We start from the raw sequence: 56,368 nt of genomic DNA on the forward strand, positions 1-56,368 counted from the left end.
GTTGACTTTTGGCACGCTGTTGAGTTCTCAAGGAACGGACACTTCCTTCGGACCGCCTTCCAGCGGGCCCTCCGGGCGCTTCGTTCTTTCGTGTTTGAAGCTTATCAGATGTTTTCCGCTCCGTTTTTCGGAGTTTCATTCATCGGATTCGCATTCCGTCGCCCCTCTCGGTGCGACTCCGGAACTGTACGGGGACCGGCCCGCCACATGCAAATCGTCCCGCCCTGCTGTCGCAGGACGGGACGATCCGCGGTCACCGGCACCGTCAGGCGCGGCCCATCTCCTCGGCGATGGCGGCCGCGAAGGCGTCGATGTCCGCCTCGGTGGTGTCGTACGAACACATCCAGCGGACCTCGCCGGTGTGCTCGTTCCAGAAGTAGAAGCGGTAACGCTTCTGCAGTCGCTCGCTGACCTCGCGCGGGAGAATCGCGAACACCGCATTGGCCTCGACCGGGCGGACGACGGTCACGCCCTCGATCCCGCGGACGGCCGCCTCCAGCCGGCTGGCCATGGCGTTGGCGTGGCCGGCGTTGCGGAGATAGAGGTCGCCCGCGAGCAGCGCCTCGAACTGGACCGACACGAAGCGCATCTTCGACGCCAGCTGCATCGAGGTCTTGCGCAGGTACTTGATGTTCCGGACCCGCTCGGGGTTCAGGACCACCACGACCTCGCCGAAGAGCAGCCCGTTCTTCGTCCCGCCGTACGACAGCACGTCCACGCCGACGTCGGTGGTGAAGGCGCGCAGCGGCACGCCGAGCGAGGCGGCGGCGTTCGCCAGCCGCGAACCGTCCACGTGCACCAGCATGCCGAGCTGGTGGGCGTGGTCGACGATGGCCCGGATCTCGTCCACCGTGTAGAGGGTGCCGAGCTCGGTGCTCTGGGTGATCGAGACCGCGAGCGGCTGCGCGCGGTGCTCGTCGCCGAAGCCCCAGGCCTGCTGGTCGATGAGCTCGGGGGTGAGCTTGCCGTCCGGGGTGGGGACGGTGAGCAGCTTGATGCCGCCCATCTTCTCCGGCGCGCCGCCCTCGTCCACGTTGATGTGGGCGCTCTCGGCCGCGACGACCGCGCCCCAGCGCGGGAGCAGCGCCTGCAGGGCGACGACGTTGGCGCCGGTGCCGTTGAAGACGGGGTACGCCTCGGCGTGCTCGCCGAAGTGGCGGCGGAAGACGTCCTGCAGGTGGGCCGTGTAGTCGTCCTCGCCGTAGGCGACCTGGTGGCCACCGTTGGCGAGCGCCATCGCGGCGAGGACCTCCGGGTGCACGCCGGCGTAGTTGTCGCTGGCGAAGCCCCGGACGGCGGGGTCGTGCCGCCGTACCGCGTCGGTGGAGGTCGGTTCGGTCATCGGGCTGTCAGCCACAGGTGCTGTCCGTTCAGTTCTGCTGCGGGGCGGTCCCAGAGGCCCGCCAGGGCGGTGGCGAGGTCGGCCGTGTCGGTGAAGCCGGCGAACTTCGCGTCCGGCTTCTCCGCCCGCATCTCGGGGCTGACCAACGCCTTGATCACCAGGATCGCAGCCGCGGCGGTGGGCTCGCCGTCCTCGGCGGTGGTCTCCTTCTTGAAGGAGTCCGCCATGGCGAGCGTCCACGCCTCGGTGGCGGCCTTGGCCGCCGCGTAGGCGGCGCCGCCGGCGGTCGGCTTGTGGGCGGCGGCGGCGGAGATCATCGCGTACCGGCCGGACTCGCTGCGGAGCAGCGCGGGCTGGAAGGCGAGCGAGGTGTGCTGGAGCGTGCGCACCACGGTGTCGTGCAGGAAGTCCCAGTCGTCGATCCGGGTGTCGAAGAACTTCTTGCTGCCGCGCCAGCCGCCGACCAGGTGCAGCAGGCCGTCGACGTGGCCGTGCTCGGCCTCCAGGTGGTCGGCCCAGTCGTGGACCTCCTGCGGGTCGAGCAGGTCGATGACCTGGCCGCTGACCCGGGCGCCGGGGACTGCCCCGCGCACGGTGTCGAGGGCCTTCTCCAGCCGCTGCGGGTCGATGTCGGCGCCGATCACGGTGGCGCCGTCGGCGGCGAGCCGGCGCAGCACGGCCTGGCCGGCCGGGCCGCTGGCTCCGGCGACGGCGATGACCTTGCCTTCGAGGTGGGTGCTCACGCGGCGACCTCCTGGATGCCGGCGCCGGTGATGCCGGTGGTGGCGGCGATGACGCCGCCGAGCTTCTTGGCGAGGGCCTCGTAGAACATGCTCAACGGGAACTCGTCCGGGTGGACGGCGTCGCACAGGGCCTTGTTGAGCGCCTTGCCGTCGGCGGTGTCCAGCGGCAGCGCGTCGGGGCCCTTCGCCCAGGTGGAGGCGGGGTGCGGGGTGAGGTAGCGGGAGACCAGCTGGTAGGCGGCGATCCAGTGGGCCGTCTTCGGGCGGTCGATGCCGTCGCGGTACAGGGTCTCGATCTCGCCGCAGAGCGCGTTGGTCACGTCGGCGACGCGGTCCCAGTCGATGCTCAGGCGGTTGTCGCGCCAGCGCAGCGCGTCGTGCTTGTGCAGGTAGGCGAAGAGCAGCTGGCCGCCCATGCCGTCGTAGTTGCGCACGCGGTCACCGCTGACCGGGAAGCGGAACATCCGGTCGAAGAGGATGGCGTACTGGACGTCGCGGCCCTGGGCGTAGCCCTCGGCCTGCAGCTTCACGGCCTCCTTGAAGGCGGTGAGGTCGCAGCGGAGCTCCTCCAGGCCGTACATCCAGAACGGGCTGCGCTGCTTGATCATGAAGGGGTCGAACGGCAGGTCGCCGTGGCTGTGGGTGCGGTCGTGGACGAGGTCCCACAGCACGAAGGTCTGCTGGGCGCGCTCCTGGTCCTCCAGCAGGCCCTCGGCGTCGGCCGGGATCTCCAGGCCGAGCTGCCGGACGGCGCTGGTGGTGACGGCGCGGAAGCGGGCGGCCTCGCGGTCGCAGAAGATGCCGCCCCAGGTGAAGCGTTCCGGCGCCTTGCGCACGGCCACGGTCTCGGGGAACAGGACGGCGGAGTTGGTGTCGTAGCCGGCCGTGAAGTCGGTGAAGGTGATCGGCACGAACATCGGGTTGTCGAAGCGGGTGCGCTCCAGCTCGGCCAGCCAGTCCGGCCAGACCACGCGCAGCAGGACGGCTTCCAGGTTGCGGTTCGGGTTGCCGTTCTGGGTGTACATCGCGAAGACGACCAGGTGCTCCAGGCCGTCCTCGCGCTGGTCGGCGGGCTGGAAGGCGAGCAGCGAGTCCAGGAAGTCGGGCTCCCGGTAGCCGGTGTCGGCCCACTTGGCCAGGTCCGCGTCGACGGCGGCGAGGTAGGCGGCGTCGTGCGGGAAGAGCGGGGCGAGTTCCGCGATCGCACTGCGGACCGTGGCGACCAGCGGGTCGACCGTGTGCCGCTGCACGGCGGACAGGTCGATCGAGCCGTCCTTGGACTGCAGCGGGCGCAGGGCCTCGACCGCGTCCTTCAGCCGGAGCCAGGCCGGGTGGCCGGCGTGGGTCGAGACCGGGGCGTCGGCCGCCACAGCGAGCCTTGGCGAAAGATTCTGCATCGTGGACTCACTTCGACAGGAGGTATTTCAACAGGACCACCATAAGTACGACAGGTTCTCCTGTTCAAGGGGGGCCCTGCCGTCGATTCTCCCGGTTCGGGGCTCCGAAACCGCTTGTCCGGCATGTGGACGGTCATCTGGATGTTCTGGACAGCCGCGCCGTGGGGATGCGAACCTCCCGCCATGCTCCCGGCGGTGATCCTGGTGGCGCGACGCCACATCGACCTGCTCCGGGTGTCTTCCAGCTGTTGTGCGCGCGGTCTCTGCCGCTGCCGCTGATCCGGCTCGGGGGCGCCGCGGACGCGGCTCCGTACGCCGACCATGCCGCCTGTGTTCCGGCGCCGCCACCGGGGGGAAGTGACCCGCCGGGGTGCCGGCCCGGCCCGCGCCCCCGCGCCGCTCGCTCCCCGCTCGTTCCGGTCCCTCTTTCCAGGAGCCCCGCCATGACCTCCCTCCGCAAGCCGTTCGCCGCCCTGCTGGTCACCGCCGCCGCGCTGACCGCGTGCGCGCCGCAGGACTCGGCGTCCGACGCGTCCGGCACGGGCGCCGCCGCGAGTGCCCCGGGGACGGCCGACGGCTGCGCGCCGGGTGCGCTGGGCACCCGCGCCGCGGGAACGCTGACGATCGGCACCGACCAGCCCGCCTACGACCCCTGGTTCACGGACGACAAGCCGGAGAACGGCAAGGGCTTCGAGTCGGCGGTGGCGTACGCCGTGGCCGAGAAGCTCGGCTACCCGAAGGAGAAGGTGACATGGGTGGCGGCGCCGTTCGGCAAGGCCACCACCCCGGGCGCCAAGGACTTCGACTTCGACATCAACCAGGTGTCGATCAGTGACGAGCGCAAGCAGGCCGTCGACTTCTCCTCCGGCTACTACGACGTGCGGCAGGCGGTGATCGCGCTGAAGAGCTCCAAGGCGGCCGGGGCGAAGAGCGTCGCCGACCTGAAGGGCGCCAAGCTGGGCGCGCAGGTGGGCACCACCAGTCTGGAGGTCGTCACCGACACCATCCGGCCGACCGTGCAGCCGGCCGTGTTCGACTCCAACGACCTGGCGAAGGCCGCACTGCGGAACGGCCAGATCGAGGCCCTGGTGGTGGACCTGCCGACGGCGTTCTACATCACCGGTGCCGAGGTGACGGATGCCCAGGTGGTCGGGCAGTTCGAAGGGGCGGCGCGGGGCGAGCAGTTCGGGCTGGTGCTGGACAAGGGCTCCCGGCTCACCGGGTGCGTCACGCGGGCGGTGGACGCCTTGCGGGCCGAGGGCGTGCTGGCGAAGCTGGAGAAGCAGTGGCTCTCCGACGCCGTCTCCGCACCCGTCCTGAAGTGAGCGGGGCCCCGATGAGCACCGAGGCCGGGGCCGGTCCCCGCAAGGCCGGCGGCGGGAGCGGCACCGGGCTGCTCCGGCGCCGGCGGACGGACCCGCCCGGGCCGGCGCCGGACGACGGCTACCGCCCGTCCGCGCGGCGGCTGGCGCACGAGGCGTACCGGCGCGGCCGCAGCCGCCGGGCCGCGCTGATCGCCGGGGCGTCGACCCTGGTGACCGCCGTGGCGCTCTCCCTGCTGGTGGTCAACTCCCCCGGCTGGGCGGCCACCCGGAGGGCCTTCTTCGACGCCGACTACGCCCGCCGGGCGCTGCCGGAGGTGCTCAGGGGCCTGCGGATCAACCTGGAGCTGATGCTCGGCTGCGGGGTGCTGATCCTGGTCCTCGGCCTGCTGCTGGCGGTGCTGCGGACGCTGCGCGGACCGGTCTTCCTGCCGGTGCGGCTGCTGGCCACGGCGTACGTGGACTTCTTCCTCGGCCTGCCGATGATCATCTGTCTGCTGGTCATGATCACCGGCGTGCCGGCGCTGCGGCTGACCGGGGTGACCACGGATCCGATGCTGCTCGGCGGCGCCGCGCTGGTGCTGACGTACTCCGCGTACGTCTCCGAGGTCTTCCGGGCCGGCATCGACTCGGTGCACCCCGACCAGCGGGCGGCCGCCCGTTCGCTCGGGCTGAGCAACGCGCAGGCGATGCGCCACGTGGTGCTGCCGCAGGCGGTCCGGCGGGTGGTGCCGCCACTGCTGAACAACCTGGTCAGCCTGCAGAAGGACACCGGCCTGGTGTCGATCGGCGGGGCGATCGACGCGGTGTACGCGGCGAAGATCATCGCCAGCCGGTCGTTCAACTACACCCCGTACGTGGTGGCCGGGCTGGTCTTCATCGTGCTGACCGTGCCGCTCACCCGGTTCACCGACTGGCTGTCCCGCCGGATGAACCGCCGTCAGCACCAGGGAGGTGCCGTGTGACGACCAACCCGGTCCTGCGGCTGGAGTCGGTGCGCAAGAGCTTCGGCTCCCAGCTGGTCCTGCGCGACGTGGACCTCACCGTGCCCGAGCACACCGTGACGGCGCTGATCGGCGCGTCCGGCTCCGGCAAGTCCACCCTGATGCGGTGCGCCAACCTGCTGGAGCGGATCGACGACGGCGCGATCTTCCTGGACGGCGCGGAGATCACCGATCCGCGCACCGACGAGGACGCCGTCCGGCGCCGGATCGGTGTGGTGTTCCAGGCGTACAACCTGTTCCCGCACATGACGGTGCTGGAGAACGTCACGCTGGCGCCGCGCCGGGTGCACCGGCGTGGCCGGGCCGAGGCCGAGGCCGAGGCGCTGGAGCTGCTGGACCGGCTGGGTCTCGCGGCCAAGGCCCGGGAGTACCCGGACCGGCTCTCCGGCGGGCAGCAGCAGCGGGTCGCCATCGTCCGCGCGCTGGCCACCGGGCCCCGGCTGCTGCTGCTCGACGAGATCACCGCCGCGCTCGACCCGGTGCTGGTCGGCGAGGTGCTCGCGGTGGTGCGGGACCTCAAGGAGCGGGGCATGACGATGGTCGTCTCCACCCACGAGATGGGCTTCGCCCGTGAGGTGGCGGACCAGGTCTGCTTCCTGGAGTCCGGGGTGGTGCTCGAACAGGGCCCGCCGGAGCAGGTGTTCGGCGATCCGCAGCACGACCGGACCAGGCGGTTCCTGAGCCGGGTGGTCGCCTCCGGACGACTGGCGCCGTAGGCCCCGGCGCTCGGCCGGCAGGTCGCCGACCGAACGAACCGGTGCCACTCGAACGGACCAGTGCACCCGGGCCTCGGGGGTGCCTCCCGAGGAATCACTACGCCCGTCACTCCCATGCGCCCCCGTTCGCGCCCTGCTGCGCGCGGCTTCGACCGGTGATCGTGGACAGCACGTCTGTCCGCGTTCTCCGGGAGGCCGCCGTTGCACGGTCCAGTGCTGGTCAGCTGGCTGCTGGCCCTCCTCACCGCCACGTCCGGCGCCTACTGCCTCAGCCGCCTGGGCCGCACCCCGTGCGCGGCGGACGCCGGGGCGGGCCGCGGCCATGCCCACGAGTCGGACGCCGCCGAGGCCCTGATGGGGCTCGGGATGGCGGCCATGGCCCTCGCCGGGGCCGCCGTCCCCGCCGTGCTCTGGGTCTGGCTGTTCGGCCTCCCCGCGGTGCTCTTCCTGCTGGCCGCCGCCCGCGACCGGACCGGGCGCGGCCACCGGCTGCACCACGCGGTCGGCGGACTGGCGATGACGTACATGGCGCTCGCGATGGCGGCCGCGCCGGCCCACGGCCATCATCACGGCGCGAGCGCCGGGGCCCCGCTGCTGACCGGCGCGCTGCTGCTCTACTTCGGCGGCTACTCGCTCTGGGCCGGCAGCCACCTGCTGGCCGCACCGGGCGGCCAGGTGTCCGGGAGCCTGCGCACCGCCGGGCTGCCCCGGGCCTGCCGACTGGCGATGGGCCTGGGCATGTTCGCCATGCTCCTGACGATGTGAGAGCGGCCCGTGCGGCCCGGGGGCGTGGCGTTGGTCACTGGGTGGCCGAAAGCCGTTCCTCCGGACGCCGACAGCGCTTAGGTTGGCACGGAGCGCGCTGTCGCGTTCCGTGCGTACTCGGGGAGCCCATGCCATGACGGCCCTGCTCGGCCTGCTGCTGCTCGGACTGCTGCTCTCGACCGTGGCGCCCCGGCTGCTGGCCCGGGCCCGCTGGGCCGAGCGCGAACCCGTGCTGGCCCTGCTGGTCTGGCAGTGCCTGGTGGTCGCCGTCCTGCTGTGCTGCGCCCTGAGCCTGGTCCTGGCCGCCTCGGCCGCCCTGCCGGAGCTGCGGGTACTGCTCTTCACCGGCGCGCCGCACGGCGTCGAGGCCGCGTACGCGCTCCAGGACGCCGAGGGCTGGGGGCGGCTCTGTGCCGCGGTCCTGGCGGCGGGCGGCGTGCAGACCGTGCTGGCACTGACCCGCGAAGTCCGCTCGGCGAAGGCCCTGCGCAATCAGCGGCACGCCCAACTGGCGAGCCGGGCTCCCGAGTTGCCGGGGTCCATCGACACCCTGAAGCACCGCGGGGAGCGGCTGGTGGTGCTCGAGAACGTCCGCCCGGAGGCCTGGTCGCTGCCCGGCCACAACTCCCGGCTGGTGGTCACCACCGGAGCCCTCCAGCAGCTGACGGACCGGGAGTTGGCCGCCGTGCTGAGCCATGAGCGCGGACACGTCCGGGCCCGGCACCACTGGCTGTCGCAGTGCTCGCAGGCCCTCGCCTCGGGCTTCCCCGGGGTCGGCGTGTTCAGCGCCTTCCGGGACCAGGTGGGCGAACTCGTGGAGCTGGCCGCGGACGACCGGGCGGCCCGCCGGCACGGGCGGCACACCACCGCCGTGGCGCTGGCCGAACTCAACTTGGACCGCGGGGTGTTCGGCTCCTGCCCGCCGGGGCTGGCGCAGTCCCCGAAGCGGGTGGACCGACTGCTCGCCGGGCGGCCCCGGCTGCCCGTCACCCACCGGCTGCGGCTCACCCTGGCCGCGCTCGCCGCGCCGGCCGCCGCCGTCCTGCTGGCCGCCGCACCGGGGCTCTCGACCCTGTTCTGATTCCGGCGCGGGCCTACGAGCCCGCCCTCGGCGCACCGGTGACGGAGCGTCAGGCCGACGCCGGCTCCCCGCCGGGAGTGCCGGGAGAGACCGGGTCGGGGGAGACCGGGAAGCCGAGCGTGCGCGCGAGGACCTCGCGGTGCAGCGGCCGGGCCTCGGCGTAGCGCCGGCAGCCGGCCTCGGTGAGCGCCACCTGGATGCCGCGCCGGTCGTTGGGGCACATCGCACGCGTCACCAGCCCGGCCTTCTCCAGCCGGCCGATCAGCCGCGAGAGCGCGCTCTGGCTCAGATGGACGGTGTCGGCCAGCTCCTGGACCCGCAGCTGGTGGCCGACCGCGCTGTCGCGCTCCTCGACCAGGCGCTCCAGCACCTCGAACTCGCTCACGCCCAGGTCGTGGTTCTCACCCAGCTCGCGATCGAGCGCACAGGACGTCGCGGCATGGCGGGCCAGCAGGTCTCGCCATTCGGCGACCAGACCTGCCTCCGCCGGAGAGTCGAGTTCAGCCACCCGGCCACAGTACCACGTGCACATGAAACTTATGTGACCGCATTAAATTCACTTGCAATGAATGCACGTGCATGTAGTGTCCTCCCCATGACCACCGCGACCGTCCCCGCAACCGACGACCCGTCAGCCTCCGGGCTGCGCTGGACCCCCCGCCTCTGGGGCACCCTGATCGTGCTCTGTGCCGCGATGTTCCTGGACGCCCTCGACGTCTCCATGGTCGGCGTCGCCCTCCCGTCCATCGGCTCCGAACTCCACCTCTCCACCTCCGCACTGCAATGGGTGGTCTCCGGCTACGTCCTCGGCTACGGCGGACTGCTGCTGCTCGGCGGGCGCGCCGCCGACCTGCTCGGCCGGCGCCGGGTGTTCCTGGTCGCCCTCGGCGTCTTCGCGGGCGCCTCACTGCTCGGTGGCCTGGTCGACGACGGCGGCCTGCTGATCGCCGCCCGCTTCCTCAAGGGCGTCAGCGCGGCCTTCACCGCGCCCGCCGGCCTGTCGATCATCACCACCACGTTCGCGGAGGGCCCGGCCCGCAACCGGGCACTCTCCATCTACACCACCTGCGGCGCCAGCGGCTTCTCGCTCGGCCTGGTGCTCAGCGGCCTGCTCACCTCGGTCGGCTGGCGCTGGACCTTCCTGATGCCCGTCCCGGTCGCCCTGCTGGCCCTGCTCTTCGCGATCCGGCTGCTCCCCCGCCCGGTCGAGGAGCGGGCCAAGGGCGGGTACGACGTGCTCGGCGCGATCACCGGCACGCTCACCGTGCTGCTCCTGGTCTTCACCGTCACCGAGGCGCAGGGCGCCGGCTGGCTGAGCCCGCGCACCCTCGGCTCGCTCGTCGTGGTCGCCGCCCTGGCCGCCGCCTTCCTGGTCACCGAGAGCCGCACCGCCCACCCGCTGGTCAGGCTCGGCATCTTCCGCAACGGCTCGGTCGCCCGGGCCAACGTGATCGCCTTCACCATGACCGGCGCCTACGGCGGCTTCCAGTTCGTGGTCACCCTCTACCTCCAGCACCTGCTCGGCTGGTCGGCCCTGCAGATGGCGCTCGGACTGCTCCCGGCCGGTGCCTTCATCGCGCTGTCGGCCCCGTTCATGGGCCCGATCGTGGACCGCTTCGGCACCGGCCGGCTGCTGCCGATCGGCCTGCTCGCCCTGACCGCCGCCTTCGCGCTGTTCCTGCGGCTGGACGAGCACAGCTCGTACCTCACCCTGGTGCTGCCGTCGATGATCCTGCTGGGCGTCGGCTTCGCCCTGGCCTTCCCCTCGGTGAACATCGCCGCCACCGACGGCGTGGGCGACGAGGAGCAGGGCCTGGCCTCCGGGCTGGTCAACACCGCGATCCAGGTGGGTACGGCCGTGGTGCTCGCCGGGGCCACCGCGATGATCACCGCGGGCAGCGGCGGAGGGGACGGTGCCCAGGCCCAGCTGGACGGCTACCGGCCCGCCCTGGTCCTCATCACCGGGATCGCCGCGCTGGGCTTCCTGATCGCCACCGCGGGCGCCGTGCTCGACCGGCGCAAGCGGTCAACTCCCGTGTCCGTCCCGGACTATGATTATCCGTCCGTCGACCTGGCCGACCGGCGGGACGAGGTCCTGACCAAGAGCTGACCCCACCAGCCCGGCCCCGTCCTCGACCTCAGGTACGCGCCGGCTCCACCAAACCCCCGTGTCGGTGGAGCCGGCGCGCCCGTACGAGCCGATCCCCGCAGTCCCGCCCAAGTGCGGAGTTCCACGGATCGGCGGCTCGCGCCGCCAGTATATTGGCCAGGAGCCAACGAACGTACGGAGCAGACACGATGGCACCTCGCGGGGATTCGGTCAATGAGGAAATGCGTCAACGCTCCCGCCGGCGCATCATGCGCGCCACCGTCGAACTCGTCGACGAGCACGGCTACGCGGGCACCACGCTGACCGACATCGCCGAGCGGGCCGGCCTCGCCCGCGGCCTGCTCTCGTACTACTTCGACGGCAAACGGCTGCTGATGCAGTCGGCGACCCACCGGATGATGCACCTGGCGCTGTCGGCCGCCCTGGACGCGATGGAGCCCGGCTCCTCGCCGGAGGCCCGGCTGGCCCGCGCGATCGACACCGTGCTGGGGCTGGCGATGGACCACCCCCGGGTGATGCGCTCGCACCTCGCGCTCATCCTGGACCCGGACACCGGCGCCTTCGTCCAGGACCCGGAGCAGCGGCAGCTCGGCGCGATCCTCCAGGGGCTGCTGCGCGACTGGGGCGCGCCCGACCCGCTCGCCGAGCACGCGGTGCTGCGCAGCGCGCTGATGGGCGGCTGCATCGGGGTGCTGCTGCCGGGTGCCGAACTGCCGCTGGCGCTGATCCGCGCCGACCTGTTCGGCCGCTACGGCCTGGACTGGCCGCTCGGCCTCCCCCCGCAGCCGCAGCCGCCGGAACGCGAACGGCCGCCGGCCCGCGGGTGAACGCGGCGGCCGGCGGCCGTTCGGTGCCCGGTCGCCCGGGCCGGGTCAGCGCTCCTTGAGGATCGACGCCAGCAGGTCGATGGTGCGCTCCGGCGTCAGGCTGTCGACGCAGAGCCGCTCCATGACCTGGATGTACGCGTCGACGTCGTCGCGCTTGTCGAGGTAGAGCGCGCTGGTGAGCTGCTCCAGGTAGACCACGTCGGCGAGGTCCTGCTCGGGGAAGCGCAGGATCGTGAACGCCCCGGACTCCCCGGCGTGGGCGCCGAAGCGGAACGGCATCACCTGGATCACCACGTTGGCCTGCTCGGCGACGTCGATCAGGTACTGCACCTGACCGCGCATCACCTTGGGACCGCCGACCGGCCGGCGCAGGGCCGCCTCGTCGATGACCGCCCAGAGCCGGGGGCTGCTGCCCTCGGCGAGCAACTTCTGGCGGCGCAGCCGCAGGCTCACCCGCCGCTCGACCTCGTCCTCGCTGATCACCGGGCGACTCTGACCGAAAACCGCCCGTGCGTACTCCTCGGACTGCAGCAGGCCGGGGATGAACTGGACCTCGTAGGTGCGGATCAGTGCGGCGGCCTCCTCCAGGCCGACATAGGTCTGGAACCAGCCCGGCAGCACGTCGTTGAAGCTGTGCCACCAGCCGGACTTGTTGGCCTCCCGGACCAGGCCGAGCAGGGCCTCGCGCTCACCGCCGTCGTCCACGCCGTAGAGGCTGAGCAGATCGGCGACGTCGCGCTCCTTGAAGCTGACGCGGCCGAGCTCCATGCGGCTGATCTTCGACTCGGAGGCACGGATCGCATAGCCCGCGTCCTCGCGGGTGATGCCGCGCGCCTCGCGGAGGCGGCGCAGCTGGGAGCCGAGGAGGATCCGGCGGACCATCGAGCCGCCGCCCGGCTGAACTGTGGTCATGCGGTCGAAACCTCCACCTAGGGCAAACAGCGCACAGTCTGCCATCAGTTGAGCGCTCACGGTGCCGATACTGACGGATGTTCCTATCAGTTCTGCACTCCTCACACCAGGATGCACGTGCATTCGGCGCTTGCATATGCCATTTGAACGACTGCACGTGAATCGACTCTTGCATCTGCAGTGAGCGCAGAGGACGATGGTGCACGTGCACCTGCACATCCCTGGCAATCCCGCGGGCTCCGCGTCGACCCCACGCGCGACTCCGCGCACCAGCCCGGCAGCGCCCTCGCGCCACCGGGCCTTCGTGTGCGCGCGCGACTGGTCGAGGGGTCGGCCGCGCGGCCTAGCGAGTCGGAGGTGACCGGCATGACCCCGGCGGGTCCAGCCGTGTCCGCCCCCTTATGGGAGGAGCTCTTCATGAGCACCGGTACGGCCTTGGCAGTCGATCCCCATGTGGTCACCTGTACGCTCGCCCCTCGCTACGAAGCCGTCAGAACCGCGCGCGACTTCGCCAGGACCGCTCTTCAGCGCTGGGGACTGGGCGAACTGTTCGACGACGTCGCACTGGTGGCCTCGGAACTGGTGACCAATGCCCTGCGGCACGCCATCGGCGCGTGCCCCGGGGCGACGGGCGGCGCGCGCGACGACTACGACTTTCCCACCCAGCCCGCTCCCGAGGGGCGACTACCGATCCGAATAAGCCTGGTGCACCGCGCACCGCAGGTGGTCTGCGCGGTCAGTGACCCCAGCAGCACCGGGCCGGTGGCCCGGGAGGCGGACTTCGTCGCCGAATCGGGTCGCGGGCTGCACCTGGTGGACTCGTTCAGCCGGTCCTGGGGCTGGCACCCGCTGGGCGGCGGCAAGGTGGTCTGGGCTCTGTTCGAGCCCGAGGCCGGCGCGCTGGCGGAGCTCGGCGGGCGGCACCGCCGCTCGGCCTAGCCGTGCGCCGCGGCCGGCGGGAGGACGGCACCACTCCCGGGGTGCGGCACCGGGAGGACGGCACCGCTCCCGATCCGCGGCCGCGCACGCTCCTGGCGGCAGACGTGTGGTGCCCGGTCCGCAGCGGCCCGCCCGCGAGCCCCGGCCCGACGGCGACCGCCCGACGGCAGCCGGTCGCGCGATCGCCCGGTGACAGCCTCCCGGAGCGACGGCCGCACCGGCGGCACCCGCTCACGACGCCCACCACGGGGCGGCCGGGCGGAGAAGACAAAGGCCGTCGTGGTGTGCACCCACGACGGCCCCCCGATGGCGAAGAAGACGAAGCGGTCAGACCGCCAGGTGGTCGAACTCCCCGTCCTTGGCGCCCAGCAGCAGCGCCGCGATCTCGGCCCGGGTGTAGATCAGTGCCGGACCATCGGGAAAGCGCGAGTTGCGCATCGCCACGTCGCCCCCCGGGAGCGCGGCGAACTCGACGCAGTTGCCCTGGGAGTTGCTGTGGAGGCTCTTCTGCCAGACCACGTCCTTGAGGTCCGCAGCCGCCATCCCGTTGTACGTGTCGTACCTGTCGTGCATAGAAATCTCCCGAAGAGCTCCGGAGTAGTCGTCCAGCTCGGCGCCCCGGCTCGCAGCCGAACGACTGGGCCGGCCCCGTACCGGCCCGGCACAACGCCTCACTTGACGTGATGATAGCTCCAGTGCACGTGCATCAGCACGGGACGTTGCAGGTGCACGGGCCTTTCGTCGACAAAACGGAACTCTTCACCGCCTCGACACCTGAGGGAACGTAAGCGGACATATCCGGGGCAATCGGGAAGACTCCGATAACCGCCCGTAGGCGGCCACCCGCTGAATGTTGATCTTCGGGCGCCCGGAGTCGCACCGCCGTGACCCTCCGTCAGACCGTCCGTATGCTGTGAGACATCTCACGCGCCACCGCCGCAACGCGCGGCACCTCCTGTCACGTCTCAGGCAGAAGTGGTAGCCACATAGGGATTGATCACGGTATGTCCGAGTTTCGGGCACCCCGCCCCTCCCGGTACGGCAGCCGACTGCAGCGTTGGCCGGGGGATGTCCTACGATCTCCGCCATGAGCACCGCAGCCATCCCGGGCGCGCCACTGCCCGTCCGCACCCCAGGCTCCCGTGCGCGGGGGCGCCACCGACGCCCCGAGCGCCCCGAGATCCCGGCCGGATCCCCGGCCCTGGTGCTCGCGGTGCCCGCGACCGCCGGGCCGGAGTCCCGTTCCGTGGTCGAGGAACTGCTGTCGATCGTACGCAGTGAGCAGAACGGCGTGCAGACCGCGGCCGGTTACCTCGACAGCGGCGCGGGCGGGAGCGAGCCCGGCCGTGACGAGTACTCCGTCGCCGAACTGCTGGCGCACGCCGCCGAGTCGGGCCTGCCCGCCCCGGTCGTGGTGCCGCTGGTCCCCGGCCCGCACGGTTTCCTGACCGAACTGCACGCGCTGGCCGCCGAGTACGGTGCCCACGTCACCGATGTCCTCGGCCCGCACCCGCTGCTCGCCGAGGCCGTCCACGTCCGGCTCTCCGAGGCGGGGCTGGCCCGCGCCGACCGCGCCCGGCTGTTCGCCATCGCGACGGCCGCGGACGGCGTCGTCCTCACCACCGTCGGTGGCGAGGAGGCCGCCGCGGCGGCCGGGATCACCGGTGTGCTGCTGGCCGCCCGCCTCGCGGTGCCGGTCGTGCCCGCCGCGCTCGACGTGCCCGGCTCGGTGGCCGCCGCCGTCGCGCACCTCAAGGAGACCGGCTCCCAGCGCCCCGCGCTGGCCCCGCTGGTGATCGGCCCGGAGGCCGACTCCGAGCTGCTCGCCACGGCCGCCGAGGAGACCGGCTGCCCGAGCGCCGCGCCGCTCGGCGCCTACCCCACGGTGGGCCAGCTGATCGCCGCCACCTACCTCGCCGTGCTGCCGGCCGTCGCCCCCGAGGCGTTCGCCGCGCAGGCCGCCGCCGAGGAGGCCGCTGCCCAGGAGGCCGGGGAGCCCGCCGCCGAGTAGCGGACCCCGAACGCCGAAGGGCCCGGAGCGCACCCGCTCCGGGCCCTCGCCGTACCCCCCGCCGTACGTGTCCCCGCCGCACCGGCCCCTCTCCGTACGGGCCCGCGCCGTACCGGTCCGCGGCGCGTCGGTGCGGGCCCCGGCGGGCCCCGGCCGGCCTCAGGCCCGCCTCAGGTCCGCCCGCCCACCCGGCCGGTGGCCGCCGCCGCGTCCTTGAGCCGCAGCGCCGGGAGCTGCACCGGCCGGGACTGCGCGGCGAAGGCGGCCACCGGCACGCCGGTGGCGTTCCACGGCGACCGCCCGCCGCCACCGTCCGCCTTGCGCACCTGGAGCACCTCGGTCTGCCCCGCCCGGCGCAGCAGGATGTTCTTCGGCGGCGCGGACTCCGGGTCCATCCAGAGCTCGTTGCCGTCGAACTCGCAGTCCAGGACGAGGATGTCGTCCGGCTTGCCGTCCGGGGTGGCCCGGAAGGCGATCCCGGCCCGGCGGTGGCCGGTGAACCGGCTGCGGCTGAAGGTGACCGCCTCCCCGGCGAGTTCGTGGCGTGCGGTGGAGACGCCGTAGTCGCTCTGCCCGGCGGCGTCGATCAGCAGGCCGTCAAAGAGGGTCCCCTTGTCCCGGCCGAGCGAGTGCAGCGCCACTCCCCCGCCGCCATTGCCGTACAGCACGCTCGCGGTGTAGTCGAAGTCGTTGAGGTAGGCGCCGTGCTCGATGCCCCACCCGCCGTTGTGGTAGGCCGCGAACTCGGTGACCACGTGGTGCTGCTGGGCGTTCAGCCAGACGAAGATGCCGTCCCGCAGGTTGTTGTGGGCCAGGCAGCGCTGGAACGTCCAGACCCCCTCGCTGTTCTCCGGCCACTCGAAGCCGGAGGCGCCGTCGGCCCCCTGGACGCCGACGGCCACGCAGTCCAGCGCCTTGCCACCGGTGCCGGCGCCGAGGTTGAAGCCGGTCAGCCGGTAGGCCCGCGGGTTGGGCTCCAGCCGCGTGCGGGAGGCGACGCAGGACTCGTAGACGATGTCGTCGGAGGGCTGCTGCGGGGTGCGGGTGTCCGGCGGGCCGTCCCACCAGTAGGCGTCCTCCCAGGTGTCGTGGCTGATGCAGCTGCGGAAGGTGATGCCGTGGCTGGCGTGCGGGACGAAGGCGTGGCTCCCCGCGTCGCGGACCACCAGGCCCTCGACGACGGTACCCCGGGTGGTGTCGCCCAGCATGTGGAAGTGCAGCCCGTACCGGCCGAGCACCGGGGCGGTCACCGGGGCGCTGCCGTCCGGGCCCTTCCAGGACTCCGCGGTGTCGGTGCGCGGGCCGACCCAGCGCAGCGCCGCGTGCCGCAGGTCGGCCCGGCGGGAGGTGGTGAGGTGGACGTGGGCGCGGCCCTCGGCGGTGCCCTCGATCCGCACGCTGCGGGTCAGGTTGAGCACCTCGGCGCCGACCGTGACGCCCCCTCCGGCGCCGACCCGGGGGTGCGCGTACGTCAGCGGCGCCTCCAGGGTGACGGTGGATCCGCTGACGGACCGGACGACGGCGAGGTCGTAGCGGGTGGAGAAGCCGTCCTCGCCGGGCGGGCCGGTCGGGGTGACGGCCAGTTCGTCGCCGGGCAGCCAACCGGTGGGCGGCGCGGCCAGGCTGACGGTGGTGTCGCCCGCCTCGAGCGCCCGGTCAGCGCGTACCCAGGCGGTCTTGGCCGCGCCGTCCAGCCGCAGGTACCCGGCGCCGGTGACCCAGAGGCCGACGTCGGTGTCGACCACCTTCATGCCGTCCCCCCGGAAGCGCCGCTCGTCGACGGCGGGGAAGCGCACGGTGTGCACGGCGGCGCCCTCGGGGGCGAGCGCGAGGGTGCCGCGGATCTCGACGTTGCCCGCGGCGGCGAGGGTGAGGCTGCGGTCGGCGGCGAAGGTGAGCGCACCGCCCGGCTCGACCAGCAGCGAGCCGATCGCGGCGTCGGTGTCGAGCAGCACCCGGTCGGTGATCCGGACGGCGCTCTGCGGTCCGGGTACCCGGCCGCCCCAGCCGGCCGGGTCCGACCAGGGGCGGCCGCCCTGGTCGGGGGTGGGTGCGGGGGCGGCTCCGGCGGTGGGCTGCCCGGGCGCGCCCGTCCCCTCGGCGGGGGCGCCGTGCCGGTGCTCCGCGGCCGGGTCGGCCGCTCCCGGCCCCGTGGCGGGGTCCTCCGCGGCGGCGACGGGCGCGGAGCGGCCGTCCAGGGAGCGCCGCAGTGCCTCCTCGCCGCCGACCGCCGCGAAGACCGTGCCGACGGCGAGCCAGCGCAGCATCGTCCGCCGGGGCAGGGGAGTTCGGGGCTCGGCGGGCGGGATGTCCGCTCTGCGGTGTTTTGCCCGGCGGTGCGTTCCACGCGGCCGCTCGGCCGGCGCGCCGGCCTCCGGACCCTCGTCCATCGCCATCGCTGCGAAGCCCTCCCCCCAGACGGCCGCGTCGGTCCTGATGCCCTGAAGCATAGGCAGTTGCCGTGACTCCGACGGGCGTTGCTCGAAATCGGTCATTTCTGATCATGGTGGACAGCCATTCAGCACGCTCCTCATAAACTGTGATGACCGTCACACATGTTTGCGGTATGAACTTAAGTCTGCTTAACGTGCTCCCCGTTCGTGGCCACACGGACCCAGCCCACCCGCAACGCCGAGTCCTGCCGTCGGGTGCGCTGGCAGCGCAGAACGCACCACGGCAGGAGCGGGGGAACCACAGGTAAGTCGCCCGGGACCGGTTCGTACCGGTTCGGGGCTAGGGGTGAAGCCGCGTCCACAGCGCGGCCGGGCAACTCCAGCCCGAATCCGACAGCTCACCTCGCAGGCGTGGGAGAGGACCGCGTCACCATGCTGCCCACCAACGGCACCCGCCTGTCCGGCCGCACCCGCCGAGCGATCGCCACCCTCGGCGTCGTCGGCATCGGCCTCACCGTCCCCTGCCTCACCGCCGGCTCCGCCTCGGCCGCCTCCGTCGCCACCTGGGACAAGGTCGCCCAGTGCGAGAGCACCGGCAACTGGAGCATCAACACCGGCAACGGTTTCTACGGCGGCCTCCAGTTCACCAACTCCACCTGGGCGGCGTTCGGCGGCACCAGCTACGCCGCGCGTGCCGACCTCGCAACCAAGGACCAGCAGATCGCGGTCGCCGAGAAGGTGCTCGCCGTCCAGGGCCCCGGCGCCTGGCCCGTCTGCTCCGTCCAGGCCGGTCTGACCAAGGGCGGCACCCCGGCCGCCGTCGACACCGCGACCGCCGCCAAGCCGGCCGCCCCGAAGGCCACCCCGGCCCCGGCGCAGACCCCCGCCCCCGCCGCCAAGCCGGCCGCGCCCAAGGCCGCCCCGAAGGCCGCCGAGACCCCGGCCGCCGACTCCGCCCAGCAGTCGCAGGGCCGGAACTGGCAGCAGTACCGTCAGGACGCGCAGGCCTCCTCCGACTACACCGTGGTCGCGGGCGACTGGCTCTCCTCGATCGCCGACAAGAACAACGTCCAGGGCGGCTGGGAGCGGCTCTACGAGCTCAACCGCGGCACCCTCGGCGACGGCCCGCACGTCATCTACCCGGGCCAGCACCTGAGCCTGGGCGACCGCGCGAAGACCCGGGCCTCGGACGAGTCCGGCCAGGGCTTCGACTGGTTCAACCGCTCCTCGGGCGCCACCGGCAAGGCCGACGGCTCCACCGCGACCGCCACCAAGCCGGCCGCGCAGACCCAGGCTCCGGCCGCCAAGCCCGCCGCCCAGGCGTCGGCCGAGGCGCCGGCCCAGGCCGCCACCGGCAGCATGGCCGCCGCGGTCTCCTTCGCCCAGTCGAAGGTCGGCCAGGCCTACGTCTACGGCGGCACCGGCAACGGCGGTTGGGACTGCTCCGGCCTGACCCAGGCCGCACTGCGCGCCGCGGGCGTCTCCGTCCCGCGGGTCGCCGCCGACCAGGCCGCCGCCAGCACCCACGTCTCGCTGGACGCCCTCAAGGCCGGCGACCTGCTGTTCTGGTCCAACAACGGCCAGGACTCGGGCGTCTACCACGTCGCGCTCTACATCGGCGACGGCAAGTACGTCGAGGCCGCCAACCCGAGCGTGGGCGTGCGGACCCAGACCATCGCCAACTGGGCCCCGGACTTCGCCGGCCGGGTCTGATCCCGCCCGCGGTCCGCACGCGGTCCGCGCCACCCGCCGCAGCCCCCGGGGAGAGTCTGGTCGCTCCTCCCCGGGGGCTCCGGCACGCCCGCGCGCGGGACGGCCCGGGCCCGGGCCCGGGCATGGCCGAACCCGGGCCCGGCGGGCATGCTGCTGCTCTGCACCCGAGGAGGAGTCACATGGCCCAGGTCACCGTCACGCTCGACGCCAATCTCGCGATCGACGCGATGATGCTCTCCGGCACCAGGAACCCGCAGGACGCCGTGGAGCTGATCCTGCGCGACTACCTCGCCCGGGGGCGGCGCACCGAGAGCCGGACCGGCGAGGCCGCCGACGGGCAGCGGACCGGACAGCAGCGCCCGACCGCGCAGGAGGGCTGAGGGCGGACAGGACGGGGCCCCGGAGGACTGGATCGTCCTCCGGGGCCCCGGTCGTCGTCTCAGCGGGCGCGGGCGCCCGTGGAACCGCGCATCACCAGCTCCGGCTGGAACATGAACTCACCGCGCTGGGCGGCGTTCGCGCCGACCTCCTCCAGCAGGGCGTCGACGGCGGCGGTGGCCATCGCCTCGACCGGCTGGCGGATGGTGGTCAGCGGCGGCTCGGTGAAAGCTATCAGCGGCGAGTCGTCGAACCCGACCACCGAGACGTCCTGCGGCACGGACAGCCCCCGCTGGCGCACCGCGCGGATCGCCCCGAGCGCCATCATGTCGCTGCCGCAGACGATCGCCGTACAGCCCTTGTCGAGCAGTGCGCCGGCCGCCGCGTGCCCGCCCTCCACGCTGAACAGCGTGTGGTGGACGAGCTCCCGGGCCTGTTCCTCGGTCCGGCCGAGGACCTCCCGCAGGGCAGCCGTGAAGCCCTCGATCTTCCGCAGCACGGGGACGTACCGCTTCTGCCCGACCGCGAGGCCGATCCGCTCGTGGCCGAGCTCGGCCAGGTGCTGGACGGCCATCCACATCGCGGCCCGGTCATCCGGCGAGATGAACGGCGCGTCGATCTTCTCGCTGAAGCCGTTGATCAGGACGAACGGCACCTGCCGGCCGGTCAGCCGGGCGTACCGGTCGTGGTCGGCGGTGGTGTCCGCGTGCAGGCCGGAGACAAACACGATGCCCGCCACGCCCCGGTCGACCAGCATCTCCACCAGTTCGTCCTCGGTGGAGCCGCCGGGCGTCTGGGTGCAGAGCACCGGGGTGTACCCGTGCCGGCTCAGCACCTGCTCGATCACCTGGGCCAGCGCGGGGAAGATCGGGTTGCTCAGTTCCGGGGTGATCAGCCCGATCAGTCCCGCACTGCGCTGGCGCAGCCTGGTCGGCCGCTCGTAGCCGAGCACGTCCAGCGCCGCCAGCACGGTCTGCCGGGTGGCGGCGGAAACGTTCGCCTTGCCGTTGAGTACGCGGGAGACGGTGGCTTCGCTGACCCCCGCCTGCGCCGCGATGTCTGATAGTCGCGCCGTAGTCACGGTCCCAGAGCCTATTGCAACCACGTCAGACCGCCCACCAGTCGGTGCTGTCCGGTCCGAGGACCGCTTCGCCGCCGGCGTCGGCGGCCTCCGACGCCGCGGAGGACAGCAGCAGCCGGCCCGGCGCGGGTATCCGCACCGGCTCGGCGGTGGTGTTCACCGTGCAGACGAAGGAGCCGCGGCGGAAGACCAGGGTGCCCTCGGGGCTCGCCAGCCACTCGACCCCGGTGCCGGCGCCCAGCCCGGACTGCTCCCGGCGGATGGCCAGCGCGCTGCGGTAGAGCTCCAGGGTCGACGTCGGGTCACCGGTCTGCGCCTCGACGCTGAGCCCGGCCCACTCGGCCGGCTGCGGCAGCCAGCTGGGGCCGCCGGGGGTCGGGCCGAAGCCGTACGGGGCCTCGGTACCGGACCACGGGATCGGCACCCGGCAGCCGTCGCGGTAGCCGTCCTGGCCGGCCTTGCGGAAGAAGGACGGGTCCTGGCGGACCTCGTCGGGCAGGTCGGTGACGTCCGGCAGGCCGAGCTCCTCGCCCTGGTAGACGTACGCCGAGCCGGGCAGCGCGAGCATCAGCAGGGTGGCGGCGCGGGCCCGGCGCAGGCCGAGCGCGCGGTCGCCGGGGGTGCGGATCTGGGTGCCCAGGCCCGGCGGGTTGGCGAACCGGGTGCTGTGCCGGGTGACGTCGTGGTTCGAGAGCACCCAGGTGGCGGGGGCGTCGACCGGGCGCATCGAGTCGAGCGACAGGTCGATCACCGAGCGCAGCTCGGCGGCGTCCCAGGAGGTGCCCAGGTACTGGAAGTTGAAGGCCTGGTGCAGCTCGTCGGGGCGCACGTAGTTGGCGGTGCGCTCGACGGTCGGGGTCCACGCCTCGGCGACGCCGATCCGCTGCCCCGGGTACTCGTCGAGGATCTTCCGCCAGCTGCGGTAGATCTCGTGCACGCCGTCCTGGTCGAAGAACGGCATGACGTCGTTGCCGAGCAGCCTCAGCTGGTCGCCGCCGCCGATGTCGGGCAGGCCGGGGGCCTTGACCAGGCCGTGGGCGACGTCGATCCGGAATCCGTCGACGCCCATGTCCAGCCAGAACCGCAGGATCGAGCGGAACTCGTCGGCGACGGCCCCGTTCTCCCAGTTGAAGTCCGGCTGCTCGGGCGCGAACAGGTGCAGGTACCAGTCACCGGGGGTGCCGTCGGGGTTCTCGGTGCGGGTCCAGGCCGGGCCGCCGAAGATGGACTCCCAGTCGTTGGGCGGCAGCTCGCCGTTCTCGCCCTTGCCGGGGCGGAAGTGGTAGCGCTCGCGCAGCGGGGAGGACGGGCCCTCGCGCAGGGCGCGCTGGAACCACTCGTGCCGGTCGGAGGAGTGGTTGGGGACGAGGTCCACGATGATCCGCAGGCCCAGCCCGTGCGCGTCGCGGATCAGCGCGTCGGCGTCCAGCAGGGTGCCGAACATCGGGTCCACCGCCCGGTAGTCGGCCACGTCGTAGCCGGCGTCGGCCTGCGGGGAGGCGTAGAACGGCGAGAGCCAGACGGCGTCCACGCCGAGGTCGCGCAGGTAGGGCAGACGGCTGCGGATGCCGGGCAGGTCGCCCATGCCGTCGCCGTTGGAGTCGGCGAAACTGCGCGGGTACACCTGGTAGATGACCGCATCCCGCCACCAGCCTCTGGACGCGCCGGTGCTTGCCTCGTGGGCGGTGGCGTCGGCGGCGGGCCGGGAGGTGTCGGCCAGGTTCTGGGTCATGGACGGTATCCCTTGGGGACTAGTGGTGAGCGGGTGGCAGGTCAGGACTTCGAGGCGCCGGCGGTCAGGCCGGTCACCAGGTGACGCTGCACCAGGTAGAAGAAGAGCGCGGACGGGATCGCGATCATCACCGCGGTCGCGGCCATCAGGTTCCACTGCGAGTCGTGCTCGCTCACGAAGGTCTGCAGGCCCACCGAGAGCGTGTAGTTGTCGGAGCTGAGCATGAAGGTCGACGCGAAGGGCACCTCGGCCCAGTACGTGAGGAACGAGTAGAACGCGGCCACCGCCAGGCCCGGGCGGGCGAGCGGCAGGATCAGCCGCCAGAAGGTGCCGATCGGGCTCAGCCCGTCGACCCGGCCGGCCTCGTCGATCTCCACCGGGATGGTGTCGAAGTAGCCCTTGAGCAGCCAGGCGCAGTACGGGACGGTGGTGGTGGAGTACACCAGGACCAGGCCGAGGTGGGTGTCCAGCAGGCCGAGCGTCGACATGATCGTGTACATCGGCACGATCAGCACGGCGATCGGGAACATCTGCGTCACCAGCAGCGACCACATCAGCGGCCGGTGCCCGGGGAAGCGCATCCGGGAGACGGCGTAGCCGGTGGTGGCGGCGAACATCACGCCGATCACGGTGGTGACGCCGGCGACGATCAGCGAGTTGCCGAACCAGGTGAAGAAGTCGGTGTCGTTCAGCACCGTCGTGTAGTTCGACAGCGTCATCTTGTCGAGGATGTCGCCGGGGTGGAGGTAGTCCGTCTTGCCCGGGCCGAGCGAGACGTACAGGATCCACAGCACCGGGAAGAGCGCGATCAGGCTGGCCGTGATCAGCGCGCCGTGCGAGAGCGCGGTGGCGAGCGGGGACTTCCGGCCGCGGGGCCGTACCTTCCCGGCGGTGGCGGGGGCGCTCGCCGCGGTGGCGGCGACGCGGGGTCGTTCGGTGGTGGTACTCATCGTGCTACCTGCCTTCGTGGGTCGCTGGGGTACGGGGCGTCAGCCGTTGGCCTGCTCGTTGCGGGCCAACCAGCGCCGGTAGAAGGTGGTGAAGACGATCAGGATGGAGAGCAGGATGACGCCGTAGGCGGCGGACTGCGCGTAGTCCCGCGGCTGCTGGCCGAACCCGAGGTAGTACGCCCAGGTGACCAGCAGCTGGGCGTCCGGCGCGCCGGTGCCGAACAGCAGGAAGATCACCGCGAACTGGTTGAACGTCCAGATCACGCCGAGCAGGACGACCGTGGAGGAGACGGAGCGCAGCCCGGGCAGGGTGACGTACCGGAAGCGCTGCCAGGCGGAGGCGCCGTCCATCTCCGCGGCCTCGTACAGCTCGGCGGGGATCGACTGGAGGCCGCCGAGCAGCGAGATCATCATGAACGGCACGCCGACCCAGGTGTTGACCAGGATCGCGGCGGCCTTCTGCGCGAACGGGTCGGAGAGCCAGCTGGGTTCGGGCAGGTGCAGGAAGCCGAGGACGCTGTTCAGGGCGCCGCCGTCGGCGAGCATCAGCCGCCAGGAGAAGACGGTGACGAAGGTCGGCACGGCCCAGGGCAGGATCAGCAGCAGCCGGTAGGCGGTGCGCCCGCGCAGCTTCTGGTTGAGCAGCAGCGCGAGGGCGAGGCCGAGGGTGTAGTGCAGGGCGACGCAGATCGCGGTCCAGGCGATGGTCCAGACGAAGTGCGACCAGAAGCGGTCGTACGAGCCGGGGCCCCAGAGGATGTCGGCATAGTTGTCGAAGCCGACGAACTGGTAGGTCGCCGGGATCTCGTTGGCGCCGATGGTGCGGGCCGAGTTGAGGCTGTTGGCGTCGGTGAGGGTGAGCCACACGCCCTGGACCAGCGGGTAGATCACCAGCACGCCCAGCACCAGCACGACCGGCGCGATCATCGCGTAGGCGTACCAGTGCTTGGCGTACGAGCGCTTGAGGCGCTCCATCAGGCCCGGACGCGGATCGCGCTCCCGGCTGCCCTGGCCGGTGGCGCCCTGCACGGCGACTGACATTGTTCGACACCTTCTCGGAGGAGGTCCGCCGCCTCGCTTCGGCGACTGCTGCTAAGGGTCTGGCCGTCCGGCCCGCCGGGAGGTGGCGGCGGGCCGGACGGCCGGGTGACTACTTGGCGAAGCCCGGGAGGAGCTTGGCGTAGTCGGTGGCGACGGTGTTCAGGCCGTCCTGGGTGGAGGTGCCCTGGACCACCTTGCCGAGGTTGGTGCCGAGCGAGGCGAACAGCGAGCTGTACTCCGGCAGTTCGGGGCGCGGCCGGGCGCTGTCCAGCACGGCCTGGAAGCCGGCGATGCCGGGGTCGGCCTTGACCTCGGGGGTGAAGGCGTCGGCGCGGGTCGGCAGGGTGGAGTTCTTCTGCGCGATGAAGGCCTGGCTCTCGGCCGAGGTCATGAAGGCGGCGAACTTCTCCGCGGCGGCCTTGTGGGCCTTGTCGGCGCCCGCGTAGACCGAGATGTTGTGGCCGCCGGTGGGGGCGCCGGACTTGCCGCTGGAGCCGGCCGGGACGGCGGCGATGCCGAGGTTGGTCTTGTCGGCGAACGCGGAGCCCTTGTAGATGTTGGTGATCTCCCAGGGGCCCTGGATGATCGCCGCGACCTTGCCGCTGTTGAAGGCGTCCATCATGTGCGCGTAGGCGTCGGTGGTGACGTCGGCCTTGGCGGTGCCCGGCGAGGTGAACATCGACTTGTAGGTCTCGATGCCCTTGACGGCCTCGGGCGAGGTGACGGTGATCTTCTTGCCGGCGGCGTCGACGGTGTCGGTGCCCTCGCCGAACAGGAACGGCATCGCGTAGTAGCCGTCGGCGGCCTTCAGCCAGAAGCCGTCCACGCCGGCCTTCTCCTTGACGGTGGCGGCGGCGGTCTTCAGCTCGTCCCAGGTCTTCGGCGCGGCGGTGATGCCGGCCTTGGTGAAGAGCTCCTTGTTGTAGAGCAGGCCCAGGGTGTCGGTGACCAGCGGGATGCCGTAGATCTTGCCCCCGTACTTGGCCTGCTGGACCAGGGTGGGCTGGAAGGCGGCGGAGTCGACGGCGGCCGGGGTGCCGTCGAGGGGCTCCAGGTAGCCGGCCTTCGCGAAGGCCGCGGTCCAGCCGACCTCGGCGCGGAAGACGTCCGGCGCGCCCTTGGCCCCCATGGCGGTCTGGAGCTTGTTCTGCGCCTGGTCGAACGGCACGTTGACGAAGTCGACCTTGACGTTCGGGTTGGCAGCCTCGAACTTCTTGGCGAGTTCCTGGTAGTTCGGCGCCTCGTTGGTCGCGTTGGACGTGTCCCAGTACGTGAGGGTGACCGGCCCGTCGGCCTTGCCGTCCGAGCTGGAGCCGCTGCTGCCACAGGCAGCCATCGAGACCGCGAGGGCCACAACGAGGGCAGAGGCCGCGATGCCACGCCGCATGAGAACTCCTTGGGAGGGGTGGGGGTGCCCGAGATGTGTGAGACAGGCGCATAATGGCTGCCTCGTCCCGACCGCACCGTTACCGCGGTCGGGCTCGGGAAGGAAGTTAACAGCGGCGCAATCGTCACCGAAAGCCCTTGCAGCAAGTTTCTGCAAGAATCGCCGATCGTTACGCCCACGTGTCCTGGACGTAGCCGCACGGTAGTTGACAGGCGAAGATCCTGAATCCTTATGTCCGGTTCGCCCCGTTAACCGACCGTCGGAAAATACGCTGGGTTGCGGCAAGGCCCTTGCAGCAGACTGGACGGATGCTGATCCGAGCCGCCACGCGAGAAGACCTGCCGCTGCTGTGCGCACTGGAACGGGCCGCCGGGGCGCCGTTCGCCGCCATCGGGATGCCGGAGATCGCCGAGGACGAGCCGCCCACCCCGCAGGAACTCGCCCGCTACCTGGACGAGGGCGTCGCGCTGGTCGCGCCCGGCGCCGGGGGAACACCCGTCGCGTACCTGCTGGCCGAGCCGGTGGACGGCGCCCTGCACGTCGAACAGGTCTCGGTCCACCCCGGCCACGCGCGGCGGGGGATCGGGCGGGCGCTGATCGAGCACCTCGCGGCGGGCACCGACGCGCCCGCGCTGACCCTCACCACCTTCGCCGACGTGCCGTGGAACGCGCCCTACTACGCGCGCTGCGGCTTCCGGCCGCTCGCCGACGGCGAGATCACCCCCGGCCTGCGGGAGATCCGCCGCCGGGAGGCCGAGCACGGCCTGGACCGCTGGCCCCGGCTCTGCATGCGCCGGGAGCTCCCGGCACGCTGACGGCCCGGCCGGCCGGCTCATGGCGCGGCCGGCCGGGCTCCGGGGGGCGAGAGGCGCGGCTAGGGGGTCAGGGGCCGACCCGGGGTCCGGGGGACCGCCCCAGGCCCCGCGCCGCCACCGGGCCGGCTCAGCTCACGCCGAGGCGCAGCACGGTCGTCGAGCGGAACTCCTCCCCCGGCCGCAGCTCGGTGCTGGGGAAGTCCGGGTGGTGCGGGGAGTCCGGGAAGTGCTGGGTCTCCAGCGCGATCCCGGCGAACGGCCCGTACGGGACGCCGCTCGCACCGGTCACCGCGCCCTGGAACTTGTTGGCCGTGTAGACCTGCAGCCCCGGCTCGGTGGTCAGTACCTCCAGCGTGCGGCCGCCGACCGGCTCCTCCAGCAGCGCCGCCCGGGCGGGGGTGCCGTCGGCCGGACGCGGGCGCAGCACCCAGTTGTGGTCGTAGCCGCCGGGACCGGTCAGCTGCGGGTGCTCGTCGTGCACCGACTTGCCGATCGGCCGGGCGACGGTGAAGTCGAACGGCGTCCCGGCCACCGGCTCGGTGCGGCCGTAGGGGATCTGGCGCTCGTCGGCCGGGGTGTAGGCGTCGGAGTCGAGGGTGAGCAGGTGGCCGAGGATGTCCCCGTTGCCCTCGCCGGCGAGGTTGAAGTACGCGTGGTTGGTCAGGTTGATCACGGTCGGCCGGCCGGTGACGGCGCGGTAGGCGATCGTCAGCTCGCCGGCGGAGGTCAGTGTGTAGTCGACGGTGACGTCGAGCGCGCCGGGGAACCCCTGGTCGCCGTCGGGGCTGTGCAGGTGCAGCCGGACACCGGTGGGCAGTTCCTCGGCCTCCCACATCCGGTGGGCGAAGCCGTCCGGGCCGCCGTGCAGGGTCATGCCGCCGCCGGTCGGGGCGAGCGGGTGCTCCTCCCCGTCGATGGTGACCTTGCTGCCGTCGATGCGGTTGGCGTAGCGGCCGACGACGGTGCCGTAGTGCCGGGCCGGGCCGAGGATCTCGGCCAACCGGTCGGAGGAGAGCAGCAGTTGCCCGGTCCGGCCGGCCCGGTCGGGGCCGCTCAGGGTGTGCAGGGTGGCGCCGAGGGTCAGCACGCTCGCCTCGTACGGGCCGGCCCGTAGGGTCCAGCGCTCGATCGCGGCGCCTGCGCCCGCGGGTTCGAGGGGTTCGTGCCGCACGCTGGTCGGCTGCGAGCCGTTCGCCGGGGGCGTCGACATGTCGTGCTCCTCACTGACGGCCGCGGCGTGCCGCGGCCCCTGGTACCGGGTCCGTCCGGGGCCCGCAGCCCCGTGGGCCAGCCTAGTCAGCGGGCCGGTGGCGAGGGCGCTCATGTCGCCCCCGCGCGCCGTTGTCCCACTGCCGTCCACCGGTCCCTCGCGCGCCGCTCCGACGCTCCGCCGCGTCGCGCGCACCGCCCCGGGGTACCGGTCCGACCCGCCGCTCCCCGAGGCGCCGCGTCGGCCCGTACCGCCGGGCTGGTTCGTCCTGTCGTGCCGGATCGTCCTGTCGTGCTGATCCCTGGTGCCGTACTGGTCCCTGGTGCCGTACTGGTCCCTGGTGCCGTACTGGTCCGTGCCGCCGGGCTAGTCCGCACTGCCGGGCTGCTCGGGCGGCATGCCGAGGGCGGAAGCCAGGCCGTCCGGCCCGCTGCCCGCCTTGCGGTAGACGGCCGCCAGCCGCCGGTTGACCAGGCTCAGGTGGACGCCGAGCTCCTCGGCGATCCGCTGGGCCGGCAATCCGCGGACGGCGAGCCGGGCGACGTCCCACTCGGGCTGGCTGAGGATCTCCCGGACGTCCGCCAGCCGGTTGGGCCGCAGGCCGTAGTTGGCCAGCTCGCGGCGGGCCTGCTCGACCAGGCCGTCGGCGGCGCAGTGCTGGGCCAGTTCGATGCCCTGGTACAGGTACTCCTGGGCGTCCTCCAGCCGGCCGACCCGGCGCAGCGCGGCACCGAGCTCCACCAGGGCGACGGCGTGCTCGTACCCGGCGGGCGACTGGCCGAGGTGGCGCACGGCCTGCTCCAGCAGCTCCACCGCCTGCTGGCCGTCCTCGATCTGGGCGTGCAGCCGCAGCGCGGTCCCGATCGCCGAGGCGGTGCCGAAGCGGCGGGCGTCGCGGACGGACCGCTCCGCGTAGGCGCGGGCGCTGTCAGGTTCGTCCTGCGCGAGCGCGATGGCGAGGTGGCCGGCCCAGGGCGCCCAGACGGTGTTGTGCCAGCCCCGGGCGTCCAGTTGGGCACCGGCCTGGGTGAGCGCGGCGGCGGCCCCGGCGTTGCGGCCCTTGGCGAGCAGCAGCTTGCCGTAGAGCGAGGCCGCGTCCGGCAGCACCATCGCGGTCTCGTGGTACGGCGGGCTGAACCCGAAGCCGCTGGCGAGCTCCCAGGCCTCGTTGATCCGGCCGCGGGCGATCAGGGTGTCCACCAGGACGCCGACCGCGTCCCAGGCGAGCGGCAGCTTGGGGCCGATCCGCTCGGAGAGCCGCAGCGCGCGGCGCAGGAAGTCCTCGGCCTCGGCGAGCAGGCCCCGGCGGAACCGGGCCAGGCCCATCAGGAAGTACGCGAAGCCGCGGTGCGCGCCGCTCCAGCCGGCCACCTCGAACTGGACGATGGCGTCCCCGAAGAGCCGCTCGGCCTGCGCGATGCGGTCGCTGTAGGTGTACGAGAGACCGAGCGTGGCGGGCAGTTCGAAGCCCCAGGTGTTGTCGGTCCAGCCGAGGCCCTTGGGCAGCCGGCCCTGGTCGAGCACCTGGTCCGCGTGGCGCAGCACCTCGGCGGAGGGCTCGCCGCGCAGGGTGAGGTCCCAGGCGCGCAACGCGAGGACCGCCCGGTCGGCGGCCTCGCGGCCGGTGAGGCTGCGGCAGAGCGCGCCCAGCCGTTCCGAGCGGCCCGGCCCGTCCTCCTCGGACTTGCGGTAGGCGTGCCACATGAACGAGGCGGCCTCCAGCCGGAGCCGACCGGCCGGGTCGCCGACCGTCTGCTCGGCCTCCTCCTGGCAGACCCGCGCGGCCTCGCCGAGCTGGCCGCTGTGCGCGAGGACCTCCGAGAGCCGGAAGGTGGCGTCCACCCGCAGCGCGGGGCGCAGCGGGCCCTCCTCGGGGTCGAGCGCGAGCCGCAGCTGGTTGACGGTCGCGCCGGGGTCGGTCAGCAGGGCGGAGCAGCCGAGCTCGTAGAGCACCTCGGCGCGGTCCTCGTCGTCCGGCGGCTCGGCGAGCGCGCGGTGCAGGCAGCGCTGGGCGGCCTCGGGCGCGCCGATCATCAGGTGCTCCTGCGCGGCCCGGCGCAGCTTGCGGACGGTGCGGTCGTCGCCCTCGCCGGGGAAGGTCTCCACCAGGTGGCGGGAGGCCGCGAGCAGGCCGAGTCCGGCGTTCTCGATCTCGGCGGCGGCCACGCCGTGCATGCCGGTGCGGGTGGACTCCGGCATGGTGTTGTAGATCGAGCTGCCGATCAGCGGGTGGACGAACTCCAGGTTCCCGTTGGGCGTCTGGGTGAGGACGCGCTGGCGGCGCAGCTGCTTGATGGATTCGCGGGAGCCCTCGGCGCTCTGGGTGGAGATCCGGGCCGCGAGCTCGGGCCGGATGTCGGTGCCGAGCATCGCGGCGGCCCAGGCGAACCGCAGGGTGGTCGCGCCGAGCCGGTCCAGCCAGCGCTTGAGGGTCATCCCGGTGGCGTCGACGGCGAGTTCGCGCAGTTGCTGGGAGTTCTCCTCGACCGGTTCGAGCGCCTGGTCGCGGACCTGGTCGAGCAGGGCGACGGCCTCGTAGGGATTGCCGTTGACGACGTTCCAGAACTCGTAGCAGAAGGAGTCCTCGGCCTTCGCCCCGAACTCGGCGCGGATCATGTCGGTGACGGAGACCAGCGAGAGCCTGCTGAGCTCGTGCCGGCGGGTGGCGAGCCCGGTGACGGCGCACCGCTGGTCCTGGGCCTCGGGCTGCCAGTCGGCGGCGTCCTCCCGGTAGGCGAAGACCAGCAGGACGGGCAACTCGCGGGCCCGGACGGCGAACTGGGTGAGCCAGCCGAGCGATTCGAGGTCGGCCCAGTGCAGGTCGTCGACGATCATCACCAGCGGGGCGCGCCGCGGGGCGAGCTGGGTGAGGACGTAGTCGAGGCCGTCGCGCACGCCCTGCGGATCGAGTCGGCGGGCCCCGCTCTTCGGCTGCTTGAGGCCCATGGCCGGTCCGACGACCTCTTCCCAGGTGCCCATCACCTGCCGGAACTCGTCGGGGGCGAGGTCGCCGAGGACGGGCTGGAGCAGCTGGCGCAAGACGTGGTACGGCTCGTTGAACTGGCGCTCGCCGCCGCGGGCGAAGAGCACCGTGGCGCCCTCGCGGAGCTTGGCGATCCGGCGGACCTCGTGGAGCAGGCTGGTCTTGCCGATGCCGGGCCGGCCGGAGAACGTGAGTAGCTCGCCGATCTCGGTGCCGCCGGCCGCGAACTCCCGGCAGAGCTTCTCCACCGCGGCTTCGGCCGAACGGAGTTCGGCGTCGCGGTCGCGCAGCCTGACCCGGGGTGACAGGGCGTCCGCGTCCTGCTTCTCCGCGCCGGCCGCCTCCGCCCGAAGTTCGTGTCGCTGCTCGGTCACCGTCGCGCCTCCGCCTCACCGTTCCCTGCCCGTGGAGCCGAGATTAGCGCCGCTGGGGGCGCGTTGCGCAGCATTCGCGCAGGCTGGGGCCGAGATTGAGGGTTCGGACGGCTTGCCAAGGGCAATTGCCCTATATCCCTAACGTCCGATCATTGCATCCGATACTCTACGGCATTCCCATCGAGTTGATCTTCCTTGTGGGACCCCCCGATGGAAACCCGACGCACCAACTCCCCCACAATCAGCATGAGTACCGCCAGCGCCCCCACCCTCCGCCGCACCGGGAGTCCGATGTCTGACGACGCCTCACTTCAGATTCCGTTCCCGCACCGCCGCAGTCCGCACGGCCCGCACGCCGCCGAGCTGCACCGCGCCTGGCTGACCCGGCATCCGCTGCTCCCGGATCCGGCACACCCCTCCTACGCCCACTGGGACGTGGTCGACCTCGCCGCCCTCGGCTACCCGGACTCGGGGCCGGACGAACTCGCCCTGGCCGCAGACCTGATGGGCTTCTACTTCCTCTTCGACGACCAGTTCGACGGCCCGCTGGGCCGGCGCCCCACCGAGGTCGCCCCGATCTGCGAGCGGCTGATCGCCGTCCTGCACGGCGCGCGCCCCGATGCCTCCTCCCCCGTCGAGACGGCGTTCGCGGACCTCTGGGACCGCAGCGTGCGCGGCATGCCCGCCCGCTGGCAGGCCCGCGCGGCCTACAACTGGGAGTGGTACCTGGCCAGTCACCCGGCCGAGGCCGCCGGACGGATCTCCGCGCGCCCGCCGGACCGCGACGGGTACCTGGTGCTCAGGCGGGGCACCGCCGCGATGGAGACGATCTTCGACATGGTGGAGCGGCTCGGCAACTTCGAGGTGCCCGCCGCCGTGCTCCACCACCCGGTCCTGCGTCAACTGCGCCAGCTCGCCGCCGACATCCCCTCGCTCAGCAACGACGTCCGGTCCTTCCCCCTGGAGGCCCCGCGCGGCGACGTCAACAACCTGGTGATGATCGTGCAGCGGGAGCGCCGCTGCTCGGCCGAGGAGGCCTGCGCCGTGGTGATGGCCGAGGCCCAGCTGATGGTCGAGCGCTGCCGCCAGCTGCATGCCCAACTCCCTGACGTCTTCCGGGAGCTGGGCCTGGCCCGGGTGGAGCGGGCGATCGCCGGGCGGTACGCCGACGGCCTGGTCACCTGGCTGGCTGGCTACCTCAGTTGGGAGTCGCGCACCGGCCGGTACCAGTCCGCCTGAACCGGACCGCCCCGCGCCGGCCGGGCGGTCCCGAACGCCGGGCCCCGGCCGTGGCGGGAATCGGCCGGAACGCGCACCCTCCGTGGACCCCTCCCGTACGGACGGTAGCCGCGGGGCGCCGTCCGCGGCTAGGGTGCCAGGGCGTGTCCGACACGCCCAGCGGCGGGCGCCCCGGCGGCGCCCCGCCCGCGTGCACGGCCGCACCCCTGCGCCGGGCCGCCGGTGCGGCCCGGCGCACCGCCCGGCCCGCGTGCCGCGGCGGTGCCCCGACAGCGCGAGGAGGCACCCAGCACATGACGGTCTACCTGCCCCCGGGTCAGCCCGGAAGCATCGTCGCCTACCGGCCCCGCTACGAGCACTGGATCGGCGGCCGCTGGACGCCGCCGGTCCGCGGCGAGTACTTCGAGAACCCCAGCCCGGTCACCGGGGAGGTCTTCACCGAGGTCGCCCGCGGCACCGCCGAGGACATCGAGGCCGCGCTCGACGCCGCCCACGCCGCCGCCCCGGCCTGGGGCCGCACCCCGCCCGCCGAACGCGCCCAGGTGCTGCTGCGGATGGCCGACCGGATCGCCGACCACCTGGAGGAGCTGGCGGTCGCGGAGACCTGGGACAACGGCAAGCCGGTGCGCGAGACGCTGGCCGCCGACCTGCCGCTGGCCGTCGACCACCTGCGCTACTTCGCGGGCGCGCTGCGCGCTCAGGAGGGCGGCCTCTCCCAGCTGGACGAGGACACCGTGGCGTACCACTTCCACGAGCCGCTGGGCGTGGTCGGCCAGATCATCCCGTGGAACTTCCCGATCCTGATGGCGGTCTGGAAGCTCGCCCCGGCGCTGGCGGCCGGCAACGCGGTGGTGCTCAAGCCCGCCGAGCAGACCCCGGCCTCGATCCTGCTGCTGGTCGAGCTCACCGCGGACCTGCTGCCGCCCGGCGTGCTCAACGTGGTCAACGGCTTCGGCCTGGAGGCCGGCCGCCCGCTGGCCTCCAGCCCCCGGATCCGGAAGATAGCCTTCACCGGCGAGACCACCACCGGCCGGCTCATCTCCCAGTACGCCAGCGGTAATCTGATCCCGGTCTCGCTGGAGCTCGGCGGCAAGAGCCCCAACCTGTTCTTCGCGGACGTCGCGGCCGAGCAGGACGCCTTCTACGACAAGACCCTGGAGGGCTTCGCGATGTTCGCCCTCAACCAGGGCGAGGTCTGCACCTGCCCGAGCCGGGCGCTGATCCAGTCCGACGTCTACGACCGCCTGCTCTCCGACGGCCTGGAGCGGGTGCGGGCGATCCGCCAGGGCGACCCGCTGGACACCGCGACCCAGGTCGGCGCGCAGGCCAGCGACGACCAGCTGAAGAAGATCCTCTCCTACATCGAGATCGGCCAGGCCGAGGGGGCCAAGGTGCTGACCGGTGGCGAGCGGGCCGACCTCGGCGGTTCGCTGGCCGGCGGCTACTACGTGACGCCCACCGTCTTCGAGGGCGTGAACAGCATGCGGATCTTCCAGGAGGAGATCTTCGGCCCGGTCCTCTCGGTCACCCGCTTCGAGGACTTCGACGACGGCATCGCCCAGGCCAACGACACCCCGTACGGCCTCGGCGCGGGCGTCTGGAGCCGGGACGGCGCCACCGCCTACCGGGCCGGGCGGGCGATCCAGGCCGGGCGGGTCTGGACCAACTGCTACCACCTCTACCCCGCGCACGCGGCGTTCGGCGGCTACAAGAACTCCGGCATCGGCCGGGAGAACCACAAGGCCGTGCTGGAGCACTACCAGCAGACCAAGAACCTGCTGGTCAGCTACTCCCCGGACGCCCTGGGCTTCTTCTAGGCCGGGCGCCGGACGCCCGGCCGGGCACCGGGCGCTCCCGACGGACGCGAAAGGCGGAGCGGGACGTCGGACCGGCCGACTTCCCACTCCGCCACCACTCCCCGTGGTCCGCGGTGCGGCGCCCCTGCGAGGCGCCGCACCGCGGTTCTCCCGAGCTCACCCGTCGAGCAGCCGCGCCTTCGCGGTCGCGAACTCCTCGGGGGTGAGCAGGCCCTGCCGGGTCAGCCGGCCCAGGTCGAAAAGCATGCCCGCGATCTGCGGCCCGACCGCCGGCTGGTTCACCGGCTCGTCCACCGGTCCGGCGCCCTCGGCCACCGGCCCGCCCGGCGACCGGCCGGCCGCGGCGCCCAGCACCGGTCCGCGCACCAGCGGCGCGCCCACCGGCCGCTGCACCCGCACCGGCCGGATCGGCCCCGGGGATCGGATCACGGCGTCCTCACTTCCCGGCCGCGCGGTGCGCCTCGGCGGCGCGGACGGCCTCGTCGATGTGCTCGGGCGGGATCCGGACGCCCGAGGCGATCCGCCCGCCGACGGCGCTCAGGGCCTCGGCGGCCTCCCGCGCCCAGACGTGCTCGATCAGCACCAGCAGCGCCACCGTGCCCGGCACCAGCAGTTCGGCCGCCTCCTGCGCGTCCTCGGGCCCGATCAGCGGCAGGTCGGCGTGCCCGTCCGGGACGATGCCGCGCAGGTCCTCGTAGTCGGCGAGCTCGCCGTACGTCGCCTCCCCGTCCACGTGCCGGGTGACCACCAGCGAGTCGACCACCCGGATGTCGCCCCCGGTGCGCAGCTTGCCGAGCACGGTGGCCGCCTCGACGGTGATGGTCTGCCGGGGGAACGCCAGGACGAGCAGTTCGGCCGGACCCATGGGACTCCCTTCCGCGAGCAAATCACCCATATCGGGATCAAAGCACATGAGTACCGAAAATCACCGACGCGCCGCCGACATGCCCGGACACGCCCGGCGGACGCCTTAGACAGGAGACCCGTCCCCCTTCACCCTGGGAGAAACCGTGACCATCGCCATCGCCAAGCTCTCCGACCCGACCGTCCGGGCCGCCGTCGCCGCGATCAACGCCAACGACCGCGCGGCCTTCACGGCCCTGCTCACCGAGGACGCCACGATGTCCGACGACGGCGCCGACCGTGACCTGGCGGACTGGATCGACCGTGAGATCTTCACCAGCCGCGGCCACATGGACGTCCAGTCCGAGTCGGACGGCGGCCGCGCGCTGATCGCCAACTACAGCAACGAGACCTGGGGCGAGATGCGCACCGCCTGGCGCTTCGTCGTCGACGGCAACCGGATCAGCCGCTTCGAGACCGGCCAGGCCTGACGCCGCTCAGGACAGCCCGAGGCAGCCGCGCACCGCGTGGATCAGCCGGCGGGAGCGGACGTCTCCCGTCACCCCGGGCTGCATGCCGTTGGTGACGTAGCCGAACCCGAGGCCGAGCTCCGGGTCGGCGAAGCCGAGCGAGCCGCCCCGGCCCGGGTGGCCGAAGCTCGCCGGCGAGGCCATCAGCGCGGTCGGGCCGTGCCGGAAGAAGCCGAGGCCGAACGTCGAGTTGACGATCAGTACCCGGTCCGGCCCGCTGACCACCGGCCCGGCCGCGCGGGCCAGCACCTCCGGCCCCAGCAACGGTCCCGGCACCGTGCCCGGCGCCCCGCCCTCCCGGTCGGCCGCGCCGACGAGCGCCGCGTAGAACCGGGCCAGCGCCCGCGCGGTGCCGATCCCGCCCGCCCCGGGGATCTCGGCGGCCTGCACCGCCGGGTCGTTGAGGTCCACCCCGGGCCGCACCGAGGCGAACGCCCGGGCGGTCAGCGAGGCCGGGTCCTGGTAGGCGTCCCGGACCACCTGCTTGGGGCGCAGCCGCAGCCCGCTCGGGCCGGTCCGGGCGGCCTCCGGGGCGGGCAGGTCGACCAGCCGGCCGACCCGCGGCGCGGCGCCGGCCGGCAGCCCGATCCACAGGTCGAGGCCGAGCGGCCGGGCGATCTCCTCGGCGAAGTACTGGCCGACCGTGCGCCCGCTGACCCGGCGGACCACCTCGCCGACCAGCCAGCCGAAGGTGTACGGGTGGTAGCCGTGCGCGGTGCCGGGCTCCCAGGCCGGCGCCTGCGCGGCCACGGCCGCGACCGCCCGCTCCCAGGTGAGCACGTCCTCCAGCCGCAGCGGCACGTCCAGCGCCGGCACCCCGGCCTGGTGCGAGAGCAGCCAGCGCACCGGCACCGCGCCCTTGCCCGCCGCGCCGAACTCCGGCCAGTACGAGACCACCGGCGCGTCCAGGTCGAGCTGCCCGCGCTCGGCGAGCAGCAGCGCCGTGGTCGCGGTCAGGCCCTTGGTGACCGAGCGCAGCACCTGCGCGGTGTCCGCCGTCCACGGCACGGCCGGCGCGGGCCGGCCACCGACCTCGGGCCGGGCGTCGCCGCCCCACAGGTCGACCACCTTGCGCCCGCGCACGTACAGCGCGAACGCCGCGCCGAGCTCGCCGTACTCCTGGAAGTTGCGCGAGAAGGCCTCCCGTACGGGCTCGAAGCCCTCGGCCGTCTCGCCCCAGATCTCCGTCACCGCGCGCCCCCGGAGTCGTCCGAATCCTGTCGTGCCCGCGTTCGAACCGGGCCCGGAAACCCTAACCTGTCCGTCATGACCAACCCTGCGGATGAACTGCTGGACGTCGTCGACGAGCACGACCGGGTGATCGGGACCGCCCCGCGCGGGGAGGTGTACCGGCGGGGGCTGACCCACCGCTGCGTGTTCATCCTGGTCCGCGACCGGACCGGGCGGATCTTCGTGCACCGGCGGACCGACACCAAGCTGTTCGCGCCCGGTTTCCACGACATGTTCGTCGGCGGCGTGGTCGGCGCCGGCGAGACGTACGCGAGTGCCGCCGTCCGCGAGGCCGAGGAGGAGCTCGGCGTCAGCGGGATCGAGCCGCGCCCGCTGTTCAAGTTCCTCTTCCGGCAGGAGGGGCTCTCCTGGTGGTGCGACCTGTACGAGGCGCGCTGGGACGGCCCGGTCGCGCCGCAGGAGTCCGAGGTCGCCTGGCACGCCTGGCTGACCCCGGAGGAGCTGGACGCCCGGCTGGCGGCCGACGCGTTCGTGCCGGACGGCCTGGAGGCGTACCGCCGCTACCGGGAGCGGCACCCGGCGCGGTAGGCCCGGTTCCCGGCCACCGGACAAGATCCACGGCGGTCGCCCGGGCCGGATAGGGTGACGCCCATGGCTTCCCGTACGCCGTCGGCGGCGCCCACGTCCCCGCGCACCGCCCGGAGCAGCGGCCGGGCCGCCGGCCGCACCGGCGCCCCGGACGGCGCGACCCCGGACCTCGCGGCACCCGGCGGCACCGCCGCCGGCGCACCGGCCGGGAAGGGCGGCGAGCGCCCGCGCCGGCGGCTCAGCGTGGACGAGCGGCGCGAGCAGCTGATCGCCGTCGCCCTGGACCTCTTCAGCCGGCGCCCGCCCGAGGAGGTGTCGATCGACGACATCGCGGCCGCCGCCGGCGCCTCCCGCCCGCTGGTCTACCACTACTTCCCCGGCAAGCAGGCGCTGTACGAGGAGTCGCTGCGCCGGGCCGGCCGCGAGCTGGCCGGCCGCTTCGAGGAGCCCGCCGACGGCCCGCTCTCCGAGCGGCTGTACCGGGTGATGGGCCGCTACCTGGACTTCGTGCAGAGCCACGGTCCCGGCTTCGCCGCGCTGCTTCGCGGCGGCTCGGTGGCGGCCAGCGCCGGGACGTCGGCGGTGATCGACGAAGTCCGGCGGGCCGCGCACGACCAGATCCTGAGCCACCTGGCGGTCCCCTCGCCGAGTCCGGGCCTGCGGCTGACCGTCCGCGCCTGGATCGCCAACGCCGAGATCACCTCGCTGGAGTGGCTGGGCGAGCGCTCGGTGCCGCTGGAGGAGCTGCAGCTGCACCTGGTCCAGGAGTTCGTCGCGGCCCTGACGCTGACCGCCGCCCGGGAGCCCGCGCTGGCCGCCGAACTCGCCGGCTTCTTCGCCGCCGAGCGCCCCGCCGGCCCGGCCGGGCGGCTGGTGCGCGAACTCGCGGGCCTGTTCGCCGTTCCCGGCATCGCGGACGCGGTCGCCGCGCTGGCGGTCGAGCCCGCGAACTGAACCGGCGGACGCCGGTTCTGCCACAGCGGCGGCCTCTGATAGGAATGGGCACGGATCTGACGCCGCGCCGGTCAGGAGCGCGCCCGGATCCGCCGAACCACCAACGCACACGCAGCAGAGCGGGGGGCTCATCAGTTGACCCAGGACGGCCAGTTCACCACGGAGGCCAATCCCTTCGCCCCGGCGGAGCAGGTGTCCGCGACGCTCGGCGCGCTCACCGAAGCCCTCTTCGAGAAGCACACGTCGCGCCACCCGGCGGCTTCGCTGACGGCCCTGACCGCCGGCGCCCACCCGGCGGCCGAGGCCCTGTTCAACCTCCCACTGGCGCCCAACGGTCCGGTGTACGACGCCGTCGACCGGCTCGGCACCGTGGTCACCGCCGGGACGGCCCGCCCGGGCACCGGCGCCCCGCTGGCCGAGCTGGCCGGCGACGCGCTGCTCGCGCGGTACGGCGGCGGCCCGGTACGCGGCGCGGTGGCCGACCGGGGCACCGCCACGGCCGCGCTGTTCGGGCTGCCGGTGGCCGGCGAGGTCGCCGCCCCCGAGCTGCGCCCGCCGTTCGCCGCCGCGCTGGCGGCGCTCGCCGCCGGACAGCAGACCCGGCAGCCGGTGGAGCTCGCCACCGGCGCCGGCGCCGAGGTCCGCCTGGTCGTCCCGCCCGGCTTCCACCCGCTGACCTCCCCGGGCGGCCCGGTCGGCGTCTCCGCCCGTACCGTGCCCGCCGGCCCGGCCGGGGCCGACGCGGTGGCCACCGCCAAGGGCGTCGACCCGGCCACCGGTGCGGCCGCCGCCGAGCTGACCGCGCACCTGGCCGAGGTCGCCGAGGAGCTGTTCAGCGGCACCGGTCCGGCGCCGCGCCGCGACTTCGCGGTGATCGCCGCGTCCCTGGCCGACTCCATCACCGCCTCGGGCACGGTCTACGCCGGGCTCTGCGCCCTGGAGGTGGCCGGCCGACCGACCGAGGCCACCCTGGTGGTCTCGCTCGCCCGCCACCCGCTGCCGATCTCCGGGCTGGCCACCGAACTGGCCACCGTCCGCCGGCACGCCGAGGTCTGGACGGTGCTGCTGCCGGCCGGCCCGGCCGCCGTCCTGGTCGAGGGCCGCAGCGTCCCCGTCCCCGGTCCGCTCGCCGACGACGGCCGGCGCCGCTGGGCGGTCACCTCGGTGGTGGAGGCGTTCGTGCCGCTGCCGGACGGTGTCTCGGTGCTCTGCGTCCAGCTCACGACGGCGCAGCAGCAGGACTGGGAGCTGTACACGGAGGCCTTCGCCGAGCTGCTGAAGAGCGTCCAGTTCGGCTGGGACGGCGTGGCCGGGCAGCTGACCCCGCCGGTCCGCGCCTTCGCGCCGGCGCCCGCCGCGACCCCCGCCCACAGCGTCCCCGCCGAGCCGTACCCGGTTCCGGCCCCGACTCCGACGCCCGTTCCGGCGGCCGAACCGCTCGCCGCGACGGCCGGGTTCGCCGCCGAAGCCGTCCCGGAGCAGGCCGCCGCGCCCGCTCCGGACGACGCCACGCCGCTGCCGGTCCACCTGCGCGGCACGCCGGTCCGGGTCCCCCCGGCCGACTTCAACCCCTTCGCCCCCGAGGCCGACCCGACGCCCGTCGAGCCCCTCCTGGTGCCGGACGACAGTCCGGAGGCGGCCGAGCGGCGCCCCAAGGGCACCCCCGTCATGGTCCCGCCGCCGGACTTCGACCCCTTCGCCCCCCAGGCCGCGACGCTCACCGACACCACCGTGCCGGAGACCGCCGACGACCCGGAGCGGGGCCCCAAGGGCACGCCGGTGATGGTCCCGCCGCCGGACTTCGACCCCTTCGCCCCGCTGCCGGCCGACACCACCGCCCCCGCCGCCCCCGAGGCCGCACCGGCCGCCACCCGGGCCGCCGACCCGTTCGGCACGGTGACGGCCGAGGACCGGCCGAGCGACCCGTTCGGCACCACCCTCCCGCAGCCGCCCGCCGCCGTGCCGCCGCCACCCTCGGCGCCGCCGACCGTCCCCGCGCCGACCGTCACCCTGCCGACGGCCGAGGACGGGCCGGACGACCCGGCGCGCGGCCCCAAGGGCACCCCGGTGATGGTTCCGCCGCCGGACTTCAACCCCTTCGCCCCGCTGCCGGCCGACATCCCCGCCGCCCCCGAGGCCGCACCGGCCGCCGCGCCGGAGACCAGCCCCTTCGGCTGAGGCCCGGACCGCCCCGCACCGGCGGCCGCCCCGCACCAGGGGCGGCCGCCGGTGCGCGTCCGCCCCCGGCCCACCGACCGGCGACCGCGCCGCCCGCCATGTCCACCACCGTCAACTGGTACAGACCTATTGCCAGTTGCCGAGCGGCTCCCTACCCTCGGGGAGCACAGGATCCTGACGGCACCCCGACGGCCGGAGGTCTCCGGTTCCGCGCCGCCCGACGGCCCGGAGCTCCCGCACGCTGCTCCACGCACCTGACACCTCCCCACAGGTAACGGGGCGACCCGGCATGCCCGGAGGCCCCAGGACAGGAGCCACAACCATGCGCCGACGTCGGATCAAGCTGCCGCTGCTGGCGGCCGGGACCCTGATCGTCCCGCTGCTCGCCGTCTCCCTGCCCAACACCGCCGCCCACGCCGCCGGGTCCGCCACCGCGACGTTCACCAAGGGCAGCGACTGGAGCACCGGCTACGAGGGCAGCTACACCATCACCAACGGCTCCAGCGCCACCCTGCCCAGCTGGACCCTGGAGTTCGACCTGCCGGCCGCCAACACGGTCGCCTCGCTCTGGAACGCGAGCTACACCACGGCGAGTTCGCACGTCACGGTCAAGAACCCCAGCTGGGCCGGCAACCTGCCGCCGGGCGGCACGTACAACTTCGGCTTCAACATCGCCTACTCGGGCGCCTACAAGCCCCTGCTCAACTGCAAGCTGAACGGCCAGCCCTGCGACGGCGCCGGCGGGGACCAGAGCGCGCCGACCGTGCCCGGCGGCCTCCAGGCCGGCAGCACCACCCAGACCACCGTCGACCTCGCCTGGACGGCGAGCACCGACAACGTCGGGGTCACCGGCTACGACGTGTTCCAGGGCGCCACCAAGGTCGCCACCACGGACGGCGCCACCACGGCGGTCACCGTCCAGGGCCTGACCGCCGGCACCGCCTACCAGTTCACCGTCCAGGCCTTCGACGCCGCGGGCAACCGCTCGACCGCCGCCGGCCCGGTCACCGCCACCACCAAGCCGCCGACCGACCCGGACCGCCAGGCACCGACCACCCCCGGCACCCCGCTGGTCACCGGCTCGGACGCCAACAGCGTCTCGCTCACCTGGGGCGCCAGCACCGACAACATCGGGGTCACCGCCTACGACGTCTACAACGGCACCGCGCTCGCCGCCACCGTCACCGGCACCTCCGCCACCGTGGGCAACCTGGCTCCGGACACCTCGTACACCTTCACCGTGAAGGCCCGAGACGCGGCCGGCAACGTCTCCCCCGCGTCGAACGCCGTGACCGGCAAGACCCAGCCCGGCGGGAGCAACCCCGGCGCGCTGAAGATCGGCTACTTCACCCAGTGGAGCATCTACGCCCGCGGGTACAGCGTGAAGCAGCTCGACACCTCCGGCTCGGCCGGCCGGCTCACCACGCTCAACTACGCCTTCGCCAACATCCACCCGACCACCAAACAGTGCTTCATCACCAACAAGGCCGCCGGACCGGACAACGACCCCAACGCGGGCGACGGCGCCGGTGACGCCTGGGCCGACTTCGGCAAGGGCTGGGACGCCGGCAGCTCGGTGGCCGGCACCACCGACACCTGGGACCAGAAGCTGGCGGGCAACTTCAACCAGTTGAAGCAGCTCAAGGCCAAGTACCCCAACCTCAAGATCCAGATCTCGCTGGGCGGTTGGTCGTACAGCAAGTGGTTCTCCGACGCGGCCGCCACCGACGCCTCCCGCAAGGCGCTGGTGAGCTCCTGCATCGACATGTACATCAAGGGCAACCTGCCGGTCATCGACGGCCGCGGCGGTCCGGGCAGCGCGGCCGGCATCTTCGACGGCATCGACCTCGACTGGGAGTGGCCGGCCTCCGGCGGGCACGACGGGAACATCTTCCGCCCGACCGACAAGGCCAACTACACCCTGCTGGCCCAGGAGTTCCGCCGCCAGCTGGACGCCCTCGGCGCCACCACCGCCAAGCACTACACGCTGAGCGCCTTCCTCCCGGCCGACCCGGCGAAGGTCACCGCCGGCATCGACATCCCCGGGCTGTTCGGCGCCTTCGACTTCGCCACCATCCAGGGCTACGACTACCACGGCGGCTGGGAGATGAGCACCAACCAGCAGTCCGCGATCAAACTCGCGGCCGGTGACCCGAGCACCCCGGACCGGCAGTTCAGCTCCGAGATCGCCATCAACGCCTACCTCAACGGCGGCGCTCCGAAGAGCAAGCTGACCCTGGGCATCCCGTTCTACGGACGCGGCTGGACGGGGGTGCCGCGCGGCACCACCAACGGCCTGTTCCAGACCGCGACGGGCCCCGGCCCGGGGACGTACGAGGCCGGCTTCGAGGACTACAAGAAGCTCAAGCAGATGGCCACCGGCGGCGGTTACACCATCTACCGGGACCCGGTGGCCGGCCACGCGTACATCTACAACGGGACCGTCCTCTACACCTACGACGACCCGATCGAGATCGCCCGCAAGACCGCCTGGATCAAGTCCCAGGGGCTGGCCGGCGCGATGGTGTGGGCCTTCGACGGCGACACCCCGAACGGCGAACTGATGGCCGCGGTGGACAACGGTCTGAAGTAGACCACCGGTACAGCCCGGCCCAGCCGGCCCAGGACGACCCGGCCCGGCGCGGCGCTCAGTCGGCGCGCCGGGCCAGGTGCACCACGTCCGGCACTCCCCGGGCGACCTCGATCTCGTGGGTGACCACGTCCGAGAAGCCCGCCGCGCGCAGCGCCTCCTCGAAGTCCGGGGAGGGCTGCGCGCTCCAGACCGCCAGCACCCCGCCCGGCCGCAGCCGGTGCCAGAGCACGGCCAGCCCGTCGGCTCCGTAGAGCCCGGCGTTGGAGTCGGTGACCGTCCAGTCCGGGCCGTTGTCGATGTCCAGGCAGAGCGCGTCGTAGCGCTCGCCGTCCGCCGCCGCCAGGTACTCCAGCAGGTCGGTGTGGAGCACCGCCACCCGCTCGTCCTCCAGTGCGCCGCCGGAGAAGGCACCCAGCGGGCCACTCCGGTGCCAGTCGATGATCGCGTTCTCGCGCTCGACGATCGCGATCCGGCCCCAGCGCGCCTCGGCCACCGCGTACGCCAGCGAGAATCCGACGCCGAGCCCGCCGATCAGCACCGAGGGGCGCTCCACCGCGGGGCCGGTGCGGTCCAGCTCGTCCAGCGCCGCCTGGATCAGCAACCGCTCGGAGCGGCCGTCGGCGGTGTCCATCAGGAAGCAGCCGTTCGCGATGATCTCGAAGTGCCGTCCGCGCCGACGCAGCACCACCTCGCCGAACGGGCCCTCCCGCCGGTCGAGGGTGACGACTGCCTCCTGGTCGTCCCGTGCGGGCAGTGCGATGGACATGCGGCGATTCCTCCCGGGCTCGGGTGCAGAACGGCTCGGCGAACGAGTACCCGCCCGACAATAGCCGAGGCCACCGCCCGGCCGGTCACGTCGTGATCAGCACCCCCGCGTAGCTGACGCCGGCGACCATCACCCAGGAGGCCAGCCCCAGCAGGGCGATCCGCCCGCCGGTGCGCAGCATGGTCGGCAGGTGCACGGCGCTGCCGAGGCCGAACAGCGCGGCCGCCAGCAGCAGCTCCTGCGCGTCCCCCGCCAGCGTGAGCGCCCGGTCGGGCAGCACGCCGGTGGTCCGCAGCGCGATCATCGCGAGGAACCCGGCCACGAAGAGCGGCACGATCGGCGGCCGCTTGCCGGTGGCCCCGGGGGTGCCCCGGCGCGCCCGCCGCATCGCGACGGCGACCCCAGCGACCAGTGGCGCCAGCAGCACCACCCGCATCAGCTTGACCAGGACGGCTTCGCGCAGCGCACCCGCCCCGCCGGTCTGCGCGGTGGCGACCACCTGCCCGACGTCGTGCACGCTGGCGCCGACCCAGCGCCCGAACCCGGCGTCGTCCAGCCCGAGCGGCTGGTGGAGCAGCGGGAGGACGGCGATGGCCAGGGTGCCGCAGAGGGTGACCAGCGCGACGGAGGCGGCGACGTCCTCCTCCTCGCTGCCGGCGGCCTGGCTGACCGCGCCGATCGCCGAGGCCCCGCAGATCGAGTACCCGGTGGCGACGAGCAGCGGCTGGTCGCCCGGCAGGCCGAGCCGGCGTCCGAGCCAGACGGTCCCGGCGAAGGTGGCGGCCACCACGGCGACGACCATGGCGACGGTGGCCCAGCCGAGGCCGAGCACGTCGTCCAGGCCGAGCTTGAGGCCGAGCAGCACGATGCCGAGCCGCATCAGCCGCTTCCCGGCCGTCGAGAGGCCCGGCCGGGCCACCCCGCGGACCACCGGGCGCAGCCCGGGCAGGTGGGCGGCGGCCATGCCGAGCACCACGGCGGCGGTGAGCTTGGGCACGGCGGGCACGGCCTGGTGGATCGCGAGCGCGGCGGCCACGCCGAGGGCGGCGAGCAGCAGCCCGGGGACGTCGCCGCCGAGCGGGGGCAGTGCGCGGGTGCGGACCGGCCGGTCCCGGAGGGTCAGTGCCACGGCGGGCTCACCGCCGCCCGTCGGCGGGCAGCCGGTAGACGCGCCGGATGCTGGTGCCCAGCCGGGAGACGTCGGCGCCGTAGACGTGGATCGAGATGGCCGTGGAGGAGCAGGCGTTGCGCACCAGGTGGATGTCGCCGGGCGGGGCGAAGGCGGCGACGGTGCCGGCCGGGCCGACCACGTGCTCGGTCTCCACCAGGTGGGCGGTGCGTCCGTCGGACACCAGCCGGTAGCGGGTCTCGCTCTCCTTGCCCTGGTGGACGCCGGCCACGCACCAGGAGACGTGGTCGTGGATCGGGGTCTCCTGGCCGGGCAGCCAGACCAGCGCGACGACCGAGAACCCCCCGTCGGCCTCGGCGTGCAGGACGTGCTGGCGGTAGCGGTCGGGATCCCCCTCGCACTGCGCCTCGGTGAGCAGGCCGGCGTCCCCCAGGTGCGGGGAGAGTCGCTCACCGACCAGGTAGGCGGTGAGTTCCGGCGGCAGGCCGCGGTCCACGACCGCGCGGATCTCGCCGACCAGGGCGGTCATGCGCTCGGTGAGCCGGTCGCTGCCGACCGTGGCGGAGGGTGTCATGCCAGCAGGTTGGCCCCGGCCGACCCATCACGTCCAAGGAGGGTTCTTTCGCTCTTCCCCAAACCCCGCTTATGGATTGACCCCGGGCCGACGGGCCGGTTGTCGAACGGCGGGGATCAGCAGCCCACCCGCGAGGCCGCCGCGGACCGCAACTGGTCCAGCACCAGCGCGGTGGCCGGGATCCGGCGGTGCTCGCGGAGCACGTACGCGCTCACCTGGCGCCGCAGGTGCGGCTCGACGGCGCGCCCGGTGACCTTGCGGTGGCACATGAAGGAGAGCACCAGCGCGGGCATCAGCGCGATCCCGACCCCGGCGGCGACCAGGCTCTGCACCGCCAGGTTGTCGTCGGTGGAGAAGACGATGTCGGGTGCGAAGCCCTCCTCGGCGCAGACGTGCAGCAGGTTGGCCCGGCAGCGCGGACACCCGGCGATCCAGCGCTCGCCGTCGAGGTCGGCCAGCCGGACGGCGTGCCGGCGGCCCAGCGGGTGGCCGACCGGCAGCAGCACCGTGAGCAGGTCCTCCATCAGCGGGATCTCGTCCAGCTCGGGCGGCAGCTCGGCGGCGACGCCCGGGTAGCGGAAGGAGAGCGCGATGTCGCACTCGCCGCGCAGCAGCCGCTGCACGGAGTCGGGCGGTTCGGCCTCCAGCAGTTCGACCCGGACCCCGGGGTGCTCGGCGAGCAGCCGGGCCATCGCCTGGGGTATCAGGGTCGCGTTGGCGCTCGGGAACGCGCAGACCCGGACCCTCCCGGCGCGCAACCGGGCGAGCGCGCCGAGTTGCTGCTGGGCCGCGGCGAGACTGCCGAGGATCAGTTCGGCGTGCCGGGCCAGTGCCTCACCGGCCTCGGTGAGGCGCAGCCCGCGCCCGGCCCGGGTGAACAGCGGGACTCCGACGGACCGCTCCAGCGCCTTCATCTGCTGGGTGATGGCGGGCTGGGTGTAGCCGAGCTCGCGGGCGGCGGCCGAGTAGGAGCCGGCCCGGACGACCTCGTGGAAGGTCCTGATGTGCCGCGAGTCGAATACCGGCTCCACTGCCCCTCCACCTGCCCGCGCCCCTGGTCCCAGGAATCATAAGCAGACTTTGGAGATGCCGGAGCTATTCCCACCCGCACCTATGGTTTCTCCGGTGCGTTCCCGCCGCTCCTACTCCTCCGGGGGCAGCCCCAGCACCAGTCCGGCCTCGGCGACCGGTGCGCCGCCCTGGGTGCTCGGACTGCGCCGGGTACGGGCCTCGACCCACCGGGCCAGCCAGGAGAGCGCCAGGCACATCCCGATGTAGATCGGCGAGATCACCATCACCACGGGGATGAACGGCAGGTCGTAGTCGAGGTTGGTGGCGATCAGCTTGCCCGCGTGCAGGAACTCCTCGTAGGTGATCAGGAAGCCCAGCGAGGTGTCCTTGAGCGCCACCACCAGCTGGCTGATGATGGCCGGCAGCATCGCCCGGTTGGCCTGCGGCACCAGCACGTAGGACATCACCTGGGTCTTGCGCATGCCCAGCGCGTACGCCGCCTCGCGCTGCCCGGCGGGCACCGCGAGCACACCGGCCCGGAACACCTCGGCCAGCACCGAGCCGTTGTACAGCACCAGACCGGCCACCAGCGCCCAGAGTGGTTCCACCTTGAGCGCGACGAAGATGAAGAAGATCATCACCAGCACCGGCATGGCCCGGAAGAACTCCACCACCAGGGTGGAGAGCCAGCGCACCGCCCGGTGGTCGGAGAGCCGCCCGGCCGCGAACAGCGCGCCGAACGGCAGCGCGAACAGCACCGTCCATCCGAAGGCCTTGAGCGTGTTCCCCAGCCCGCGCAGCAGCAGGTCCTGCACGCCCTCGTACTCGAAGGCCATCCACTTCTGGTACGTGAACTGCTCGGTGTGGAACAGCATGTAGACGATCCACCCGATCAGCGCGGCGATCGCGACCAGTGCGATCAGCCCGTACAGCCGGTGCCGGGCCAGCGCCTTGGGGCCGGGGATGTCGTAGAGCGCCGAGGATTCCACCGTCATCGCGACACCGCCACTCGTCGTTCCAGCACGTTGAAGAGCGCGCTGACGGCCAGGGTGATGATCAGGTAGCCGACGGCGATCCAGACGAAGGTCCAGATGATGCTGTACCCCAGCTCGTTGATGGTCCGGTAGCTGCCGAGCAGTTCGGTCACGCTGAACGAGCCGGCGATCGCGGTGTTCTTGGCCAGCGCGATCATCACACTGCCGATCGGGGCGACCACCGACCGGTACGCCTGCGGCAGCACCACCAGGCTCATCGTCTGCCCGAAGGTCATGCCCAGGCTCCGGGCCGCCTCGCCCTGGCCGCTGGGCACGGTGTTGACCCCCGCGCGCATCGCCTCGCAGACGAACGCCGAGGTGTAGCAGCCGAGCGCGAGCACCGCGAAGGTGAAGAACGGCAGCGTGATGTCGAACCGCGGCAGGCCCAGCACCACGATGAAGAAGAGCAGGGTCAGCGGGGTGTTGCGCAGCAGCGTCACCCAGACCGTCCCGAACACCCGCAGCGGCCGCACCGGCGAGACCCGGAAGCCGGCGATCAGCACGCCCAGCACCAGGGCGAGCACGGCGCTCACCACGAACAGCGAGAGGGTGCCGAGGAAGCCCTCCCAGTAGGTCGACCAGTTGTCGGTCAGCGTTTTCACGGGGCGGCCCTCTCAGTACCGGTCGATCGGCGGCGGGGTCGGCGCGGGCACCCCGGACAGGCCGAGGGTGGCGTCGTAGGCCCGCTTCCAGTCACCGTTCTCCTCGTGGTGCGCCAGGGCGTCGTCGAGCGCGTAGCGCAGCACGGTGTCGTCCTTCGGCGTCCCGATCCCGTACGGCTCCTGGGAGAACAGCGGCCCGACCACCTTGAGCTCGTCCGGCACCTTGGCCGCGTAGCCCATCAGGATCGTGTTGTCCGTGGTGACGGCGTCCACCTGGCCGGTGATCAGGTTGTCCACGCAGGCCGAGTAGGTGTCGTAGCCGATCAGCTTGACGTCGGGGTACTGCTTCTGGATCCGCTGGTACGGGGTGGAGCCCGCCGCCGAGCAGACCTTCTTGCCGTTCAGGTCCTCCGGGCCGTGGATGGTGTCGTTGTTCTCGCGCACCAGCAGCGACTGGCCGGCCAGGTAGTACGGCCCTGCGAAGCCGACCAGCTTCTTGCGGTTGTCGTTGATGGTGTAGGTGCCGACGTAGTAGTCCACCTGCCCGTTCTGCAGGGCGGTCTCCCGGTTGGCGGAGGCGATCGTCCGGAACTCGATCCGGTCGGGCGCGAAGCCCAGGTCGGCGCCGACCATCCTGGCGATCTCGATGTCGAAGCCGGAGTACTCCCCGGTGGCCGGGTTCTTCTGGCCGAGGTAGGGCTGGTCCTCCTTGGCCCCCACCACCAGGTGGCCCCGGGCGCGCGCCGCGTCCAGGGTGGGCGAACCGGTGACGCCGGCGGCGTCCCGCACCTGGTAGCTGGGCAGCGCGCTGGGCTGCGGACCCTTCGGCGGCGGGGTGCCCTCCTTGCCGCAGCCGGCCAGCAGCACGATCAGGGCCGCGGCGGCGAGCATCCACTTCCTCGTCACGGCGCCCGCCTCAGTGCTTCAGGATCTTGGACAGGAAGTCCCGGGCGCGCTCGCTCTCCGGCGCGCCGAAGAAGTCCTCGGGGGCACGGTCCTCGACGATCCGCCCGTCGGCCATGAACACCACCCGGTTGGCCGACGCGCGGGCGAACCCCATCTCGTGGGTGACCACCACCATGGTCATGCCCTCGTGCGCGAGCTGGCGCATCACGTCCAGCACCTCGTTGATCATCTCGGGGTCGAGGGCGGAGGTGGGCTCGTCGAAGAGCAGTGCCTTGGGCTCCATGGCGAGCGCCCGGGCGATCGCGACGCGCTGCTGCTGACCCCCGGAGAGCTGCGCCGGGTACTTGTCCGCCTGGGCGACCAGCCCGACCCGCTCCAGCAGGGCCCGGGACTTCGCGTCCGCCTCCGCGCGCGGCCGGCCGCGGACCTTGATCTGCGCCAGCGAGACGTTCTGCAGCACGGTCTTGTGGGAGAAGAGGTTGAAGGACTGGAAGACCATCCCGACGTCCGCGCGCAGCAGGGCGAGCCCCTTGCCCTCCGCGGGCAGCGGCTTGCCGTCGATCGAGATGCTGCCCGACTCGATCGGCTCCAGGCGGTTGATCGCCCGGCAGAGCGTGGACTTGCCGGAGCCGGAGGGCCCGATCACCACCACGACCTCGCCGCGACCCACCGTCAGCTCGATGTCCTGCAGCACGTGCAGCTCGCCGAAGTGCTTGTTGACGCCCCGCAGCTCGATCAGCGGCTCGAAGGCGGACGCCCCCGGCGGTGCCGTCACTTGGTGCTCCGCCCCTTCAGCAACCACCCCAGCGCACCACCCGCGATCAGGGTGGCGAGCAGCGCGATCCAGAGCGGCGCGGTCACGGTGAACACCCAGAACTGGATCTTCACCTTGTCGAGGTTGGCGAACAGGAACCACACCGCGAGCACGACGATGACGCCGATCCCGATGTACCGGGTGGGGACGCCACCGATCTCGCTGCGCCGGGTGCTGGAAGAACCGTCTGAAATCTTGGTCACACGCGCAGTCTGCGGGCCGATCGACCGACTTGTCCGGTTACGCGCCCGGGAGTAACCCGCACGGGGCAACCCTGCCCCGTGCGGGTTTGCGCTGTGTCACCGGGAGCGGCCAGCCACCGGTGGCCGGTCGGGGCAGCAGAGCGCCCGGGGGGCCGCTGCCGCCCCCGGTTACCGCTCGTCCCGCCAGGACCGCCAGAGCGCCGCGTACGGACCGCCCGCGGCGACCAGCTCCGGGTGGCTGCCGTACTCGCTGATCCGCCCGCCCTCGACCACGGCGATCACGTCGGCGTCGTGGGCGGTGTGCAGCCGGTGCGCGATGGCGATCACCGTCCGGCCCTCCAGCACCCGCGAGAGCGAGCGCTCCAGGTGCCGGGCGGCCCTCGGGTCCAGCAGCGAGGTGGCCTCGTCCAGGACCAGGGTGTGCGGGTCAGCCAGCACCAGTCGGGCCAGCGCCAGTTGCTGCGCCTGCGGAGCGGTCAGCGCGGTGCCGCCCGAGCCGACCTCGGTGTCCAGCCCCTGCGCCAGCGCGTCCACCCACTCCCCGGCGTCCACCGCGTCCAGCGCGGCGCGCAGCTCGGTGTCGGCGGCGTCCGGCGCGGCGAGGCGCAGGTTGTCCCGCAGGGTGCCGACGAAGACGTGGTGCTCCTGGTTGACCAGGGCCACCTCGGCCCGGACCCGCTCGGCCGGCATCCGCGAGAGCGCCGCCCCGCCCAGCGTCACGCTGCCCCGGCCGGGCGCGTAGACCCCGGCCAGCAGCCGCCCCAGGGTGGACTTGCCCGCACCGGAGGGACCGACCAGGGCGACCCGGCTGCCCGGGGCGACGTCCAGGCTGATCCCGTGCAGCACGTCGGCGCCCTCGCGGTAGCCGAACCGGACCTCGTCGGCCCGCACGTGCCGGCCGTCCGGGTGGGCGGACTCGTCGCTCTCGTGCTCGGGCACCTCGCGGACCCCGACCAGTCGCGCCAGCGAGGCCTGCCCGATCTGCAGCTCGTCGTACCAGCGCAGGATCAGGTCGACCGGGCCGGTGAGCGCCTGGGCGTAGAGCACCCCGGTGGTCAGCTGGCCGACGGTGATCCAGCCCTCCAGCGTGAACAGGCCGCCGAGCACCAGCGTCCCGAGCACGGCCAGGGTGTAGACCGCGTCGATGGTCGGGAACCAGACCGAGCGCAGCCAGAGGGTGTACCGCTCCCAGGCGAGCCACTCGCCGAGCTTGCGGTCGGTGAGCCGGACCCGGTCGTCGCCCAGGCGCAGCGTCTCGACCGTCCGCCCGGCGTCGACCGTCTCGGCCAGCACGGTGTTGACCGCGGCGTAGCCGGCCGACTCGTTGCGGTAGGACTGCGGGGCGCGCCGGAAGTACCAGCGCGAGCTGGCCAGCAACAGCGGCAGGCCGATCAGCGAGGTGAGCGCGAGCAGCGGTGAGGTCACCACCAGGGCGCCGAGCACCAGCAGCAGCGAGACCACGGCGACGGCCAGCTCGGGCACCGCCTCGCGGACCGACTTGTCCAGCCGGTCGATGTCGGTGGTGCCCCGGGAGACGAGGTCCCCGGTGCCGGCCCGCTCCAGCACACCGGTCGGCAGCGTCACCGACCGGACCAGGAAGTCTTCCCGGAGGTCGGCCAGCACCCGCTCGCCGAGGACGCTGCCGCGCAGCCGGGACCACCAGGTGAAGGCCGACTGCACCACCAGGGCCAGCAGGTACCAGGCGACGGCCACCGCGATGGTGGACCCGGCGGTGCCGGTGGCCAGCGACTCGACCAGCGTGCCGAGCACCCAGGGCCCGACCAGGCCGGCCACGGTGGCCACCGAGTGCAGGCCCACCACGGCGCCGAAGCCGGCGCGGTGCCGCCGGGCGAGCAGCCGCAGGTAGGCGCGGACGGTGGCCGGCGAGCCGACCGGCAGGGTGGTGGCCGGTCCCTGCTCCTGATGGGCGGGGGGCTTCATGCGGTGCTCCTCGGCTGGGCGGGGCGGCGGACGGGTGCGGGGCTCATACGCCCTCCCCCACGGCGACCGGTTCCTCGTCGCGGGTGACCACGGCGCGGTAGGCGGGCTCGGTGCGCATCAGCTCGCGGTGGCGGCCGGCCGCGACGGCCCGGCCGCCCTGGAGCAGCACCACCCGGTCCGCCTGGTCCAGCAGCAGCGGGCTGGTGGCGAACACCACCGTGGTGCGCCCCTCCCGGCTCGCCCGCAGCCCGGTGGCGATCCGGGACTCGGTGTGGGCGTCGACCGCGCTGGTGGGCTCGTCCAGGACGAGCACCGGCGGGTCGGCCAGCAGGGCGCGGGCCAGCGCCAGCCGCTGGCGCTGGCCACCGGAGAGCGAGCGGCCGCGCTCGGTGATCCCGGCCCGCATGGCGTCCCCCGCGCACTCGGGCGAGCCGTCCACCAGCGCGTCCAGGACGTCCTCGGCGCGGGCGGCGGCCAGCGCCTCGTTGGGGGTGACCCGGCCCGAGGCGGGGATGTCGAAGAGCTCGGCCAGGGTGCCGGAGAGCAGCACCGGCTCCTTGTCGTGGACCAGCACCGCCGCCCGGGCCTCGGCCAGCGGCACGGCGTCCAGCTCGGTGCCGCCGAGCCGGACGGAGGGCTGCGCCCGCTCCCCCTCGCCCAGCGGGACGTGCCCGCCGAGCCGGCCGGCCAGCGCCCCGGCGAAGTCCGGGTCGCCGCAGACGACGGCGGTCAGCTCACCGGCCCGCAGCGTCAGCCCGGTCACCGGGTCGAACAGGTCGGCCCGGCCCGGCCCGGTGAGCACGGCCTCGGCGGTGCCGGTCGTCCGGCTGAGCGAGAGCACCCGGACGGCCCGCCCGGCGGAGACCCGGGCGACGCTCCAGGCGTGCGCGGCCTCGCCGAGGATGCGCAGCGGCGCGGCCAGGTAGGCGGTGGCGCCGTACACCGCGACGAGGGTGCCGATGCCGATCTCCCCGTCCGCGGCCAGCCGGGCCCCGTACCAGGTGACGCCGACCACGAAGAGGCCCGGCAGCAGGACCTGCTGGGCCTGCATCAGCGACCAGAGCCGGGCCGAGCGGACGGCGGCCGCGCGGACCCTCTGGGAGGCCGCCCGGTAGCGGTCGAGGAACAGCTCCTCGCCGCCGATGCCGCGGAGCACCCGGAGCCCGGCCACGGTGTCGGCGGCCAGCTCCGTCGCCTTGCCGCCGAGCGCGCGCTGTTCGGAGTAGCGCCGCTCGAAGGGGCCGAGCAGCGGCCAGACGGAGGCGGCCAGCACCGGGACGCCGAGCAGCACGGCGAGGCCGAGCACGGGCTCGGCGACCAGCACCGCGGCGCTGACCGCCAGCCAGACCAGCACCGCGCCGCGGAGCCGGGCGACCAGCTCGACGTACCAGCCGATCTTCTCGACGTCCCCGCTGCCGACGGCGACGATCTCCCCGGTGGCGATCCGCCGGGACAGCCCGGCGCCCAGGTGGGAGGCCTGACGGGAGACCAGTTGGCGGACCTGGGTGGCGGCGTGGATCCAGTTCCACACCGCCTGGCGGTGCAGCATGACGGCGCCGAAGGCGGCGACGACGGCCAGGGCCAGCACGGCGGCACCGGCCCACCGGAGGCCGGCGGCGTCGCCGTCCACGGCGGCCTGGACGCCGAGGCCCACCGGGAGCGGCAGGGCCGCCCGGCTGCCCATCTCCAGCAGCGACCAGCAGGTGGCGAGCACCTGCCCGCGCCGCTGGCTGCGCTGCAGCCAGCGCAGGAAGGCGAGGGGGGAGGAGAGGTCCGGGTCGCCGGGATCGGCCAGCGGCAGGGTCTTGAGCGGCATGACGCTCCGTTGGGGGTGGTGCGGGCGAATGGCGACGACGTGCTCGTCGCGCGGTGGCGCCGGGAGCACGTGGTGGGGGAAGGGGAGGAGGGGGCCGGTGCGGTCACGGCCGGGGGGCTGCTCAGGAGGTCATGGCAGCGAGCCTGCCAAGGCGACTGTGAGCTGCGCAACAGGTTTTCCGCGTCGCGCGCCCCCTCCCGGACCTCCTGCGCACGCCGGTACAACGCGTCAGAAAATTCTTTGCCCGGCCGGGAACAATCCGGACAACGGGCAGGTTGGTCCTCACGAACCTATGGACAACCAGGAGGGCACCCCTTCCCGTGAGCACCATCCCCAGCGTCACCCTCAACAACGGCTCGCAGATCCCGCAGCTGGGCTTCGGCGTGTGGCAGGTCCCGGACGCCGAGGCCACGGCCGCCGTCCGCACCGCCGTCGAGTCGGGCTACCGCTCGATCGACACCGCGGCGATCTACGAGAACGAGGCCGGCACCGGCCGGGCGATCGGCGAGGCGATCGCGGGCGGCGGCGTCGCCCGTGCGGACCTCTACGTCACCACCAAGCTCTGGAACTCGGGCACCCGCGACTGGTCCGGCCCGCAGGGCCGGGACGCGGTGCTGCGCGAGTTCGACGCCTCGCTGGCCAAGCTCGGCCTGGAGTACCTCGACCTCTACCTGATCCACTGGCCGCGCCCCATGCACGGCACCTTCCCGAACGTCTGGAAGGCCTTCGAGCAGCTCCTGGCCGACGGCCGGGTCAAGTCGATCGGCGTCTCGAACTTCGGGGCCGAGCAGCTCACCCGCCTGCTCGACGAGGCCTCGGTCGTGCCGGCCCTGAACCAGGTCGAGCTGCACCCGTACTTCCCGCAGGACGAGCTGCGCGCCTTCCACGCCCGGCACGGCATCGCCACCGAGGCCTGGAGCCCGCTGGGCCAGGGCAAGGAGCTGCTCGCCGAGCCGGTGCTGGCGCAGATCGCCGAGAAGCACGGCCGCACGGTCGCTCAGGTGGTGCTCCGCTGGCACCTGCAGAGCGGCATCGTCGCGATCCCGAAGTCGGTCACCCCCTCCCGGATCAAGGAGAACCTGGACGTGGCCGGCTTCGAGCTGGACGCGGCCGACCTCGCCGCGATCGCCGGCCTCGCCACCGGCGTGCGGATCGGTCCTGACCCGCAGGAGTTCGACTGGAGCTGACACCCTCGGTGAGCACGGCGCCGTCGCCGTGCTCCTGAAGGGCCGTCAACACCGAAGGCCGCCTTCCCGCATTCGGGTCGGCGGCCTTCGGTACGTTGGCGAATCGTTTTGGCTGGATTTCGAAGGCGAAGGCTAGAGCCTGGCCGCCTTGGCGATCAGCGCCATCGCCGGTTCGTGCTCGTCCTCGTCCAGCGGACCGAGCAGCAGCCGCTGGACCTGGGCGACGCCCGCGGCCGAACGGTGCAGCAGGTCCTGACCCGCGGGCGAGAGCGACAGCAGGTTGCGCCGCCCGTCCGAAGGGTCGCGCCGGCGCTGCACCAGGCCGCGCCGGACGAGCCGGCTGACCATCTCGGCCATCGTGGCCTTGTCCAGCGAGGCCAGCTCACCGACCGTGCGCTGGTCCGCGCCCGGTTCCAGTTCGAGGGCGTCGAGCACCGCGTACTGCGGCGCCGTCAGCTCCGAACCGACGTGCTCCGACCAGAGCTTGGTGTGCACCTGCTGGCTCACCCTGATCAGATAGCCGATCGCCCGCTGGGCGTCCAGCATCGGCCGCGCGTCGGTGAGGACGGCGACCGCAGCGGGTTCAAGCCTGGCTATCTTGGCCATCACCCGGACAATCTCCAGCTGCTCCTCGGCCGCGAGCGGTTCGAAGAGCGTGCGCTGCACACGGACCACTCCGCCGGTGGCCTCGCGCACCGCCTGTGCGCCGCTCTGCGAGAGAGCGAGCAGTTTGCGCCGGCCGTCGGCCGGATCGCGGCGTCGCAACACCAGGCCGCGCCGGACGAGCCGGGCGACCATCTCGGCCATCGTGGCCTTGTCCAGCGAGGCGCGCTCGCCGACCGTCCGCTGGTCAGCACCCGGTTCGAGGGCGAGGACCAGCAGAACGGCGAACTGCGGAGCCGTGAGATCGGCTCCGACGTGTTCGGACCACAGACGGGTGTGTACCTGCTGTGCAACGCGGATCAGGTGCCCGGGCGACTGCTGCAGTCGCGCGGACACGCGGGTCGTCGGGATCTCCCCCAGCACCATGTATCCGTCCCGATGTCACACCCGGTGTGTGTGGGACACCCGGGTGGGGCAGTAACGGCGAGTGGGCGTCCCGCTGTGAGGGAGGGCGCTCCAGCCGTGCAGCCGGTGGCTGCTGGCGGACACTATACAAACGGCTGGCCCTTGCTGGCAGGCGGGGGCGGATAGTAGACGCAGGTTCGGCAACATTGGCATATTTA

50 protein-coding genes and 1 riboswitch are annotated in these 56,368 nt (G+C 73.1%); of the genes, 21 read left to right on the plus strand and 29 right to left on the minus strand.

Annotated elements, in window-relative coordinates:
* Positions 1-265 precede the first annotated feature (265 nt).
* Genes ABZ495_RS16085 through ABZ495_RS16095 form a run of 3 tightly spaced genes read right to left on the minus strand, consistent with a single transcriptional unit; the run spans position 266 to position 3,482 of the window.
* Positions 266-1,342, minus strand: a complete 1,077-nt coding sequence (locus tag ABZ495_RS16085; RefSeq protein ID WP_359836424.1) for a low specificity L-threonine aldolase — start codon at positions 1,340-1,342, stop codon at positions 266-268.
* Positions 1,339-2,085: an SDR family NAD(P)-dependent oxidoreductase gene (locus tag ABZ495_RS16090; protein WP_329490779.1), complete on the minus strand. Its 747-nt coding sequence runs from the start codon at positions 2,083-2,085 to the stop codon at positions 1,339-1,341. The genes ABZ495_RS16085 and ABZ495_RS16090 overlap by 4 nt, the downstream gene beginning before the upstream one ends.
* A complete protein-coding gene (locus ABZ495_RS16095; protein ID WP_329490777.1) occupies positions 2,082-3,482 on the minus strand; it encodes a DUF6421 family protein in 1,401 nt (466 codons plus the stop codon). Before ABZ495_RS16095 ends, ABZ495_RS16090 begins: the two co-directional genes overlap by 4 nt.
* 183 nt (positions 3,483-3,665) lie before the next feature.
* On the opposite strand from ABZ495_RS16095, the gene ABZ495_RS16100 reads away from it, so the two are divergent.
* From ABZ495_RS16100 to ABZ495_RS16125, 6 genes are all read left to right on the plus strand, one after another.
* Positions 3,666-3,761, plus strand: a complete 96-nt coding sequence (locus ABZ495_RS16100; protein WP_352296849.1) for a putative leader peptide — start codon at positions 3,666-3,668, stop codon at positions 3,759-3,761.
* Between the two features lie 164 nt (positions 3,762-3,925).
* Positions 3,926-4,807, plus strand: a complete 882-nt coding sequence (locus ABZ495_RS16105; protein ID WP_359806819.1) for an ABC transporter substrate-binding protein — start codon at positions 3,926-3,928, stop codon at positions 4,805-4,807.
* 11 nt (positions 4,808-4,818) lie between these two features.
* Positions 4,819-5,769: an amino acid ABC transporter permease gene (locus tag ABZ495_RS16110; RefSeq protein ID WP_359836425.1), complete on the plus strand. Its 951-nt coding sequence runs from the start codon at positions 4,819-4,821 to the stop codon at positions 5,767-5,769.
* On the plus strand, positions 5,766-6,524 hold the full coding sequence (locus tag ABZ495_RS16115) for an amino acid ABC transporter ATP-binding protein (protein ID WP_329490772.1): 759 nt from the start codon (positions 5,766-5,768) through the stop codon (positions 6,522-6,524). Before ABZ495_RS16110 ends, ABZ495_RS16115 begins: the two co-directional genes overlap by 4 nt.
* 201 nt (positions 6,525-6,725) lie before the next feature.
* Positions 6,726-7,289, plus strand: coding sequence for a DUF5134 domain-containing protein (locus ABZ495_RS16120; protein WP_359806823.1), 564 nt, complete (start codon positions 6,726-6,728; stop codon positions 7,287-7,289).
* 133 nt (positions 7,290-7,422) lie between these two features.
* A complete protein-coding gene (locus tag ABZ495_RS16125) occupies positions 7,423-8,370 on the plus strand; it encodes a M56 family metallopeptidase (protein ID WP_359806825.1) in 948 nt (315 codons plus the stop codon).
* A 49-nt stretch (positions 8,371-8,419) separates the two neighbouring features.
* Here the strand turns inward: ABZ495_RS16125 and ABZ495_RS16130 are convergent, their stop codons facing one another.
* Positions 8,420-8,878 carry a MarR family transcriptional regulator gene (locus tag ABZ495_RS16130; RefSeq protein ID WP_359806827.1) on the minus strand — a complete coding sequence of 153 codons (459 nt, stop codon included), beginning with the start codon at positions 8,876-8,878 and terminating at the stop codon, positions 8,420-8,422.
* 87 nt (positions 8,879-8,965) lie between these two features.
* On the opposite strand from ABZ495_RS16130, the gene ABZ495_RS16135 reads away from it, so the two are divergent.
* Both ABZ495_RS16135 and ABZ495_RS16140 read left to right on the plus strand, forming a co-directional pair.
* Positions 8,966-10,480 carry an MFS transporter gene (locus tag ABZ495_RS16135; RefSeq protein WP_359806830.1) on the plus strand — a complete coding sequence of 505 codons (1,515 nt, stop codon included), beginning with the start codon at positions 8,966-8,968 and terminating at the stop codon, positions 10,478-10,480.
* A 221-nt stretch (positions 10,481-10,701) separates the two neighbouring features.
* A complete protein-coding gene (locus ABZ495_RS16140; RefSeq protein WP_329490767.1) occupies positions 10,702-11,307 on the plus strand; it encodes a helix-turn-helix domain-containing protein in 606 nt (201 codons plus the stop codon).
* 45 nt (positions 11,308-11,352) lie between these two features.
* Here ABZ495_RS16140 and ABZ495_RS16145 read toward each other — a convergent pair whose 3' ends face one another.
* Positions 11,353-12,219, minus strand: a complete 867-nt coding sequence (locus tag ABZ495_RS16145) for a helix-turn-helix transcriptional regulator (RefSeq protein ID WP_329490766.1) — start codon at positions 12,217-12,219, stop codon at positions 11,353-11,355.
* Positions 12,220-12,636: 417 nt separating this feature from the next.
* On the opposite strand from ABZ495_RS16145, the gene ABZ495_RS16150 reads away from it, so the two are divergent.
* Positions 12,637-13,158 (plus strand): ATP-binding protein, encoded by a 522-nt coding sequence (locus ABZ495_RS16150; RefSeq protein WP_359806833.1) that lies wholly within the window; start codon positions 12,637-12,639, stop codon positions 13,156-13,158.
* Positions 13,159-13,485: 327 nt separating this feature from the next.
* Here ABZ495_RS16150 and ABZ495_RS16155 read toward each other — a convergent pair whose 3' ends face one another.
* Positions 13,486-13,731, minus strand: a complete 246-nt coding sequence (locus ABZ495_RS16155; protein WP_329490764.1) for a DUF397 domain-containing protein — start codon at positions 13,729-13,731, stop codon at positions 13,486-13,488.
* Between the two features lie 514 nt (positions 13,732-14,245).
* Between ABZ495_RS16155 and ABZ495_RS16160 the strand changes: the two genes are divergently transcribed.
* Positions 14,246-15,169 (plus strand): hypothetical protein, encoded by a 924-nt coding sequence (locus ABZ495_RS16160; RefSeq protein WP_359806836.1) that lies wholly within the window; start codon positions 14,246-14,248, stop codon positions 15,167-15,169.
* A gap of 170 nt (positions 15,170-15,339) precedes the next feature.
* On the opposite strand, the gene ABZ495_RS16165 is transcribed toward ABZ495_RS16160, so the two are convergent.
* Positions 15,340-17,436 carry a hypothetical protein gene (locus tag ABZ495_RS16165; RefSeq protein ID WP_359836427.1) on the minus strand — a complete coding sequence of 699 codons (2,097 nt, stop codon included), beginning with the start codon at positions 17,434-17,436 and terminating at the stop codon, positions 15,340-15,342.
* 392 nt (positions 17,437-17,828) lie between these two features.
* Positions 17,829-17,987, plus strand: a riboswitch (cyclic di-AMP (ydaO/yuaA leader).
* Between ABZ495_RS16165 and ABZ495_RS16170 the strand changes: the two genes are divergently transcribed.
* Together ABZ495_RS16170 and ABZ495_RS16175 are read left to right on the plus strand one after the other, a co-directional pair.
* A complete protein-coding gene (locus ABZ495_RS16170; protein WP_359806842.1) occupies positions 17,974-19,275 on the plus strand; it encodes a transglycosylase family protein in 1,302 nt (433 codons plus the stop codon). (Overlaps the previous riboswitch by 14 nt.)
* Positions 19,276-19,454: 179 nt before the next feature.
* Positions 19,455-19,655, plus strand: a complete 201-nt coding sequence (locus ABZ495_RS16175; RefSeq protein WP_329490760.1) for a hypothetical protein — start codon at positions 19,455-19,457, stop codon at positions 19,653-19,655.
* Between the two features lie 59 nt (positions 19,656-19,714).
* Here ABZ495_RS16175 and ABZ495_RS16180 read toward each other — a convergent pair whose 3' ends face one another.
* The 5 genes from ABZ495_RS16180 to ABZ495_RS16200 all read right to left on the minus strand — a co-directional run bounded on the left by ABZ495_RS16180 (position 19,715) and on the right by ABZ495_RS16200 (position 25,844).
* Entirely contained in the window at positions 19,715-20,734 is a 1,020-nt protein-coding gene (locus ABZ495_RS16180) for a LacI family DNA-binding transcriptional regulator (RefSeq protein ID WP_359836429.1), read from the minus strand.
* A 25-nt stretch (positions 20,735-20,759) separates the two neighbouring features.
* On the minus strand, positions 20,760-22,466 hold the full coding sequence (locus ABZ495_RS16185; RefSeq protein WP_359836431.1) for a glycoside hydrolase family 13 protein: 1,707 nt from the start codon (positions 22,464-22,466) through the stop codon (positions 20,760-20,762).
* Between the two features lie 41 nt (positions 22,467-22,507).
* Entirely contained in the window at positions 22,508-23,416 is a 909-nt protein-coding gene (locus ABZ495_RS16190) for a carbohydrate ABC transporter permease (RefSeq protein WP_329490757.1), read from the minus strand.
* Between the two features lie 39 nt (positions 23,417-23,455).
* Complete coding sequence (locus ABZ495_RS16195) at positions 23,456-24,457, minus strand: sugar ABC transporter permease (RefSeq protein ID WP_359806852.1); 1,002 nt, start codon at positions 24,455-24,457, stop codon at positions 23,456-23,458.
* A 109-nt stretch (positions 24,458-24,566) separates the two neighbouring features.
* On the minus strand, positions 24,567-25,844 hold the full coding sequence (locus ABZ495_RS16200) for an extracellular solute-binding protein (protein ID WP_359806855.1): 1,278 nt from the start codon (positions 25,842-25,844) through the stop codon (positions 24,567-24,569).
* A gap of 308 nt (positions 25,845-26,152) precedes the next feature.
* Between ABZ495_RS16200 and ABZ495_RS16205 the strand changes: the two genes are divergently transcribed.
* The gene (locus ABZ495_RS16205; RefSeq protein ID WP_359806857.1) at positions 26,153-26,659 is read left to right on the plus strand and encodes a GNAT family N-acetyltransferase; all 507 of its coding nucleotides are present in this window, start codon (positions 26,153-26,155) and stop codon (positions 26,657-26,659) included.
* 127 nt (positions 26,660-26,786) lie between these two features.
* Here ABZ495_RS16205 and ABZ495_RS16210 read toward each other — a convergent pair whose 3' ends face one another.
* On the minus strand, positions 26,787-27,869 hold the full coding sequence (locus tag ABZ495_RS16210) for an aldose epimerase family protein (protein ID WP_359836433.1): 1,083 nt from the start codon (positions 27,867-27,869) through the stop codon (positions 26,787-26,789).
* Between the two features lie 366 nt (positions 27,870-28,235).
* Entirely contained in the window at positions 28,236-31,226 is a 2,991-nt protein-coding gene (locus ABZ495_RS16215; RefSeq protein WP_329490752.1) for an AAA family ATPase, read from the minus strand.
* A 291-nt stretch (positions 31,227-31,517) separates the two neighbouring features.
* Between ABZ495_RS16215 and ABZ495_RS16220 the strand changes: the two genes are divergently transcribed.
* Complete coding sequence (locus ABZ495_RS16220; protein ID WP_359836436.1) at positions 31,518-32,465, plus strand: terpene cyclase; 948 nt, start codon at positions 31,518-31,520, stop codon at positions 32,463-32,465.
* 293 nt (positions 32,466-32,758) lie between these two features.
* Positions 32,759-34,282, plus strand: a complete 1,524-nt coding sequence (locus ABZ495_RS16225) for an aldehyde dehydrogenase family protein (protein ID WP_359836437.1) — start codon at positions 32,759-32,761, stop codon at positions 34,280-34,282.
* Between the two features lie 156 nt (positions 34,283-34,438).
* On the opposite strand, the gene ABZ495_RS16230 is transcribed toward ABZ495_RS16225, so the two are convergent.
* On the minus strand, positions 34,439-34,711 hold the full coding sequence (locus ABZ495_RS16230; protein WP_359836440.1) for an SHOCT domain-containing protein: 273 nt from the start codon (positions 34,709-34,711) through the stop codon (positions 34,439-34,441).
* A 7-nt stretch (positions 34,712-34,718) separates the two neighbouring features.
* Positions 34,719-35,147 carry a DUF6325 family protein gene (locus tag ABZ495_RS16235; protein ID WP_329490748.1) on the minus strand — a complete coding sequence of 143 codons (429 nt, stop codon included), beginning with the start codon at positions 35,145-35,147 and terminating at the stop codon, positions 34,719-34,721.
* A gap of 145 nt (positions 35,148-35,292) precedes the next feature.
* Here ABZ495_RS16235 and ABZ495_RS16240 point away from each other — a divergent pair, with 145 nt between their 5' ends.
* The gene (locus ABZ495_RS16240; RefSeq protein ID WP_329490747.1) at positions 35,293-35,616 is read left to right on the plus strand and encodes a nuclear transport factor 2 family protein; all 324 of its coding nucleotides are present in this window, start codon (positions 35,293-35,295) and stop codon (positions 35,614-35,616) included.
* Positions 35,617-35,622: 6 nt separating this feature from the next.
* Here ABZ495_RS16240 and ABZ495_RS16245 read toward each other — a convergent pair whose 3' ends face one another.
* The gene (locus ABZ495_RS16245; protein WP_359836442.1) at positions 35,623-36,846 is read right to left on the minus strand and encodes a serine hydrolase domain-containing protein; all 1,224 of its coding nucleotides are present in this window, start codon (positions 36,844-36,846) and stop codon (positions 35,623-35,625) included.
* Between the two features lie 75 nt (positions 36,847-36,921).
* Between ABZ495_RS16245 and ABZ495_RS16250 the strand changes: the two genes are divergently transcribed.
* The 4 genes from ABZ495_RS16250 (at position 36,922) to ABZ495_RS16265 (ending at position 43,159) form a co-directional block, all read left to right on the plus strand.
* Positions 36,922-37,434 carry an NUDIX domain-containing protein gene (locus tag ABZ495_RS16250; RefSeq protein ID WP_329490745.1) on the plus strand — a complete coding sequence of 171 codons (513 nt, stop codon included), beginning with the start codon at positions 36,922-36,924 and terminating at the stop codon, positions 37,432-37,434.
* A 63-nt stretch (positions 37,435-37,497) separates the two neighbouring features.
* Positions 37,498-38,388: a TetR/AcrR family transcriptional regulator gene (locus ABZ495_RS16255; protein WP_329490744.1), complete on the plus strand. Its 891-nt coding sequence runs from the start codon at positions 37,498-37,500 to the stop codon at positions 38,386-38,388.
* 135 nt (positions 38,389-38,523) lie between these two features.
* The gene (locus ABZ495_RS16260) at positions 38,524-40,566 is read left to right on the plus strand and encodes a hypothetical protein (protein ID WP_359836444.1); all 2,043 of its coding nucleotides are present in this window, start codon (positions 38,524-38,526) and stop codon (positions 40,564-40,566) included.
* Between the two features lie 322 nt (positions 40,567-40,888).
* Positions 40,889-43,159 carry a glycosyl hydrolase family 18 protein gene (locus ABZ495_RS16265; RefSeq protein ID WP_359836446.1) on the plus strand — a complete coding sequence of 757 codons (2,271 nt, stop codon included), beginning with the start codon at positions 40,889-40,891 and terminating at the stop codon, positions 43,157-43,159.
* Between the two features lie 55 nt (positions 43,160-43,214).
* Here the strand turns inward: ABZ495_RS16265 and ABZ495_RS16270 are convergent, their stop codons facing one another.
* The 11 genes from ABZ495_RS16270 to ABZ495_RS16320 all read right to left on the minus strand — a co-directional run bounded on the left by ABZ495_RS16270 (position 43,215) and on the right by ABZ495_RS16320 (position 53,955).
* Positions 43,215-43,925, minus strand: a complete 711-nt coding sequence (locus ABZ495_RS16270) for a spermidine synthase (RefSeq protein ID WP_329490741.1) — start codon at positions 43,923-43,925, stop codon at positions 43,215-43,217.
* 85 nt (positions 43,926-44,010) lie between these two features.
* Complete coding sequence (locus tag ABZ495_RS16275) at positions 44,011-45,048, minus strand: putative sulfate exporter family transporter (protein ID WP_329492353.1); 1,038 nt, start codon at positions 45,046-45,048, stop codon at positions 44,011-44,013.
* A 13-nt stretch (positions 45,049-45,061) separates the two neighbouring features.
* Positions 45,062-45,628, minus strand: coding sequence for a cysteine dioxygenase family protein (locus ABZ495_RS16280; protein ID WP_359806883.1), 567 nt, complete (start codon positions 45,626-45,628; stop codon positions 45,062-45,064).
* A 116-nt stretch (positions 45,629-45,744) separates the two neighbouring features.
* The gene (locus ABZ495_RS16285) at positions 45,745-46,659 is read right to left on the minus strand and encodes a LysR family transcriptional regulator (protein WP_329490739.1); all 915 of its coding nucleotides are present in this window, start codon (positions 46,657-46,659) and stop codon (positions 45,745-45,747) included.
* A gap of 111 nt (positions 46,660-46,770) precedes the next feature.
* Complete coding sequence (locus tag ABZ495_RS16290; protein WP_359806886.1) at positions 46,771-47,634, minus strand: amino acid ABC transporter permease; 864 nt, start codon at positions 47,632-47,634, stop codon at positions 46,771-46,773.
* Entirely contained in the window at positions 47,631-48,275 is a 645-nt protein-coding gene (locus ABZ495_RS16295; RefSeq protein WP_329490737.1) for an amino acid ABC transporter permease, read from the minus strand. Before ABZ495_RS16295 ends, ABZ495_RS16290 begins: the two co-directional genes overlap by 4 nt.
* A 12-nt stretch (positions 48,276-48,287) precedes the next feature.
* Positions 48,288-49,166, minus strand: coding sequence for a glutamate ABC transporter substrate-binding protein (locus tag ABZ495_RS16300; RefSeq protein ID WP_359836475.1), 879 nt, complete (start codon positions 49,164-49,166; stop codon positions 48,288-48,290).
* A gap of 25 nt (positions 49,167-49,191) precedes the next feature.
* Complete coding sequence (locus tag ABZ495_RS16305; protein WP_359806889.1) at positions 49,192-49,956, minus strand: amino acid ABC transporter ATP-binding protein; 765 nt, start codon at positions 49,954-49,956, stop codon at positions 49,192-49,194.
* The gene (locus ABZ495_RS16310) at positions 49,953-50,198 is read right to left on the minus strand and encodes a LapA family protein (RefSeq protein WP_359806892.1); all 246 of its coding nucleotides are present in this window, start codon (positions 50,196-50,198) and stop codon (positions 49,953-49,955) included. Before ABZ495_RS16310 ends, ABZ495_RS16305 begins: the two co-directional genes overlap by 4 nt.
* 168 nt (positions 50,199-50,366) lie before the next feature.
* Positions 50,367-52,139 (minus strand): ABC transporter ATP-binding protein, encoded by a 1,773-nt coding sequence (locus tag ABZ495_RS16315; RefSeq protein WP_359806894.1) that lies wholly within the window; start codon positions 52,137-52,139, stop codon positions 50,367-50,369.
* Between the two features lie 43 nt (positions 52,140-52,182).
* The gene (locus ABZ495_RS16320) at positions 52,183-53,955 is read right to left on the minus strand and encodes an ABC transporter ATP-binding protein (RefSeq protein ID WP_359836448.1); all 1,773 of its coding nucleotides are present in this window, start codon (positions 53,953-53,955) and stop codon (positions 52,183-52,185) included.
* Between the two features lie 320 nt (positions 53,956-54,275).
* Here ABZ495_RS16320 and ABZ495_RS16325 point away from each other — a divergent pair, with 320 nt between their 5' ends.
* Positions 54,276-55,142: an aldo/keto reductase gene (locus tag ABZ495_RS16325; protein ID WP_359806899.1), complete on the plus strand. Its 867-nt coding sequence runs from the start codon at positions 54,276-54,278 to the stop codon at positions 55,140-55,142.
* A gap of 132 nt (positions 55,143-55,274) precedes the next feature.
* On the opposite strand, the gene ABZ495_RS16330 is transcribed toward ABZ495_RS16325, so the two are convergent.
* The gene (locus tag ABZ495_RS16330) at positions 55,275-56,141 is read right to left on the minus strand and encodes a MarR family winged helix-turn-helix transcriptional regulator (RefSeq protein ID WP_352292440.1); all 867 of its coding nucleotides are present in this window, start codon (positions 56,139-56,141) and stop codon (positions 55,275-55,277) included.
* Positions 56,142-56,368: the final 227 nt, after the last annotated feature.

This window comes from Kitasatospora sp. NPDC005748 (assembly GCF_040630735.1).
Lineage (GTDB): Bacteria > Actinomycetota > Actinomycetes > Streptomycetales > Streptomycetaceae > Kitasatospora.

Coding starts and splice junctions, on each gene's coding strand:
- ABZ495_RS16085 (WP_359836424.1), bottom strand. CDS start 1,342: ATGACCGAACCGACCTCCACCGACGCGGTACGGCGGCACGACCCCGCC.
- ABZ495_RS16095 (WP_329490777.1), bottom strand. CDS start 3,482: ATGCAGAATCTTTCGCCAAGGCTCGCTGTGGCGGCCGACGCCCCGGTC.
- ABZ495_RS16100 (WP_352296849.1), top strand. CDS start 3,666: ATGCTCCCGGCGGTGATCCTGGTGGCGCGACGCCACATCGACCTGCTC.
- ABZ495_RS16105 (WP_359806819.1), top strand. CDS start 3,926: ATGACCTCCCTCCGCAAGCCGTTCGCCGCCCTGCTGGTCACCGCCGCC.
- ABZ495_RS16110 (WP_359836425.1), top strand. CDS start 4,819: ATGAGCACCGAGGCCGGGGCCGGTCCCCGCAAGGCCGGCGGCGGGAGC.
- ABZ495_RS16125 (WP_359806825.1), top strand. CDS start 7,423: ATGACGGCCCTGCTCGGCCTGCTGCTGCTCGGACTGCTGCTCTCGACC.
- ABZ495_RS16135 (WP_359806830.1), top strand. CDS start 8,966: ATGACCACCGCGACCGTCCCCGCAACCGACGACCCGTCAGCCTCCGGG.
- ABZ495_RS16140 (WP_329490767.1), top strand. CDS start 10,702: ATGCGTCAACGCTCCCGCCGGCGCATCATGCGCGCCACCGTCGAACTC.
- ABZ495_RS16145 (WP_329490766.1), bottom strand. CDS start 12,219: ATGACCACAGTTCAGCCGGGCGGCGGCTCGATGGTCCGCCGGATCCTC.
- ABZ495_RS16150 (WP_359806833.1), top strand. CDS start 12,637: ATGAGCACCGGTACGGCCTTGGCAGTCGATCCCCATGTGGTCACCTGT.
- ABZ495_RS16155 (WP_329490764.1), bottom strand. CDS start 13,731: ATGCACGACAGGTACGACACGTACAACGGGATGGCGGCTGCGGACCTC.
- ABZ495_RS16160 (WP_359806836.1), top strand. CDS start 14,246: ATGAGCACCGCAGCCATCCCGGGCGCGCCACTGCCCGTCCGCACCCCA.
- ABZ495_RS16165 (WP_359836427.1), bottom strand. CDS start 17,436: ATGCTGCGCTGGCTCGCCGTCGGCACGGTCTTCGCGGCGGTCGGCGGC.
- ABZ495_RS16175 (WP_329490760.1), top strand. CDS start 19,455: ATGGCCCAGGTCACCGTCACGCTCGACGCCAATCTCGCGATCGACGCG.
- ABZ495_RS16185 (WP_359836431.1), bottom strand. CDS start 22,466: ATGACCCAGAACCTGGCCGACACCTCCCGGCCCGCCGCCGACGCCACC.
- ABZ495_RS16190 (WP_329490757.1), bottom strand. CDS start 23,416: ATGAGTACCACCACCGAACGACCCCGCGTCGCCGCCACCGCGGCGAGC.
- ABZ495_RS16195 (WP_359806852.1), bottom strand. CDS start 24,457: ATGTCAGTCGCCGTGCAGGGCGCCACCGGCCAGGGCAGCCGGGAGCGC.
- ABZ495_RS16200 (WP_359806855.1), bottom strand. CDS start 25,844: ATGCGGCGTGGCATCGCGGCCTCTGCCCTCGTTGTGGCCCTCGCGGTC.
- ABZ495_RS16205 (WP_359806857.1), top strand. CDS start 26,153: ATGCTGATCCGAGCCGCCACGCGAGAAGACCTGCCGCTGCTGTGCGCA.
- ABZ495_RS16210 (WP_359836433.1), bottom strand. CDS start 27,869: ATGTCGACGCCCCCGGCGAACGGCTCGCAGCCGACCAGCGTGCGGCAC.
- ABZ495_RS16220 (WP_359836436.1), top strand. CDS start 31,518: ATGTCTGACGACGCCTCACTTCAGATTCCGTTCCCGCACCGCCGCAGT.
- ABZ495_RS16225 (WP_359836437.1), top strand. CDS start 32,759: ATGACGGTCTACCTGCCCCCGGGTCAGCCCGGAAGCATCGTCGCCTAC.
- ABZ495_RS16235 (WP_329490748.1), bottom strand. CDS start 35,147: ATGGGTCCGGCCGAACTGCTCGTCCTGGCGTTCCCCCGGCAGACCATC.
- ABZ495_RS16250 (WP_329490745.1), top strand. CDS start 36,922: ATGACCAACCCTGCGGATGAACTGCTGGACGTCGTCGACGAGCACGAC.
- ABZ495_RS16255 (WP_329490744.1), top strand. CDS start 37,498: ATGGCTTCCCGTACGCCGTCGGCGGCGCCCACGTCCCCGCGCACCGCC.
- ABZ495_RS16265 (WP_359836446.1), top strand. CDS start 40,889: ATGCGCCGACGTCGGATCAAGCTGCCGCTGCTGGCGGCCGGGACCCTG.
- ABZ495_RS16270 (WP_329490741.1), bottom strand. CDS start 43,925: ATGTCCATCGCACTGCCCGCACGGGACGACCAGGAGGCAGTCGTCACC.
- ABZ495_RS16280 (WP_359806883.1), bottom strand. CDS start 45,628: ATGACACCCTCCGCCACGGTCGGCAGCGACCGGCTCACCGAGCGCATG.
- ABZ495_RS16290 (WP_359806886.1), bottom strand. CDS start 47,634: ATGACGGTGGAATCCTCGGCGCTCTACGACATCCCCGGCCCCAAGGCG.
- ABZ495_RS16300 (WP_359836475.1), bottom strand. CDS start 49,166: ATGCTCGCCGCCGCGGCCCTGATCGTGCTGCTGGCCGGCTGCGGCAAG.
- ABZ495_RS16315 (WP_359806894.1), bottom strand. CDS start 52,139: ATGAAGCCCCCCGCCCATCAGGAGCAGGGACCGGCCACCACCCTGCCG.
- ABZ495_RS16320 (WP_359836448.1), bottom strand. CDS start 53,955: ATGCCGCTCAAGACCCTGCCGCTGGCCGATCCCGGCGACCCGGACCTC.